The following is a 57,671-nucleotide window of genomic DNA, read 5'->3' as shown; positions in this document are numbered from 1 at the left end:
TGGCGCAAAGGTGATAACGCAGCCTCCGGTTCATCCAAAATATACAATCCTTGTCCTCCAAACCGATGCACAAAGGCAGCAAAAAAAGACTCGCCATGCGACTGCTCATGCAGCGATTTACCCCCATAGGAATCTCGAATCGGTCGCCCTCCTCCTTCTCGATCCAGCTCGTCGATGTGAGTCGCCACATTATAGTAGCTCTCCGCCCGGAAAAAGAAGCCATCCCTTGGCTTTTCCACCCCTCTCACCAGCCGGATATGCTCATACAGTGAGGAATGCGTGGCTTGTGTAGAAAAATTGAAATTTTTAGTACCGCCCTCTGGATTAAATCCCCACGCGACCGCGATTGCCTCCATAAGCGTCGATTTACCTACGCCATTTTCTCCAATAATATAGGTGACGGAAGGATGGAATTTCAGTTCGTTCCACTGGTGCAGGGCTTTTAAGTTAAACGGATATTGGCTCTCGTCAGCATCTGGAGGCCATATCAGCTCCAGGCGACGTATGAAAAGATTGCGGTCCCATATACTCATGTCCAGTTCAGCTCCATTGCCAAGCAATTCACTAGGTTTTCCATCATTATATTGGAATTATTTACAGCAATCAATCGGAAATCCCATTTCGTAACCCTTCTGTTGTTATTCAAGCGATTATTGTAGGTATAATGTATAGTAATGTTCATTGGGCATGAATTCTAAGTACTTTATTTCGTGTATATCTCATTCTTTTCAAGCAGGTGAATCTATGAAGTCAAATCACAAACCGACCCAATCCTTTAAAATCGTACAGTTCTTGATGACCATCTACAGGCAGCGATTGACACGTATTCTGCTACCGTTGGCTGTACTGGCTTTTATTATATGGGAGGCCGGACGAGAACTAAATGACTTTAATCTGGCGCGTATGTTTCATGAGCTGCGGCGAATGGATGCCACGTTTCTCATCGAAATTGGCTTGTTCTCACTGGCTGCCGTGGCGGCTATGAGCGCGTACGATTACGTAATCAGGCATCATTTCAAGCTTCAGGTCAAGCCTGGGACGACATTTCGCTACGCGTGGATCTCCAATACCTTCAATAATGTCTTTGGTTTTGCAGGCTTTACAGGAGCGGGACTTCGCACCGTACTGTATAAAAAAAGCGGTGTGCCGTTAGGTGTCATCACCTCTGCCGTCGTGTTTCTTTCGCCGGTCGTCATTACCGGACTATCTTTACTGGCTTGGGGGGCCATTGTCCATTTGTATCCGGTACAGCCTGTGCTGGATGCTCATCCTTGGCTTCATTGGGCGCTGTGGGGAATGGCATTGTACCTGCCGCTATTTCTGATCATGCAGCGCTCCAAACGGTACTCCACATGGTTCAACAAGGGAGAAGGACAGCTTTCCTGGTCCACTATCTCCGCTTCCATTAGTGCTTCCCTGCTGGAATGGCTGCTGGCTGGCCTTACCTTTGCATGGATCGGCTCGCACTTGCTCCATGAACTTCCGATCCATGCTGTGTTCGGCATTTATGTGATAGCCGCGATTGCCGGATTGATCAGTCTTGCACCCGGAGGGGTCGGGGCATTCGACATCATTGCCCTGCTCGGGCTGCAAATGGCGGGAGCCAACTCAGATCGGGCACTGGCTGTGCTGCTGGTCTTTCGCGTCTTTTATTACATCATCCCGTGGCTCATCGGCTTGGTATTAGCCGCGCTGGAAATGATTCCACGTAACGAGCGCCTGAATCAGCTAGCTGAGACGGGTTGGGATTATTCCCTTAATGCCTGGCAGAAGGTATGGGGCTGGCCTGGTCAATTCCGGTTTTTGGCCGATCTAGGGGTATGGGCGCTTGGTAAGCTGGTACTCATCTCCGGCGTGGTGCTTCTTTTGTCGGCAGCTACGCCCGGTCTGTTATATCGGCTACGTTTTGCTGAGCATTTGCTCAGCCTGCCCGTGATGCGCTTGTCGCATGAAATCTCGGTCATCATCGGGATTATGCTTGTCGTCCTGTCCCACGGAATCTCTCTGCGTATTCGCAGAGCATTGCGGCTGACATTGATACTGCTGCTGACAGGAGCTATTTTCACCTTCACTAAAGGTCTAGATTTTGAAGAAGCCTTATTCCTGCTGTTTGTGGCGTTAATGCTATGGATCTCGCGTTCGCGGTTTTATCGGGTCAGTGCTCCGCTGAATCGGCACAACATTTTAATATGGGGTGGATTATCTCTACTCGTAACCGGGGCTTATTTTATCATTGGGGCAGGCTCCAACACTCCTTTTATGCGCCATTTGCATGCCAAGGTCCATCTAGACTTTTTTATGAACCGCAGCGATTACGGAGTTACCGCCGTGTTTAGTCTGATTTTGGCATGGGTATTCCTAACGGTGTATTTCTTTCTTCGACCTCAGCGTAGCATCGCCAATCTACCCGACGAGCAAGAGCTGGATAAGCTAAAAGAATTTTTGGAACGGCAGGGTGGTAATCTCGTATCTCATATGCTTTTTTTGGGCGATAAATATCTGTATTGGACCAAAAATGAACAGGTCGTCATTCCCTATGCTCGCAGCCGGGACAAACTGATTGTATTAGGTGACCCCCTCGGTCCAAAAGAACGTGTAAGTGAAGCCATTCAGGAATTCCAGCGGTTCGCAGATCGGTATGCGTTAACGGCAGTATTTTATCAGGCCTCGCCAGAGTATTTGTCCATCTATCACGAGAACGGCTATCGCTTTTTCAAACTGGGCGAGGAAGCACTGGTGCCGCTGGAGTCCTTCACACTGACGGGCAAAAGCAATCAGGCGCTACGCAGCGCCAAAAACCGCTTTGACCGCGAGGGCTACTCGTTCGAAATCATCCAACCGCCTCTCGAGGCGTCACTGATTGAAGAGATGCGGCATGTTTCAAATATTTGGCTGGACGGGCGCAAGGAGAAGGGATATTCACTCGGCTGGTTCAAAGAATCTTATCTTCAGTTGGCTCCGATTGCGTTGCTAAAGGACTCTGAAGGGAAGGTCATCGCTTTCGCTACGATGGCCCCTGCCTATGATCATGGACGGACGGTCTCCATTGACCTGATGCGCCACTTGCCTGACACGCCAAATGGCACGATGGATTATTTATTCACACGGGTTATTGAGTGGGCCAAGGAGAGTGGATATACGACATTTAATCTGGGAATGGCACCGCTGTCCCAGGTAGGACAAAGCGAAAAGGCATTACGCGAGGAAAAGCTGGCTCGACTTGTTTTCCAATACGGGGGACATTTTTACGGTTTTCAGGGGCTTCGACGCTTTAAGGATAAGTTCAAGCCCCAATGGGAGCCGCGCTATCTGGCCTATCCGGCTTCTGTCTTTCTACCGATCCTGACGCTGGAGCTGGTTTATCTCGTGTCCAAACGATCGGATTAAGCAAAGGGCTGACAACAGGAACTTTAATAGCCTAACACAACGTAAAAAAGGGTGTTCCCAACCACGAACGGTTGCAGGAACACCCTTTTATATTCACAAATCTTCTTAGAAGCTGCCTTTTACAACAACTTCAGACAATGGAAAACGTCCTGATGGACGCGCTGGCACTTGTGCCTTACCTACGCTAATAAGCATAGTTGGCAGGTAACGTGCTGGAATATTGAATTGCTCGATCAATTGTGCTGGAATGAAACCGCCCATTGCGCAAGTGTCGTAGCCCAAAGATTTAGCAGCCAGCATAATATTTTGTGCTGCAAGAGCCGAGTTCAGGATGGCTGCATCGCGAGCTACTTGCGGGTTTTGATATGCGCCGTTGATTTGACCTACCAATGCGTCACGGATTTCCGCTGGCAGTGCGCCTGCTTCTACCGCTTGATCATAAATGACGGTGTTGCGGTTTGCTTCCAAATCACCCAATACGGCAATCGTAACGGAACTTTCCGCTACTTGACCCTGATTGTAGGCGATAGGTAGCAATTTTTGTTTGTCCGCTTCGCTTTCGATGACAAGGAATTTCCAATGTTGGAGGTTCCAAGCGGAAGGAGCTTCTACCGCCGCAGTCAAAATGGCCTCCAGATCTTCCTCTGGCAATTTAAAATCCTTAACATAGCTCTTTACCGCGTGTCTTTCACTAATAGTAGATAGAGTTTCATTTTTTGGACTGCTCGACATTCTAGGCACACTCCTAATTTCTTAATATATATCTAATTTGAATCCTCATTAACTTCCCAAACTACTGCAATTATAAAAATGATAGTGAATGATGTCAATATGTTTAAGTATGACCCTGCACTCAAAATACAGTACAATACGGATTAAGACATACATATCGGCAGATGCCTGCCGATGGGACAAGACACGGGTGAGTTCATTTTGTTCTCATTTGAATTAAAAAAGGAGCGTTACTATGATTGGATCTTTTAAAAAAACGGATATTGCTTTGTTTGCCGCCTGGGTTGTAGCTTGTGTGGCAACTTTGGGCAGTCTGTATCTCAGCGAGATTTTGGGGTATGAGCCTTGTAAGCTGTGCTGGTTTCAGCGCATTCTGATGTATCCCCTGACCCTTCTGCTCGGGATTGCCTATTTTCGAGGAGATTCCGGGATACGCCGTTATGTCATGCCGTTGGCTATCATTGGAGGCGCGATTTCAGCCTATCATTTTATCATTCAGCGCATCCATGCAGCCGCCAAAGCAGCTGCGCAAACTTCAACTTCCTGCGGCAGAGTATCCTGTGAACAGGATTACCTGAACTGGTTCGATTTTATTACCATTCCTTTTCTCGCACTGATTGCCTTTATCCTTATTATTGCAGCCATGGGTTATATCATGCGTCAGGAGAAAAAATCAGCTCAAGGAGAGGTACAAGTAAAGGAACTCGCATAAGTATGAAAGAGACCTAATTATAGGATCCGTTACCACCAAGAGGCGTATAATCCGCTTGCCAGAGGAAAGACTGTAACTAAATATATCCATTGCATATGTGGTATAATGTAAAAGGTTTGCAGTCTGTCCAATAACGCTTATATTCCTTATAGAGGGGGCCAGTCCATGTTTCATATTAGCACCCCATTGCTGCAATATGGCGCAACCTTCGGTATGATCGTAATCGCTATTTCGGCTATTTTCATCCGTATGAAGACAGGTCATCGCCCGATTAATGCCAAAAAAATCATCATTCCTCCGCTCGGCATGAGCACCGGTTTTATGATGTTTGTGGTGCCGGAAGTACGGGTTCCCTGGCTTTGGGCGCTGGGCGCTTTTCTGGTCGGCTGGTTTATTTTTTCTTACCCGTTGATCCGCAGCACCAAATTTGAATCGCAAGAAGGGCTGGTTTTCGTCCAACGCTCACGTACCTTCTTTTTTATCCTGATCAGCCTGCTGATCGTCCGATTGCTGCTGCATGAATTTATTCAGCATTACATTACCATTCCGCAGACAGCAGGGCTATTTTTCATCCTAGCCTTCGGAACCTTGTTACACTGGCGGCTTCGTATGTATTTCCAATATCGTCAGTTCGTTCCGAACGAGACGGAAGTTCGCATCTGACAAACGGGTTTTTAACATGCATGCTCGCATATTGCTGTATAGACCAAAAAGACACGTTCTCCCAACAGGAGCCGTGTCTTTTTGGTCTTTTAGTCTATCAGGTCTACATTATGCATTCCGGGAAAAAGGAGCTACTCGATTGCGTCCCTCTGTCTTCGCAGTGTACAGCATCCGATCTGCCTGCTCGATCAGCTCTTCACGCTCACTCTGGCGTTCGGGGGCCAGATGAATATGCCCAGACTGACTGTCATTCAACCCGTTAGTCTGTATGCTCCCGAGGGGTGCCTGCTTTTATTGCTGTGTCAAAATGATCGGACCATCTGCTGTAATGGCCAGCGTGTGCTCGTATTGCGCAGACAAGCCGCCGTCCAACGTGCGTGCGGTCCAGCCGTCCGCATCAATTTTACTGCGGTATGTGCCTGTGTTGAGCATCGGCTCAATTGTAATGACCATACCCTCTTTTAAGCGTGGTCCACGATGCGGAGGTCCATAATGAGGAACTTGCGGTTGCTCATGCATTTCTTCCCCGATGCCATGCCCAATGAATTCGCGTACGACCGAGAAGCCTTCCGCTTCCGCGTAGGTTTGTATCGCATGGGAAATATCTCCGATCCGGTTACCGATAACGGCTTGCTCAATCCCTTTATACAGCGATTCCTTGGTAACATCCAGCAGCTTTTGCGCCTGCTCAGACACATTACCCACCGCATACGACCAAGCGGAATCTGCCAGCCAGCCATTCAGGTTCACAACCATGTCGATCGTCACGATGTCCCCGTCCTTCAACGGTATCTTATTCGGAAAGCCGTGGCAAATCACATCGTTAGGTGAGCCACAAGTTGCAAACTGATAGCCGTTATAGCCCTTTTGCTCCGGTGTTGCGCCATGCTTCTTCATAAAGGATTCCGCAAAGGCGTCAATTTCCAGTGTCGTAATGCCTGGCTTGATCATTTTGGCAATTTCCCGGTGGCAAGCAGCCAAAATGTCTCCAGCTTTTTTCATATTTTCAATTTGTTCTTTGGTTTTAATGATAATCATTAAACGGTCTCCTTCTTTTCCGTGTTCGTTCCACTTTTCACTGTTTCTTTTTTCTGCTTCTATTGTAACGCTAAAAGCAGCGAAATGGAACCGATGTCAACTGACACCGTTTACAAGGATCTTAAACGGGGTATATAATATTCCATAACTTGTATACCAGTATGCAAAATTATTTCCAAGATAGGAGTATCCTATGAAATATCCAACAACCTGGTTACAGGGCGCATCGCTTGGGGAAAGGATTGCTTGTGAACTTCGGCTTCAGATTATACGGGGTATTCAGGCGCCAGGCACTGTTCTATCTGAGAATCAGATTGCTGCCGATTTTGGTACCAGTCGTTCTCCGGTGCGTGAAGCCTTGAAGGCGCTCTCGAGCGAAGGACTGATCCGTTTGGAGCGCATGGGGGCGGTTGTCGTTGGCATGACACCCAGTGATATGGAGGAGCTATTCGATGTGCGAATGCTGATTGAGCATTTTGTTGTACAAAGGTATGTACATAGTGATAATGCCACATTGGTGACTGTTTTGAATCAGATGATTGACAAAATGGAAGTCGCTCTCAAGTACAGGGATGTCGTTGAATTTTCTCTTCAGGATTTTAATTTTCATGAGGCTCTGGTTCTGGAAGCAGGCCATACCCGTATTCTTCATACCTGGAATGGTATGAGACAGCTAATCCTGACGGTCATGTTAGCTGCGACAGAACAACGATTTGCGTCTAACATCGAAGAATCACAAGTCACGATTCACAAACATCGAACCTTTGCAAACGCTTTAAGTCAAGGGAATGCTCAGGAGTTATCGGGATTTATTGAGGATCATTACCGAGATACCCGCAACGCGGTTAACGACAGCGTCCTGTCTCCCTACAGAAAGACGTCGTCCTAGCCGCAACATGCGTGACAAAGAGCCGATGTACCGCGCTTCATGCGTTTTTTGCTGGCGCGGTTCTCTTTTACATTAAAGTTGTCGACAAGTATACATTTAGCTACACATAAATGAATAAGGAGGCATTACTTCATGAACACATTACTCGGCTTAAGTCATAACGCGTCCCTGCTCATATGGGCGCTAGTTACCGTCATTCTTTTGATTTTGCTGATTGCCAAATTCAAATGGAATCCCTTCGTTTCACTGCTGCTTTCGTCGGTATTTCTCGGACTGGTTAACGGGATGCCGGGACATGAAGTTACTGCCTCCATCACCAAGGGGCTCGGCAGTACGCTCGGCTCCATCGCCATCGTGATCGGTTTAGGCACCATGCTCGGTAAAATGATGGCAGAATCCGGCGGTGCCGAACGCATCGCGACCACACTGATGGATCGTTTTGGTGAAAAACGCGTTCATTGGGCGATGATGATCGTAGGCTTTATCGTGGGTATTCCCGTTTTTTTTGAGGTTGGTATTATTTTATTAATTCCCATTCTGTTCACGGTTGCCCGTAAAATGAATATGTCTCTGCTGAAAATCGGTATTCCGATGCTGGCAGGACTATCGACGGTACACGGCCTTTTGCCACCCCACCCGGCTCCGATGATCGCGATTGAAGCCTTTAACGCCAATATTGGACGCACGATAGGATATGCACTCATCGTGGGCATTCCATCCGCCATTATTGCAGGCCCGGTCTTCGGCGCTTGGATTGGCAAAAGAATCATGGTTAGACCTTCCGAGAGGCTGGACGAGCAGTTCAGAAATACGACGGGACGGTCGCTGCCTCCTTTTTGGATTACTCTGTTCACCATTTTATTACCTGTTATTCTAATGCTTAGCGGATCAGTCGCTGAAATCGTAGACCCGGCTAATACACATCCGCTCACTGTATTTTTCAAATTCATTGGTGATGAGGTTATGGCATTGCTGATTGCGGCCGTGTTTTCTTTTTTCTCGCTAGGCTATGCACGTGGTCTAAAGAAAGAGGATTTGTCCCGTTTTACCAGTGAATGTCTGGCACCAACAGCCTCTATTATCTTAATTATCGGGAGCGGCGGTGCATTTAAAACGGTATTGATCGACAGCGGTGTAGGTCAGGCCATTGCAGCGGTCGCTACAGGAGCCCATATGAATGTGATTGTATTTGCTTTTCTGGTCGCTGCGCTCATTCGTGTAGCCACTGGATCAGCGACAGTCGCGATGACGACAGGCTCCGGTATTGTCGCACCTGTACTGGCACTTACACCCGGCGCGAATGTCGAACTGGTCGTCCTTGCTACAGGAGCAGGGTCGCTGATCTTGTCTCATGTGAATGACGCCGGTTTTTGGATGATTAAAGAATTTTTCAATATGACGGTTCCGCAGACTCTAAAATCATGGACCGTTATGGAAACCATCCTCTCCCTGGTCGCTTTCGGTTTGATTATGCTGCTGAGTGTGTTAATTTAACGATAATGAGCTAATAACGGTAAGTGAAGGGGAGATTGAATATGACAGACACCCGATATATGATCGGCGTCGATATCGGTACGACCAGTACCAAAGCGGTGCTTTTCGAAGAAAACGGCAATATTGCCGCCCAGCACCATGTGGGCTATCCGCTCCATACACCTGAGCCAGATGCGGCAGAACAGGACCCGGAAGATATTTTCAAAGCTGTCGTGACGACGGTGCAAGAGGTCATGAAACAAAGCGGAGTGTCAGCCGAGCATGTGCTGTTCGTCTCCTTCAGTTCGGCCATGCACAGTGTACTGGCGGTGGATAAGAACGGCAAACCGCTAACAGCCTCCATCACTTGGGCAGATAACCGTAGCGCCAAATGGGCCGAAGCGCTCAAACATGAATACAACGGACACGATATTTACTTACGCACCGGAACGCCTATTCATCCCATGTCACCGCTAACGAAACTAATGTGGATTACGCGGGATTTACCGGATGTTGCGACCCAGACGTATAAATTCATTTCCATTAAGGAGTACATCTTTGCCCGGTTATTCCACCAATATGTCGTGGATCACTCGATTGCCTCCGCAACCGGACTTATGAATTTGCAGCAGCTGGACTGGGACGAGGAAGCACTGCACATTGCAGGTGTAACGAAGGAGCAGCTATCCGAGCTGGTGCCGACAACGCATGTGCTCAAAGGACTGGATGAGACCTATGCGCATGACATGGGCCTACTGAAGACCACGCCTTTTGTGATCGGGGCCAGCGACGGTGTCTTGTCCAACCTCGGTGTGAATGCGATCAAACCTGGAGTTGTCGCTGTTACCATCGGCACTAGCGGAGCCATCCGTACCGTAGTTGATAAGCCGCTCACGGATGCCAAAGGGCGCTTTTTCTGTTACGCCTTGACCGAAAAGCTGTGGGTCATCGGTGGCCCGGTGAACAACGGAGGTATAGTCTTCCGCTGGATCCGGGATGAATTTGCAGCCTCCGAGGTGGAAACAGCCAAGCGACTGGGACTTGATCCATATCATGTGCTGACCCAAATTGCGGAACAGGTACGTCCTGGCTCCGACGGTCTGCTCTTTCTTCCGTACTTATCTGGTGAACGTGCGCCCCTGTGGGACCCGAATGCTCGTGGCTCCTTCTTCGGTCTGTCCCTGCGTCACAAAAAAGAGCATATGATTCGCGCCGCTCTGGAGGGTGTGCTATTCAATTTGTATACCGTCATGCTCGCCATGGAAGAAGTCATCGACAGACCGTCAGTCATTCACGCCACTGGTGGATTTGCACGCTCGGAGCTATGGAGACAGCTTATGGCGGATATTTTCGATCAGGAAGTCATTATCCCCGAAAGTCTGGAAAGCTCATGTCTGGGCGCAGCTATTCTGGGCTTGTACGCACTGGGACGGATTGATTCGCTGGATGCTGTGTCCGGTATGATCGGTACCACTCACCAGCACAAACCTGTAGCAGAACACGTGGATATTTATCGCGATTTACTGCCGATTTATATTCGCATTTCACGTAAATTCGAAGAAGAATTCAAGGATATTGCGGAATTTCAGGCCAAGTCCCTACGATCTTTAAATTAGTGGAACCTGTTCTAACGCTACTGCGTATTACTGTTTTATAAAAACCTGTCTATGTCAGTTGGGCAGGGTAAGAAGGAGGATTAGACGATGCTCAAACAATTACTGCACCGCCTGCTACATTCCACCTCTCATTCTCATAAGCGGCGATACAGCAGCTCAGACCGTTATTATGAACGTGAACATAAACGCCACTCTTCTTCAGACGGTTACAAGAATAGTCACAATGGACACCGCTATTACAAAGATAAACGCCGTCATTACTCCAGTTCCTAGCCAAACAACAAGAACTAGCGACGGAATAGAGCGTAACACAAGAAGCATGCCACAGGCTCCTTCAAACCCTATAAAGCGAAGACCCTTCTTATCTCAAGGGCCTTCGCTTTATTGTTGTGCGCCCTTCGTTATGCAGGGCAACATCTGTGCATTTTACAGGAAATCGGCCAAGACCGAAATTACAGAAACAGGGTTTTAGAGATGATCACCAGCAAAATAAACAGAACCAGAATCGCTCCTACAGAGGTCCATGCTCCTACGCCGCAACCCATACCGCCTACTCCACACATATGACTCATTTACAACACTCCCTTCGCTCATTTACAGGATCATTGTATGTAGACCTGGTCAAATGCGTAAGGGGGGCATTCCCCCATTTTTGCGGCGAATGCCTGTTTATTTTTAGGGACGTTATGGGTTAACCTCAAGCAGCAACAATGCTTCCTCCAGCTCTTGCATAAACTGTCGGCTATTCTCATAACGTGGCCGAATCTGAAAAAGACGCTCCAGCATATGACGCACAGGTGAACTCAGCTTCAATTCTTCCTGCCAGCTTGCCGGCGGTTGATCCGGCTGAGGCTCGTAACTGCTATACAGCATAAAAAGCATTAAATGTCCGACATCGTACAAATCGCTGTAGACGGCGACATCTTGTCGCTCGGGTGCGCGCTTTTCCAGCATGGATTCGGTAAATATATCCTCCTGTCGCTCTCCTACCGCCAGAGCAAGACCAAAGTCGATCAGGTAAGGCTTCCCCTCACGGTGAATCACATTGGGAATGCGGATATCCCGATGGATATAGCCCCGTTCATGCACATGCAGAACTCGCTCCATTAACTCCAAAATGTAGACAATGCATTCCTGTTCCGTAAAGGAACGCTCCTGTTCAAATATAAGCTCCTCCAACGTCATGCCGGAGATGTATTCCATAACCACAACTATTCCGTTCGAATGTTCGACAATTTCGAGCAGCTTCGGAATATAGGGGTGTTCCATCTGCCGCATAATATGAGCCTCGCGCTGCAATAGCTGAACTGCCTTCGCCCGTTTGCTCGGTCTGGGCATTTTCACTGCCACCTCTTGTCCGCTGTGCCGATCCAGACAGAGGTAGGTTAGACCATAGCTCCCCATGCCTAAAAGCGAACGAACATCATAACGTCCGCTCAGTAAATCGCCAGGCTGTTTCGGATAATCCATCCATGATTCATATGCGTTTCGCAACCAAGCAAACATATTTATATCCTTTCCTCTACATGCCGCAGCAACGTTTCTTATACGGCTTGTTCTCGTATTCTTGTATTCCGTTATTATACCATCCACGATAAAAGACCATCAGAACCGGGAAGGTCTGATGGTCTTTATTAGAAAAGATGCTGGTTATGCCTCTCTGCGTCTGCGCGGTGTCAGACCAAGCCAGGACAACAACGAACCGCGCGATTTGCGTTGCCTGCCCTGGTAGGTACGCAAATTAGTAATTAGCTGCCGATCTCGTTCCTCGTCAACCTTTTCTTTCATCCAGCGTTTTTGATCCTCCAGTTGGTTAGACAGGCTGATATTCTTTTCCACCAAACGGCTGTGCTCTGCTTCCAGCTCCTCCAAACGGCTCCGCATTTCCAACAATGCAGTTTGCACCATGTCCTGCATCTGCGCCAGTTCTTGCGGCTCTATAGACTCCTGTGTTTGCACGGATACAGGTGCTTGCTCCAATCTATACTCAATGGTTGGTTCCAAAGTCTGTAACTCTTCCTGCGCCTGTAGCTGCATGGGTTCCTCTGACAGTTCCTGAGCATTCATTTCATCCTGTAACTCTGTCAGTTCTACCGTAGCAGCTGCTTGCTCCTGTATGACCGTCTCATCCCTGCCCTCAGCCGCCGCCATTATTTCTTCCCAGGTTGCGGTTAGTGACTCAGCATCCGAGATGGGTGGCAAGCGGAATTCTTCATCCTCCATTTGAAAGGGAGCGGTCACTCTCTCAAGCACCACCTGAACCGCCTGCTCCATCGTCATATGCTGCTCACGCAACGCCCTCCGCATCACCTTCAAGCACTCAACATCCTCAGCACTGAACATCCTCGATTGATTCGCGGAACGCTGAAACACATACCCCTGCTCCTCCAGCGCCGCTGCATATTTACGAAGGGTACTCGCCCCGATTCCCAACTGTTTTGCTGCTTCCGTCGTCGATTTGCTTTCTTCCATTTAATCATTACCTCCCCGGATGGTATGGAAAGAAACAAGCTTGTATATGTAGAATTCGCGAAATCCATTGGAAACCCTTTGGCAAAAATGTTCTAATATTGCAGACTGCTAAGAACCTTTGTCATAACGGAATATTTGTAGATATACAAGAAACGACATTGCAGAGCATACTTCCGTTCTGTATGTCCTTGAAACTCTTTAAAGTACGTCACATAAATGTCATACTTTCATTATTTTCACGTCACTATTCCTTCCATCAACATAGTTCAGGTTATAATTTGCACAGAATTCACCTTAAAAATAAATTGAAACATGCTCTCCTATCTTCCAGTAAAAGTATTGATAATTCACGTTCACTCTATAATTAATCCCAAAGAACACCTCTATTCACAGTTTATTTTTAATTTCCCGGAATGGAGGCAAAAAAATGGATATTTTCAAAAGATCAGCAATATGTTATGTTATGTAACGTAAAATGTATTTCAGGCATAATTTGTAGCATATTAACGTTCGCTGGAACGAGGAGGCAACATAGATGAAGGGGAAGGCAAGGAAAGTAGCTATTGTCGGCGCGGGAATGGTCGGTTCGAGCTGTGCCTACTCAATGGTTAATCAGTCCATTTGTGATGAGATCATGATGATTGACCGCACGTATGATCGGGCTTTGGCCCATGCACTGGATCTGTCCCATTGTATGGATTTTACGTCCACACGTACCAAGGTGCGTGCCGGCACGTATGCAGACTGCACGGATATGGACGTTGTGATTATAACGGCTGGAGCCAACCCTAAACCGGGTCAAGACCGCCTATCTGTGCTGGACGACGCAGTGCTTATTACCAGAGAGATTGTAACAGCGATTATGGAGGGTGGCTTCGATGGTATATTCGTCATTGCCGCTAATCCTGTCGACATTGTAACGTATATGGTACAAAGTATATCCGGTCTGCCGCGCAACAAGGTGATCGGCACGGGCACCTCCATTGACTCATCCCGACTCAAGACGTTGCTTTCCGAAGTATTTTCCATAGATCCGCGTAGCGTACAAGGGTATGCTCTTGGGGAGCATGGCGAATCCCAATTCGTCGCTTGGTCACACGTCACGATTGGCGGCAAGCCGCTCTTACACATTTTGCGTCAGCATAAGGAACGATTCAGCCACGTCGATCTGGACGACATTGCCCGTAAAACTCGGGATGCAGGCTGGGAGATCTTCACCCGCAAAGGGGCCACTTATTTTGGTATTGCCAATGCGCTGGCGTACATTACCCGTTCCATTTTAAATGATGATGGTAAAATTATAGCGGTCTCTGCTGTATTGGACGGCGAGTACGGGCACACCGATGTCTGCACGGGCGTTCCGGCGATTATCGGCAGCAGAGGAATCCAAGAGGTCATCGAGCTGGAGCTAAGTCTGGAAGAACAAGCGAAGTTCGACGCCTCTTGTCACCTTATCAGCAATAATATCCGTGCCATTTCAGGCTTAGTGTAAACCAATAGCACAGTAAAAAAACTCCTTACCCTCATTGAGGATAAGGAGTTTTTGCAGTCCCCGTATTTCGCCCTATATCTCTTTATAACGAAATACGGTCAGTCCCGCCAACGTAAATACGACAAAGCTACCTATTATAACCGTCAACAGTGTGTCAGTTGGCACCATGAACGCCCCGAAGTTGTCTCTTCCACTCGGCATCATCGCCAATAAAGGCTGTGTCCATGGATAGTATGGACCGTAGGTTTGAGAATTGGCGACCAGAATATTCGGCACGGTGAAGACGAAATTCAACGCAAGCGGTGCGGCAAAGCTGGACCACAAGAAGGACACCATCAACTGCAACGCAGCCAGCGGCAGGCAGGCTACCCAGCCTGCGAGCAAACTTTGAGCGATCACGGCCCAAGGGATTGGTCCGTTCATGTCCTGCACAGCTCCGACACCCAGCAGCGCTCCTCCGAACAGTAGCTGGGTCAATCCGACCAAGGTCATAATGATGGTCAACTTAGCCGCATACAGACTGGTGCGGGACAATGGCAATGACATGAGTTGCTTCCAACCGCCGCCCCCATGCTCGAATCGGCAGACTAGAGATCCAAATACGGCGGTCAGCATCGGCATGAACAGCATGGCATGTAATGTAAGCATGGCAGTCAACAGCAACAGCCAGTTCCCTCCCGGATTCGCCAGCAAGCCAATCAAGACGGCAATCGCCGGGCTGACGAACGCAAGCAGCCAGACGGGCGATTTGGCCATTTTCATACGTTCAACAGAAAGCAGCCGTATATATCCTCCGAACATTACGCCACATCCTTTCGGCTAAAATGGGCCGCTGTTAGCAGACTGAGAAGTATGCCCGTTCCGCACCCGACGGACGCAAACATCCACGCTTGAGGTGCAACCCATGCGAATTGCGGCCAGGCCAACGGAAACCATTCGGACAGCTGTGAAGCAAACAAGCTGCCGATGCCTAACGTAATACCCAGTGTTACAGGCAGCGCCTGATTATGGAACGTGACCGTTAACCACAACAATAATACGAGCATAGGCAGCGTCCCGCCCAAAGGCCAAAACCCGAGTCGTAGCAGTTCCCCTACAGGTGCGGGCTCTCCCCCGAAGCCAAGAATCATTCCCAACACCCAAGTCCCTACCGTCAGGAGTAGACAGGACACGCACAGCATCCCGATCGCCAGCGCCAGCTTGGCCATATAAACACTAAATTTGGAGATAGGCAAAGCCAGCAGCTGCTTCCAGGAGTTAGACGAATGTTCTACATTCGCCAGCATGGAAGCGACCATCGTAGCTCCTAATACCAGCGCAAGGGGGACAAAAATAGCGATGTTATCCATCAAGCCTTCCCATAAGCGCCCCTTGTATCGCGGAATCAGATAATCATAGCGGAGTCCAAAGTTCAGTCCCTGCATCGCTACCAGCCCTAGGGGACCGAGGAACACCAAGAACCAGATTCCCTTTCTGCGTGCTTTGAGCAGATCCGCCGTGAGCGCTCGCAGCATCATAAGGAAGCCCCTCCTTTGCCCACTACCTGCATGAACATATCTTCCAGCGATTTGCGGCGTTCCTCCACACGGTATACGGCATGCGTATTTTCGACCAATCTTCTGACCAGCAGCGCAACAGCCGCATCATTCATGTTCTCGAAATCCAGCGCCGATCCGTCCTTCACTGAATGGTAGCCCTGCTCACGCGCAATCAATTGGGCTGCTTCCGGTTCCGATACTACGATCCGAATCCCGCCTGCGGATTCCTGACGGAGATTATGAATCGTGTTTTGAAAGACCAACTCTCCTTCACGGATAATACCCACGGTATTCGCCATATGCTCTACCTCGCTCAACAGATGGCTGGATACCAGTACGGTGATCCCCCGTTGCTCGGGCATCGCCTGAATCAATGTGCGCATTTCCTGAATACCCTCCGGGTCCAAACCATTCGTAGGCTCATCCAAAATGAGTACTTCGGGATTCCCAAGCAGGGCTGCTGCAATACCCAGTCTCTGCTTCATGCCCAGCGAGTAGCCTTTGACTGGACGTTTGGCATGCTTGGTCAGTCGGACGACCTCTAACACTTCCGCAATGTTTTGCTTGGGTACATTCAAAATACGGCGAATGGCCTCCAGATTTTCAATTGCGTTCAAATGACCATAATACGAAGGATACTCCACCAACGAGCCGACTTTACGCAAAATATCGAGCTTATGTCTGCGAATATCTTTGCCGAATATACGGATCGTTCCTCGAGTTGGGCGAATAAGTCCAAGCAGCATGCGGATTGTTGTCGTTTTCCCCGCTCCATTCGGACCCAGAAATCCGTAAATATCTCCTCGAGCTATTTTCAGGTCCAGCTGATTAACCGCCGCGCGGCCTTTGTAAATTTTGCTGAGACTGTTCGTTTCAATAATGTATTCGTTCAAGTTCCTCACCTCGACACCTATCGTAACGTGCCAAGTTTAAAGCCAAGGGAACTCTGAGTTTAAGTTTTGTTTAAAAAACGGATTCGGGTCCCGGCTGATGAACTGATAATCTCCCTCTCCAAATTCATTTCGCGAGCCAGCAGTTCTGTAATCGCCAAACCAATCCCTGCGCCTTTTTCACTGGACTGTTGCTCCATACCGGGCCCTTTATCTGTGATAACCAATGCCTCTGTCCCATTATCTTTCTGTACTTGAACACCGATATATCGGCCTGAGGCAGCATGGCGTACTACATTTTGAAAGAGATTGTCCAGCAGACGACGGAAGCCTTGCTCATCCACATTCCACACCATACTATGCTCAGGCAGGTCGATATCCACTTCAAAGCTCTCCTTTTCCCACACCGGATACCAGCTGGCTACACACTCCCGCACTAGCCGCAGGATATCACGCGGTGTGTTATTCATAGTGTATTTTCCACTAGCTAGCAGATTATAGGTGAGCAGATTGTCGATCAGACTCCCAAGGTCTTTTAGCTTGTTTTCCATCAGTGTAATCGACTGTTTCCCTCTGCTGCTCAGATTTTCACTATCTAGTGTATACAGATGGCTACGCACGACCGTAAGCGGCGTCCGAATATCGTGTGACAGATCCGCGACCAGTCTCTTCCGCAGCTCTTCCTCTTGACGCTCACGTCCCCGACTTTCTGCCAACTGCTCAACCATCTGATTAAATGCTTCTTCTAGCTTGCCGATTTCATCCGGGCGTCCAGTGGTAACAAGAATAGGCAAGCCATCCTCTCCTCGCTGCGACATGGCGGCCTGAAGCTGCAACAGTCTACGCCGAATGCCTCCAAAAAACAGAAGAGATACGAATATAAAAGCGCCCAAAACCAATACGATAAAAAAGAGATAGTACATGAACATGCTACTATCTGTAGGTGGCTGTTCAAAGAACGAACGGGGCACTTTTAACACCATATAGCCCTGATTTACATCATTCTTGCCCCCACCAATAAAGGCTACTACCGTAAACGGCCCCTCATAGCTTGCTTGCTTCATAAAAGCTATAGCCTGCGCAGCGTTCCATTGTTTTGGCATGTTAGGTTGTGTCGGTAACTCCAACCTTGTTTTACCTGCGGTATCCACCCAAAATATTTGTGAGTTAGGGAACATATCCTGTTGTATTTTGCGCAGATGGGCTGAGATTTGCTCTGGTGTGGCTCCCTTCAAAGCTACAGCTTCGCGATGCCAGCTATTTTCGGTATGGGTAGTAGAGGGATAGTAAGCGTTTTTAGGCTTGAGCTCCGCCCCCCAATTCAATAACACGCTATATATCAAGGCTGTAGCAGGCAACACAATGGGCAATAGCATCATAGCAACCACAATAATGACCAGATAACGGAACAACAGTGAACTGCGAAACCGACCTCCCTGACCCGGCCTAGAGCTGGGGTGCAGTCTCCTCCAATTTTTGCGCGTCCTGCTCATTATGCTTTCACCCGATATCCTACACCACGGATCGTCTCAATGATGCGGGGTGCCGCAGGATCGATCTCCAGCTTTTCTCGAAGGTGTCGGATATGGACCATTAAAGTTTTGTCTCCGTCGATATATGGATCTCCCCACACCGCTTCATACATTTGCTCTTTCGTCATAATTTGGCCCAAATGCCGCAGCAAATAAGCAAAAATGTGATATTGCTTGCCTGTCAGTGTAATTTCCTCCCCGGTATCACGGTTCACAATACGGTTATCAGGAGAGAACACAGAGAGATGCCCCAGTTGTAAAGATTCTTCGGGCACGGTTCCCGATCGGCGCAGCAAAATCTCTATACGTGCTATGAGCTCGTCCGGGTGAAAGGGTTTGGTTACATAATCGTCGGCGAAATCCAGTCCTTGTAGCTTATCGTCAATGGATGTACGGGCAGACAACATGAGAATGGGAAGCTCCGGGTACTCTTTCTTGAGCCGCTTCCCCATGGTGAATCCATCCAGACCGGGTAACATCACATCCAAAATCACGAGTTGGCACGTACGGGCTGCTTCCACAGCCCCATCCCCGCTGCGAAGCCAGGTTACAGCGTAATTCCGCTCTTCCAAATACTGATGCGTCCAAGCACCAATATCCTGGTCATCTTCGATGTATAGCACATTTGTTTTCATAATAGACACCTACTTATCGTTTTTCTTTTATGTAATGGGCATTATAGCATTTATGGTACATAACCCACTTAAAAAGGTTAATAACTACCTTATACGACATACGCTTCACATTTTCAAATTTGAATGCTCGTGAAAAAAGGAGGACTACTCGATGCTGCTAGAAGCGATATACCATCACCCGAAACGAAATTGGGCTTTTGGTTATAATGATGAAACGATATTTCTACGGCTACGTGCGAAGAAAAATGACCTGAATACCGTTCATGCTCTCACCGGAGATAAATACGATTGGGACCGTACCCGACAGCTTGTCCCGATGTCCAAATTCGCTACCGATGGCAGGTTTGATTATTATGAATGCAGCATAAAACCTACTCACCGTCGACTGAAATATGGATTTTTGCTAGAAGACGGTGAGGAACGTATTTGGATGAACGAGGACGACTTCACCACCCAGGAACCCCAAAATGCAGATAAACTGTTCCAGTATCCGTTTTTGAACCCGATTGATATTCTAAAGCCACCTGCATGGGTGAAGGATGCTGTATTTTATCAGATTTTCCCGGAACGTTTTGCGAACGGTGACCCCTCTATCAGCCCAGAAGGTGCAGAGACATGGGGGGGAACACCACAAAGAGACAATTTTTTTGGTGGTGATCTTCAGGGGATTCTGGATCACCTGGATCACCTGAACGCGCTAGGGATTAACGCCATATATATGACTCCTGTGTTCAAGGCGACGACCAATCATAAATATGATACAGAGGATTATATGGAGGTGGACCCGCATTTTGGGGACAAAAAGACATTAAAAAAACTGGTCGATGCCTGCCACGACCGAGGAATTCGGGTGCTGCTTGATGCGGTGTTCAACCATTCAGGGCGTACGTTTAAACCGTTCGTTGACGTGCAAGAAAAAGGCGAAGCCTCGCCTTACAAGGACTGGTTCCATGTACATAGCTTTCCCCTGGAAGTGGTGGATGGCATACCGACGTACGATACATTCGGGCTGGAACCGATGATGCCCAAGCTGAACACCGAACATCCTGAGGTAAAAAAGTACCTGCTGGATGTAGCAAAGCATTGGATCGAAGAAATCGGCATCGATGGTTGGCGGTTGGATGTGGCAGACGAGGTGGATCACGCCTTTTGGCGGGAATTCCGCACTACGGTCAAGCAGGCCAATCCAGATGCGTACATTTTGGGTGAAATGTGGAATGAATCATCTGAATGGCTTCAGGGGGATCAATTCGATGCAACGATGAATTATCCGTTCACCTACGCGGTAAATGATTTTTTCGTCAAAAAAGTGACCGATGCTCAAAGCTTTGCCTTCGCCATCGGACGACAGCTGGCCCGCTATCCACAGCAAGCATCCGAGGTTGCCTTCAATCTGCTGGATAGCCACGACACACCGCGCCTGCTGACACTGTGTGGGGATGACAAGCGGCTGATGCGACTGGCCGCCCTGTTCCAGTTTACGTACATGGGCGCACCCTGCATCTATTACGGCGATGAGATCGGCCTGGATGGAGATGCCGATCCAGGCTGCCGCAAGTGTATGGAGTGGGACACCGACAAACAGGACCGCGAGTTGTTCGACTTTTACCGCAAGCTGATTGCGCTTCGTAAGGGGCACCCGGTCCTCCGTGATCAGGGGAGCATCACCTTTTTGGAGGCACAGCCAGAGGGCACCTCGCTTGCCTACGAGCGCCGCAGCGAGGAAGAAGTACTGCTCGTGCTGCTCAACCGTTCCGATGAGGATCACGTTTTTGAACTGGACATTCCTGAGCAGGAATGGCAATTAGCCTTTGGTGAAAGCCAGTGGTCCGTTAGAGAGAAGGGGCTGCTTGCCAAGCTTCCACCCTACGGATACGCTGTACTGAAGGCAGCGCCTGCTCGGTCAGTAAAACCTGCTTAAGAGGACGATGTCAAGACGGGAAGCAAGGCATCCGTCTATATAGGCGGATGTTGATGAAAGTACCTGCCGAATAACGGCAAAAAAGCGAAACCACCAGGAACAAGATAGTTAACTTGTTCCCGGTGGTCTTTTTACGTTTGAAAATGAGCTTCTATTGTCGATTATTTGTTTTTAACATCTGTTCTTACTACCCCAACATCCGAAACATCGATCGAAATGGGGTTACCGCCTTGTCCTGTCTGAGCTGAAGAAGACAGCCAGTACAGCAGTTTACGCGGGTAGCGTCTGTGTTTTTAATTGTACGTACAACTGGTGCGTCACCTGCTGCGGCTCAATACCCAACTCATCTTCTAGTATTCCGACGAAGCTTTCATAATGCTTTTGAGCAGCGGTGTAATCTCCCAGTTGGGCATAGGCGGTCAGCAGCAGACTGCAGATATCGTCTGAGTACGGCTCCCGTTGCTGTAGGCTGAGTAAGCGCTGAACAGACTGCCGGGTACGACCTGAGCGAAGCTCTTCTCTCGCCAGCTCAGAAGAACATGCCAGATACATATTGCGCAGCTTCTCCCTTTTTGCATATGCCCACGGGTAATCGTGCTCCTCCAGATAGTTGCCACGGTATAGTGCCAACAGGCTCTCAATACGCGGCTTACCGCCGCTACCGGATGCAGCCCATTCGGATATTCCCCGCTCGAATAGCTCCACATCTGTAATCCAGCCATTGCGGTTCAAGCGGTAGCGATCCAGATTATATTCCAGCTTCGTATCTTGCATCCGTTCTTTCAACGCCTTGCGGATTTGGTAAATGGATGTGTGCAGGTGAACAACAGCCTTGTCCAAATGATATTCAGGCCACAGCGCATCCAGCAATTGTTCTTTGCTCACCCATTCCCCTTCATGGTGTAATAAGAAGGAAAATAGCTCCTGTGACTTTAATGTGCGCCATTTGAATGGTTTCGCACCTACGGCTTCCTGTCCATCCTCCAAAATTTCAAGTTTTTGAAAACAACGTACCTTGGGGGATTGCTCTGCTGAAGCTCCCAAACTAGAAGAACGGGGATCAGCCAGCGTGGCTGCAATCCGATCTAACGTTTTGGATAGCCGCCGGGCATGAACGGGCTTTAACAAGTAATCCAGTGCTTGCAGCTCGAACGCTTCAATAGCATATTCCGAGTACGCGGTCACAAAGACGATATGAATATGAGAATCTAGCTGTTGAATCCACTCGGCGGCCTCCAGACCATTCATCTCTGGCATTCCGATATCTATAAAAACAATATCCGCACGTTCTGCCGCCAGATGATCCAGCCCCGCTTGTGCAGACGTATATTTGCCCATTACCGTTAACCGTCCGTCCGCCTCCAGCAACCGTTCCAAGTAGGTTAATGCCGACCTCTCATCATCAATCAAAATCGCCTTCATTTGTGTCCGTACTCCCTTCCTGCTGCAACCATTTATCATGATGTTCTATTTACATGCTATCTGCTTTATCCATACGATTTTTAATTTCTTATATTTTATATATCGTATCATTGCGGGTGTGACTTTAGCTTTTCCGACAAATGTACTGTACTTTTTTTATTCATCGGTATTCCGGGGCGAGATCGTTTCCGGCACACGGAAGCTTACCGTCGTCCCTTGCATAGGATTACTTTCAATTCGCAATCCTTCTCCATACATATGGATAAGACGGCGATGGATATTACGCAGTCCCACGCTGGAAGATACATGATCCTCCGACAGCAGCTGTTCCAGTCGCTCGGACGGAATCCCTACGCCGTCATCGGTCACGCTGACCACAAAATCGGTTCCATCCTCCTGCACAACCACTCGCACGGTTCCACCTGTTGCCCGTTGCATCACACCATGCCGTATCGCATTTTCCACGATGGGCTGAATGCTTAATGGCGGGATGAGCGACCGGATGTTCCTTCCTACCTCTACGGTCACCTGCAAACGTTCTTCAAATCGTGCTTTTTCCAGTGCCACATACGATTCTACCAATTCCAACTCCTTGGATAATGGCACCGTATTCTCCCTGTTCTGAAAATCAAAACTGCCCCGCAAATACTGACTCAGCTCCATGAGTAGCTCCGCTGCTTTGTCCGGGTCTACGGCTACAGTCGAAACAATGACATTCAAGGCATTGTACAGAAAATGCGGCTTGATTTGTGCCTGTAAAAAGGCCATTTCCGAACGCACCGCTTCCTCCGCAGAATGACGCATGTTCAACAGCGTGCGCACACGCGCCTTTAATTCCCCAGCATCAACAGGCTTACGTAGAAAATCATTAGCTCCCGCCATAAAACCTGCGCGGATATCCCCGGGCAGGTCGCGTGCCGTCAGCAGCAACACCGGTAGCTCGGACAGGGAATACCGTTCACGTATCCGTCGGCACAGCTCAATACCGGACATTTCCGGCATCATCCAATCCGTAATGACTAGGTCAAATCGGGAACGGCCATTCAGCATGTGAAGTGCCTCCTCGGCATGATCCACCGCCACCACGCTACAACCTGTGGTATATAATAGCTCCTCCAGCACCCGAAGATTAACCGCATCATCATCTACAGCCAGCACTTTGTAAGGAACAGTCTGAACTTGCCCCAGTGCATCCTCTTCATGCGGAATCACATTCCGACCCGACGTCACACCAGGCTGCAATATCACCGCAGACGAAACATCTTTTTGAGCTTCATGTGCCAACGTTCCAGTCTGCGCTAAGGGCAGTGTAAAATAAAAGGTCGAACCCTTGCCCAATCTAGATTCTACCCGGATATGACCACCATGCAGCTCCACCAGACGACGGACTATGCCTAATCCAAGCCCTGTTCCACTGTATCCTTCATCCTCAGCATTCGCCCCACGGTTAAAAGGTTCAAATATATGCGAAAGATGCTCCTGGGCAATACCGGACCCGGTATCCTTCACACTGATTTCCATTTCACGGTTCCCCGCTTTGGCAGAGATAACGATTTCGCCTTCCTCCGTAAATTTCACCGCATTCCCCAACAAATTGTACAAAATCTGAATCAGCCGATCCTCATCCGCATCTACCTTGGGCAACGAATTGGGCAATTCTTTGACAAATTGAATTTTTTTCTTACCCACTGTATGACCCAATACCTCCAGCACGGACTTCACAGCTGCCTGTACATTGACAGGCCGACGATTTAAGGCTAATCTGCCATTTTTCAAATTAGAAAAATCCAGAATATCGTTAATTAAATACGAAAGTCTGCGTCCTATATTCGCAATCAAGGCCAAGTTGTGCTTTTGCGGCTCATTGAATTGTGTCCCATAGCGGTCTAGCATGGATTGAGCAATATTAATTACTCCATGCAGAGGAGTGCGCAGTTCATGTGACGTATTTGCCAGAAATTCATCTTTTAACCCATCCAGTGTTAGCAACCGTCGTGACAGGTTCTCAACCTCCCTAAACGAATGTACAAAACGTTTGGCCAGCAGGAGCGTTTGAGCCAATACGAATATGAGCATTTCATAGGCTGTCACTCCACGCACATCTCCCCAGCCCAGAATATACACAAAACTAGTCACTACAATCATAAGAATGCTCATAATACTAATGACTAGCAGTGCAGCGTCATCCGTCCGTTGAAGAAGCCCACGAATCAAGATCAGTAATACATATCCCACACTGACTACACCAAAAAGAAGAATAAATGCTTCAAAGGATGAGAGTACCAATGTAGGCAGAAATAGCCCCATACCCAGCATCAGTGCGGTTGTAATATTATAGAGGCGCAGCACGAGCCGATTCATAACAATCTGCGTCGAAAGATGAACATAGTGGATCAGAAAATAGTAGAACAGGGTTGACGAGAACGACTGTATTTTCAGTATCCATTCATAAGGTAAGTCCGGTATTCCCCAAGCCAGCAGCTTTTCTCCATGTGTCAGAATATAAAATAAAGCCGCGATACAAAAGCATCCTAAGTAAAGCAATGCCTTCTCCTTTTTACGTAAAAGGTATAGCATGATAAAAAATACGGTAGGAATAAAAAATCCTGCTATCAGTATGGTGTCCTCTGCCATTGCAACTTCCCGGCTATGCGTAATACTCTCGTAATCCCCAAATAACAGTGGATAAATGATTCCACCGGAGGAGTAGCTATAATTAGCCACATGCACGGTAATATCAGCCGAATGTCCATCTATCTCTGCAAATCCAACATAGGGAACATTGCCCTGCTTGCCCTTGTCGGCAGAAACAGAGGGAATACCACTTGCTCCCACGTTTTCTCCGTCAATCCATACTTGACTGGCGCTGCGAATGTTTTGCATATAGATGCCGTACAGATTTTCCGCTTTTTCAGGCAACAGCACACGGATATGATAGGTTCCATATCCGGTCGCCTGTCCCTTAGGCATCCACTGATTCCATTTACCAGGCACATCCACAATCTTGGCAGAAGAACTCGTTTCCAGCCTCAACTCTGAAGAACTCTGATGATTTTCCCAATCCTTATCTTGTTGCATTTCATGAAAGGATGAAGGTTGCACAAGCTGATTGGGGTAAAATTTCCACTCCCCTCCCAGCTGTATAGGGCCTTCCTTTTCAGGGTCCCAATTACGCAAATCAATAACACCGTTGTGTGCTTTCCAATGACTGTTTCCAGATAAAACACCTGACACTAACGGATACACCGGCAACGCAACCGCAAGCAGAAGTATAATAAAAAATAAAACCCCCTGTTTTTTCATAAATCCCCCGCTCTTTTCAATATCGTCTATCTTTTAGTATCGGTTATTCTAACCAGCTGTATTAGAAGCGCTGCCCATGCAAAAAGGGACGCCCGCCGCAGACAAAAATCTGTGCGGAATCGTCCCCTTTTATACACCCTTGTACTCCCTGCATTTCCCTTATTAAGGAATCATGCCTTCATCATTGCCACCGCCAGGAATCGAGCCTGAATCGTCTCCGCTGCTATCGCTTGGTGGTATTACTCCTCCACTGCTGTCGCCGCTTCCTGTTCCGCTGTTGTCGCTTGGCGGCGTTGCTCCACCGCTGCTATCGCTGCTTCCTGTTCCGCTGTTGTCGCTTGGTGGTGTTGCTCCACCGCTGCTGTCGCCGCTTCCTATTCCGCTGCTATCGCTCGGTGGTGTTGCTCCACCGCTGCTGTCGCCGCTTCCTGTTCCGCTGCTATCGCTTGGCGGCGTTGCTCCTCCGCTGCTGTCGCCGCTTCCTGTTCCGCTGCTATCGCTTGGTGGTGTTGCTCCACCGCTGCTGTCACTGCTTCCTGTTCCGCTGCTTTGTTGCTGGCTGGCTATAAAATCTTTATACTCCTGAATCGCATCTTCCAGATTCATATAATTTTTCTTGATTTCCGGCATAGGATAATACTGGTCCAGACGATTGTATGCATCCACTACTCTGTGAAAGTAGACCGTCGTAGGATCTGTACCATTTACTGTAAGCAGATTGTTCGCAATGTTCTTGAGCTCATTGATATCAAGATCAGTTACGATCCATTTGGATTGGTAGTTCGAAAGTGCTGTAATCAAATCTGTGTTAGCCTGATCTACCTGAAGCTGTGTAATATCCGGAGTATTAAGCACAAGGCTTGCCTGATTAATTTGCCCTTGAAGTTCTTCGTTATCTTGTTGGGTATAATGACGGCCGAACGTCTGAACTTCATTATTAGCTATACTTATGTTGAAATTTAAGAACATGGTATCCACTGCTATTGGTGCAGCATACTGGCTCTGTACCTGTTGCAACTCCTCGTATACAGGAACCACGTCTTGCAATTCAAAGCTAGGCAAACCTAAGAAGATGGAGGCATGCTCTGAAGCAGAAGACAAGGCTTGCTGGGCTTCAGCGCTTAATGAGCCTGAATTTTGCACCAAAATTCCATTGATCGATGCCTGCATTTCAATGATTTCGTGTCTTAATTGTAGTCTTTTCTCGTTATATTTTTCAATATAGTTCCCTTTAGCCTGACTTAATTGATTATAAGAGATCACCAATTGCTCCTCAGGAGTAAACGGCATCATGAGTGCAAAGTTGGCTTGTTCTGCTAGTTGCTCTAAAGGGAGCATTTCCGTATTCAAATAATTACGAGCGATAGGGTCAGACAGCAGTTTTAGATGAACGTCATGAACCAGCTGTTGCAGTTTTTCCCGAGTTGTAGCAGGCACTGGTGCAGTGAATTCCGCAAGCCTTTGACTCAGCTCCATGTTCAAGTTCAATACATCCAGTTGCGTCATAGCGGTGTGCATCTTCTCTGTATATTCCTGAATGAGGTTGCCCAGTTCGGCATTTTGAGAGCCACTCTGATCGTAGATAACCTGCGCTTCTTGTAAAGTATTTTTAAGCACTGAGAAGTCCGCTGCTTGCAGTGCCAAGAATGATTCTGTGGTACCTTCTATTTTTTGTGTCCATTCGTCCAACTGCTCCGTTGTAGATAATGGATTCAGATATACGTTTGATCCTTCCCTCACTACGGACTTGTAACGCGCTTTGTCTGTTTTCAAATTCTCCACATGATCCGTTACATCGAGAAAATGCAGATAGGCATCTCTGAGTCTTACCGATGCTTCGTATACTTTAATTACTCGACGCAGGCTTACTACTTCCCGATCCACAATATTTTGAGGCGCATTCCCTTCCAACACATTATTGCCAAATTGAATAGCTTGACTTAGTGATTCATCCCAAAGAGGCGGGAATTCGTCGCTAACCATTCGATTTTGCTCAAGCGTAGTCGAAGCTACCTGAATCAGTCTAACTAATTCCTGTGTTCCAATCGCCGGTTCTGTGGCTGAATCTGTGTACACAGAAACATCCTGTTTCAATGTGCTGAGCGCTTGATCTACCTCTGCCTGTGTAGCTGTAGTATTGTTGAGTACCAGCGTAGCCTGATGGATTGCTGCCGACAGGCTTTCCTTCGCCGTAGCCGGGTAGAGTGCCTGATCCGGTCCACCCTCACCTGCACGATCCAGCAGATCTTTGGCTGCATGGACTTCTGCCTCCAGCTGACTGCGGTCTACGTTGACAATATCACTGTTGTGTTTTTTCTTATCTTTGCTCTCTGTTTCCGTGACAACTGATCCAGCAGAGGACGAGTTCGTCGTGCCATTCACGAGACTAACAGCTTCTTTCATCGCATCATAGTTAATGATAACATCCTGCGGCTGTTTTTGTTCCGGCAGGTTAAGCTGGTTGATTGTAGCTCCCTTAGCCAGCGTAATAAAAGGAACGCCCACATATTGTGATGCATCCAGCAAACCAATACTGCCGCTAACCAACAGCTTGCCCAGTCCCTGTTGCAACGAAACGCGGCTAATCGCGGCATTTCCCTCGGTCACGATCGATGCATCATTTTTCAGCGTCAGGTTGTCGATCTTCGTCGTCCCGGTTGCTGTCAGCTTTGCATCCTTAGAGCCCAGCTCCACACCAGACCATGCCGTATTTTCCAAAATGGCCGATACAGGCTGGGTCCCTGAGCCTTTGATTTCCAATACCCCTGTAGAGGACATGTTCTTCAAGGTTACCGAGCCATTAACGATCAGGCGCCCCTCAAAAGACACGCCCTTGCCGTCAAAAACGCCACCGTCTGCGTTAATTTCCAGCTTATTCACACCTGTCAGTGTACGCAAATTACGGTTAAGGTCGAATTTTGCCCCTTTTAGTACAGCTTTGTTATTTTCACCAAACAAACCTTGCAAAGATCCTTCCAACTGATACGGGATATTTCCGATTCGAACAGTATTGCCCTCTGATTTCACTTCTCCTACCGGATGATCCAGCAGGCTGACGAATACTTCCGCACCACTCTCCCGGTTCAATGGATTTTTCAAATCCGTTGTAGAAGCATCCTCTGATAACAGACCATAAGAGCGGGCAACTTGAACTGCATTTTGCTGTGCATTCGCTGTGCCGGCATCCTGTAAGTCCATTGCACGTACTAGCGATACGATCAGTTCTTCCTTGGTAATGGCATCCCCCGGACGGAACAGTTCCCCGTTACCTGTCATATACCCGGCTGCACGTACAGCCTCAATATAGGGAGCGCCCCATGCATCGGACGATACATCCATAAAAGAAGTCTGCGACTGGTTGTTAATTTCCAACTGGAACAGACTGCACAAAATTTTAGCCGCTTCTGCACGGGTCAAATTTTTTTGTGCCATAAAATCGCCCTGATTACCGCCTGTCATCAAACCCAAGGTGCGAGCTTGTGTTACAAATCCAGTTTCGCTTTGCGTATCTGCTGTCGCTGCATAAGCAGTCTGGACGCCGCCTACCCAAGGCAGAGATACGATTGAACCTGAAGCAATACCCAATACCATCGCAGATGCAATCCATTTATTCCGATTTACAAGTTTCAACATTTCCACTCCTAGACACTATTTATTGGCATATATCCTGTTATATCAAAGGCTTTAGTCATGTTTAGTTCTACGATTTATGCAACCAAGGAACTATGCTAAGAGAAGTATACGAAACCCCACTGAACCGATTCTGAACAATTAGACCTATACGAATCATTCTGGAGCAAAATTGCTTGACTTGGAGTGAACTCCAAATGTAATAATATCCGGTGTAAGTAGCTGGAGTAGACTACATTTGAAGAAAACAATATCTAGGAAAGCGAGGTATAATCAAATGGACTATGTGAAACTTGGAAATACCGGCTTGGATGTATCCCGGCTTTGTCTTGGGTGTATGGGCTTTGGGGTTGCAGAACGGTGGATTCACCCATGGATACTAGATGAAGAGCGCAGTCGTCCCATTATAAAAAATGCCCTGGAGCTAGGTATTAATTTTTTTGATACCGCGAATGTATATTCAGATGGAACTAGCGAAGAAATTGTTGGACGGGCTTTAATGGATTATGCGAATCGAGATGAAATTGTCCTCGCGACAAAGGTTCATTTCCGTATGCATCAAGGCCCGAATGGTGCGGGGCTTTCCCGAAAGGCTATCATGAGTGAAATAGATAAGAGCCTTAAGCGCCTGGGGACAGATTATGTGGATCTGTACCAAATCCATCGCTGGGATTACAATACCCCTATTGAAGAGACGATGGAAGCATTACATGATGTTGTGAAGGCCGGGAAGGCAAGATATATTGGTGCTTCTGCTATGTACGCATGGCAGTTTCTAAAGGCGTTACATGTCGCTGAAAAGAATGGATGGACCCGATTTGTATCAATGCAGAATCATTTAAATCTCTTATATCGTGAAGAGGAGAGAGAGATGCTGCCGCTTTGTAAGGAAGAAAAAATCGGTGTGATTCCATACAGCCCGCTTGCAGGTGGAAGATTGACGCGTGATGCGCAGGAAACAACACATCGTTCCGAAACCGATCAAGTTGCGAAATCTAAATACGATGCGACTGCAGATACCGATCGATTGATCGTGGAGCAGGTTGCGGCCATCGCAGAAAAACGTGGAGTTCCTCGCGTTCAAATCGCACTTGCCTGGTTGCTACAGAAAGAACCGGTAACAGCTCCGATTATCGGTGCTACGAAAACGTCTCATCTTGAAGATGCAGTAGCTGCTCTTTCGATTACGTTAACACCTGAAGAAATCGCATTGCTGGAAGAGCCATATGTTCCTCATCCGGTTGTTGGCGCTCAGTAAATATGGATGAAATGATAGTTTCGAAATAAGAAACGACAAGAACGCCCTATCCATTTACATAGGGCGTTTCTTGATCAGAAATCAGGAGGTGAAGTCTGCATGTTGATCGCAGAAGTAAGCAAAAAATTTGAACTATCTCAGGATACACTCCGCTATTATGAACGCATCGGACTTATTCCGCGTGTGAACCGCAATAAAAGTGGCATCAGGGATTACACGGAAGAAGATTGCAGATGGGTTGAATATATTAAATGCATGCGAGGCGTAGGACTTCCCATTGAAATTTTGATTGAGTATGTTAGGTTGTTCCAACAGGGTGATGAAACGATGAATGCTAGAAAAGAACTCCTAATAGAGCAGCGCAAGCAGCTCATTGTAAAAATGAAAGATATGGAAAATGTGTTGGAACGCATGGATTATAAAATTACAAGCTATGAACAGACAATAGGTGAAAAAGAAAAACATCTAATTTAACCCCTGCGTGCTTTACGGGACAATAGGTTCCCCAAGGACTGAACACCTTGTACAAATAAGACTAGAATGATGACGGTAATCAGCATAACCAGCGTATCAAAACGTTGATAGCCATATGCGATCGCCAGATCGCCAATTCCGCCTCCGCCGACCGCACCAGCCATAGCAGTAGCACCAATCAGACCAATGGTTGCTGTCGTTAACGACAAAATCAGAGAACTGAATGCCTCAGGAAGCAAAAAGTATCGAATGACCTGGAACGGGGTCGCCCCCATCGCATCTGCTGCCTCCAATATCCCCGGATTCACCTCCAACAGCGAGTTTTCGACCAGCCTTCCGATATATGGCGCAATATATATAATCAAGGGGACAATTGCCGCGCTGGTCCCAATGGATGTATTCACAATCAGACGGGTTAACGGAATGATCGCAATCAGCAAGATAATAAACGGTAAGGAACGAACAATGTTAATGATTGGATTCAAAATATTGTGCAGCCATTTGTTCTCCAGAATTCCGCCTGGACGGGTGATGACGAGTAAAATACCGATAGGGATACCGATCAGGGCGCCAATGAATAATGATATGCTGACCATAAGCACGGATTCATACAAAGCTTCCCACAGTTGATCCCAGGTGATCGTAGTTCCTGTAATCATCATAGACTCTCTACCTCCTGAATATGGACTCCTTTGCTCTTGAGAAAATCAACAGCCTGCTGAACGGCATGCTGTCCACCGCGCAGTTGAATCGTCATATAGCCAATCGTCGTTTCTTGAATCTCCGTCATGTTGGCAAACAAAATGTTCACGTGGATATCATGCTGCCGAATCAATTCATGAACCACCGGATCAGAAGCAACCTGCCCTATAAATTCCAGCTTGTATATTCGCTGTGATTCTTGCTGTTCGAACGTTTGCAGCACACTCTCGGGTACCGTATCGTGAATGACCGTGCGTACAAAGCTCTGTGTCGTTGGGTGCTGCGGCTGCCCGAATACCTCCAGAACATTGCCCTGCTCGATGATTTCCCCCTTTTCCATTACGGCTACCTTGTTGCAAATCCGCTGAATCACCGACATCTCATGGGTGATGATCAAAATAGTGATCTTGTATTCCTTATTGATTTTGCGAAGCAAGTCGAGAATTGACTGTGTGGTCTGCGGATCAAGTGCCGAGGTTGCCTCATCACAGAGCAAAATGGACGGGTTGCTCGCAAGCGCCCGTGCAATCCCTACACGCTGCTTTTGTCCGCCGGAAAGCTCGCTGGGATAGCTATTCGCCTTGTCCGACAATCCTATGAACGCCAAAAGCTCTTTTACACGCCTCTCTATTTCTCGTTTGTTGCGCTTAAGCAGCACCAACGGAATTGCAATGTTGTCGAACACTGTTTTCGATTCCAGCAGATTAAAATGCTGAAAGATCATTCCGATCTTCTTCCTTACCTTCCGCAGCCCAGAGGTCGAGTAGGTATTTAACTGTTCCCCCTCAACAAGAACCTCTCCGCTGGTTACCTTCTCCAGACGATTGACCAAACGGATTAGCGTACTTTTCCCTGCGCCACTGAATCCGATAAATCCGAAAATATCTCCTTTATCCACTTTGATATTTATATTTTTTAACGCTTCAATACTTAGACCTTTTCTCACATAGGTTTTGGATACATTCCTAAGTTCAATCATGAGTCCTAACTCCTTCCGTTCTCACAAGTATGTAAGATGTTCTAAGCTGATTGCTTTTCTTTGGCATGAACGATCGAATTAAATCCGAGTATTCTAGTGAGTTTTATAAAGTATACTACTTCGATTTAATATTCATGTCAATATGTGTTTTGAGTCTTGGTTAGTTCAGTTCTTGCATAAATCAGCATGATATTGCAAATGGTATGAAATATGCCGAAGCATACACACCTTGCCCGAACGGGACGGAAGCGGAGGAAGATAGATGAAGCGAATATTTACCTTGTGGCTATGCGTTGCAGTTATAGGGATGTTGACAGTTACGGCAGAACCCGCATGGGCTACTCAGACTGTTGGCGGACAGCCTTATCATTTTGGGTTCAAAAAAAGTAAGGGAGGGGAGCTGCCTTCCATCGCACAAGAAGGCTTTATGCAACTAATCGAAAGGCAAGGTGGCATCTTTCTGGGGGATACCACTAAAAAAGAATTATTTCTCACTTTCGACAACGGCTATGAGAATGGGTATACTCCCAAAGTGCTGGATGTATTGAAGGCCAAAAAGGTTCCCGCCGCCTTTTTTGTGACGGGGCATTTTGTAAAAGACCAGCCTGATTTGATGCGACGCATGGCCAGTGAGGGTCATATTATCGGAAACCATTCATGGAGCCATCCTGATATGAGCACCATTTCTTCGACAGAGATCCGGTCTGAGCTAGATCGGGTACGAAATGCATCGGCAGAGCTAACCGGGCAAAAAGAAATGAAATACGTCCGGCCGCCTCGCGGCATTTTTAGTGAAAAAGCATTGGCTTCCTGTCGAGAAGCCGGATATACGAGCGTGTTCTGGTCTGTGGCTTACAAGGACTGGGACACAAATATTCAGCAAGGAACGGACTATGCCTATCGTCAAGTCGTTCGTCAGCTTCACCCTGGTGCGGTCATTCTGCTCCATTCCGTATCCAAGGACAATGCCGAGGCACTTGGTTCTATCATCGACGAGGCTCGCAAGCAAGGGTATGAGTTTAAAAGTCTAGACGACCTTAAGGTGAAACATTATCACTAAATAGTAATCGAATTTAATGAGTCGATACGTTATCAGCCCGATCCACACCTGCCCATGGTAGCCAGTGTGAATCGGGCTTTTTAGTTTACGACCAAGGAAGGTAATGGATATAACGATATGGATGAGCTGGCCGCCAAGCTTTCGCCACTCGGCGTGGTCATCCATCAACACCGTAATGAATAAGTGCTGGACATCAGCCCGCAAAATATCCATAAATGGAACGCGCTTCAGAAGATTGGTGTGCAGCCTCGTCAATTTATCGCTTTCGGCAATGATGCGAATGATATTCCGATGTTCAAGGAGGCACAACATGCCGTCATGATTCATCACCATCCTGAACTGGCTGCCTTCGCGACTGAATCGATCTCTAACGAAGGGGAACATCAAGAAGACCGGATTATCGCCAAAATACGTGAGTTGGCTGAAACAGTTACCACTTAGCCAAACGCCAAGAAAGGGAAGGTCTCTCTATGAACCTTCCCTTCCTTTTACCATTCTAAAGATAGCAACGCCTATTGCATGGTTAGCTTATACACCCTGGCTTCATAAGGGCGCAGCTTCAAGGCATGCAGTTGTTCCCCTTGAACCGGCTTGTAGTTGGACAGCAGCAGCTCCGCCTTAGCGACAGGAAAGTCCTCCTCGGGCCAGTGGTACACCGGATCACGGTCAAAGAAATTCAAAATGACGAGCAAACGCTCTTCTCCCAGCATACGAGTGAATACATACAGCTCCGTATCCAGCGGCAACAGCAGCTTGTATTCGCCATAGACTATGACCTCATGTTGTTTACGCAGAGCAATTAACTTGCGATAATAGTGGAAAATCGAGTCTGGATTATTTCTTTCTGCCTCTGCATTAATGTGTGTGTAGTTATCATTAATCTTCATCCACGGCTCTCCATCGGTAAATCCGGCTGAAGGTCCAGCATTCCATTGCATGGGAGTACGCGCATTATCCCGACTTTTCCGCCAGATCTCTGCCATAATCTGTTCCTCAGACTCACCGATCTTCCGTTGTTGCTCATAATAATTCAACGTTTCCACATCCCGATAATCATCAATGGACGGGAATGCAATATTCGTCATCCCAATTTCCTCACCCTGATAAATATAAGGCGTACCCTCTAGCATATGCGTGAAGGTTGCCAGCATTTTGGCCGACTCCACACGATATTGTCCATCATTCGCAAATCGCGAGAGGGCCCGCGGCTGATCATGATTGTTCAGATAATTGGCATTCCATCCTTCCTCATGAAGCACTGTCTGCCAGCTGCTCATTATTTTTTTCAGCTCCACCAGTGTCCACGGCTTGGATTTCCATTTTTCCGTCCCCAGCCCTTGGGCATCAATAAACATGTGTTCAAACTGGAAAACCATATTCAGCTCATGCCGCTGGTCCCCCACATAATCAAGCGCCTGTTCCGGTCCTAAACCAGACGTTTCGCCAACTGTCATTAAGGGATAACGCTCCAGTAAATTTTCATTCAGCATCCGTAGAAGTACATGTACCTGTTCTAGATTAGAAAAGAGCTGATAGGCACGTACCAAGGTTCGTTTGTCAGGATTATCGGCATCCGGCAGCCCCTCGGCTTTGACAATATGGGCAATGGCGTCAAAACGGAAGCCATCAACTCCCTTTTTCAGCCACCATTCCACCATGCGGTAGAGCTCGCCCACCATCTCTTCATTTTCCCAGTTCAGATCTGGCTGATGCTCGGAATACAGATGCATGTAATATTCGTCTGTAAGCTTGTCATATTTCCACACTGAACCGGAAAAATACGATTCCCAGTTGTTCGGATATCCGCCATTTTTGCCTGTTCGCCATATGTAGTAGTCCCGCTTCGGATTATCCTTGGACGAGCGTGACTCCGTAAACCACGGATGCTCATCCGATGTATGGTTTAATACCAAATCCATCATGATTTTGATGCCTCGTTCATGCGCCTGGTGAAGCAGTTCGTCAAAATCCTCCATTGTTCCAAACTCATCCATAATGGCATAATAATCACTAATATCATATCCGTTATCGTGATTGGGCGATTTATATACCGGACAAATCCAGATTACATCAATACCCAGCTCACACAAATAATCCAGCCTGGACAAAATACCTCGTAAGTCCCCTTTACCGTCTCCGTCAGAATCCTGAAAACTGATCGGGTAAATCTGATATACAACGGCTTCCTTCCACCATATTTTTCTAGGCATGTTTCCCTCCTGTAGCTTCTCTGTACATCCAATAGCTTATGCTCTTAACATACACGCAATACCTGTCTGCGAATCGTTAGTGAAGGGGAACAAGAGTCTTGTAAGCTTGCTTCCATGCATCAGCAGAGCCGCTATAACCTACGGAGGTTTATTTTAAAAAAATATTTTGCAAAACAGGTTGTAAAAGTGTATCTGGCGTTACCTATATTTATGAACTGCCCATATACATGTACCCAAAGCGGTGCCATTTTTGAATAAAAGGAGGAATTGACATGAACCATCGACCCAAGGAGCCAAAGGATCTGATTGTGGAAACTGCTGTGATCCCGCCCAATATCCATGTGGATGTGGAGTCAGCCAATGAGGGGGGAACCCGCCGCCTGATGCTTAGCGATAATCCAGAGACGCTTACCCATGTGACGGTACCTACCGAGCAAGCCACCCTGTGGCATGACGTGGTACGCACGACAACCCGAACGGTCAAACATCGCATTTTCGGCTGGCATTATAACAAAATCGGCAGCGCTGTTAAACTGGGCATCACCGTAGAGAACAGAAGCGCTGCTAAACTAGAAGTACGTCATATTGAACGTGCCCTTAAGATTGTGCCTGAGGATGGCAACTGGATTATAGATGTCGGGCAGTCTATTGCCAAAAGCTGTTTGGCGGGTACGATGGAACGTCTGAAGCCAGCAGACCGTCATAAATTCAGCAAAGGCACCGCCCTGCTGGAGGAATTTGAGCTGCCCGAAGGATCGCTGGCCGGATTCATCTATGACCTCACAGTAGAATTTGCTGAAGGCCATGGTACGCTGGATTATGTGATTCGCACCGTGATCAGCAAGGATACGCAGACCGATCTACGCCAGATTCATATGGACGCGCTTCCTCCCGTACCTCCACCCCAGGCGCATCCACGAGGGGTGTGGTCCTTTTCCGAAACGAATGCGCGGATGCCAGAGTACGTGGTGGGGCAGAGCGCCAACTATCGGGCGTGTGCCACCAAAAAGCTGAACGGCGAGACTCCTGCCGATCTGCTATTTACCGGGGCACGCAGCGAGCTGGGGCCTGCGCTAGATAATCGCGGACAATTCGGAACCATATACAACGCGACCATTCCCATCGTTAATGACAGTGACGAGGTACGTATCGTACGAATCTACGCCAATCCACGTGGGGGCGCGTTCGCCGGATCTGTACGTGTGGACGATCGTGTATATGGTATTCCTCTGCTACGAGATAATACCAAGGTATGCCGATTGGCTGATATCAGCGTCCCTCCCGGCAGATCCAGCTATGATCTGAGCTTCATGGTCGCCGGCAGTGCAACTACGCCGCTAGGTCTGTACGTCATTACACTATAGCTATGCTCACGATGACTGGATAAGCGAACGTGGAGCCAAAATTTTCACAGGATATGGTCTGCTCTATAGTAAATGGAGCTGTCCCAAAGCTGGTTTTAAATTTTATTGGACAGTCACGCTTCGTCATTAGTACAAAAAAGCGCGAGTGCAAGGGTTATTCCCCCTATAGCTCGCGCTTTTTGGTTCATGCTCACCCATTTGAGCAGGTTTGGTCAAACGAAGGCACGTAGTCCTCATCGCCGCCATACCCGGCATGGCGATGACCATACCCGGTTACCCGGTTTGTGTCAGAATAAATATCGCTCTATTTGAACCGCTGGACCTGCCTCGAAGGCATAATGGTCAACTCTGGAATATTGACATGCTCCGGCTGCTCTAGTGCAAAAAGGGCAGCTTCTGCGACATCATCGGGATGCAGCGGCAAAACGCTCGAAGCAAACGCCCGAATTTCCTGCTCGGGATATCCGGCCACCTGCGAAAATTCCGTCGCCACCGCCCCGGGGTGAATCGCAGTTACACGAATTCCTTGCGTACTGGTCTCCAAACGCAATGCAGAGGCTATAGCGCTAACGCCGTACTTGGTAGCGCTGTATAGTCCTCCTCCGGCAACCACTTCCTTCGCTGCAATAGAGGAGACAATGACAACATCCCCCTTGGCCTGTTCTCTCATTGGCTGAAGTCCGTACTTCAGTGTCAGGACAAGACCGTGCACATTCGTCTTGTAAAGCTCCTCCCACCTTTCCAGTTCCACTTCTGCCAGTGGGCTTCGATACCCGAAGCCCGCATTGGCAACGATAATGTCAAGCCGTCCCCAGCGTTCAAGAATGGCGTGGACCGCCTGCTGTACGTCTTCAGCTTTTTGGATATCGGCAGGTATTGCCATGACCTCGTACAATTCCTCTTGGTGCAAGTCGCGAACCAATTCATCTAATCGTTCCTGACGGCGTGCCAATACAGCTACATACGCGCCTCGCTTTGCCAGTTTTTTTGCAATCGATGCCCCAATGCCGCTGCTTGCGCCTGTTACCAAAGCTACTTTCCCGGCCAGGCTTTCCTTCGCTTTCCAGGATAATCTCAACTCATCCAATATCATGTTATACCCTCCCCAAGCTTATTTGGTTAAAAGCACGCGATGAACACCCTGGCTGCCTCCAGGAGCTGTACCTATATATAAATATCCGTCATGGTTTACAGCCGTGGTTACCCCATAAAGCGAGCCTTCAGGATCATGCCAGCTTCCGATGAGTTTACCCTGCGGGTTAAGCTCCACAGCAAGCCCATGCTTCACAGGTGCGCTTGCACCGCTGAGCAGCGATTGTGGCAATTTGGCCATCATTCCAGCCAGCCACGGGCTTCCATGCATCTGATCTACAAAGGGAATACGTGTTGTGAAGAGACCGACCCAGAAATGGCCTTGATCATCACGCGTAATGTTATCCGGAAAACCGGCAAGATTATCCACAAAAATATCCGAAGTCCCCTTCTTCGGCCCTTTGAGCCAGTATCGGGTCAATTGGTAGTGATACGACTCTGCCACAAGCACAAAATCTTCGTCCGCAGACAAGGCAACCCCGTTCGCAAAATAAAGGCCTTCCAACAGAACTGTCGTCTGCTTGGTCACCGGATCATATTTCAGCAAACGTCCATGTGGCTTGTTCTCGGCGATTTCTTTGAAGACTACACTGCCATAATTGGAGGTGTCAGAAAAATAAATGGTACCATCTTTGGCAATATCCAGCTCGTTGGCCAAATAGATCGGTGTGCCGTCGACTTGATTGGCCAACACCGTCACTTTTCCGGAAGGATCTACCGACAGCAACCCCTTCTTAACATCCGTAACGATCAAATTTCCACTTGCATCAAACATAAGTCCATTGGGCGTTCCTTGGGTATCTGCATATAGCTGGGCCTTTTGCGGATTGCCCTTAGTATCAAAGGCAACCTTATAAATTTTCCCGTCGGAGTCTCCCGTATATAAATTTCCTACCTTGTCAAAGGTGATAAATTCCGGAAACTTAGGGGCATCTGTAACAAGCTCTGCGGAGCTGAGTTTGTTGTTTTGTTGCCATGGACCCGCTTGTTCAAATGAGGGGGCCGAAGGTGCAAACCATTTTGCAGGCTGGACAGGGGAAGGGATGAGCATAAAAATAACCACTCCCAGAAGGACTACCGCCAGCAGCGATACTCCGGTTCTGCGTACCCATTTACGCGGTTTCTTATTCTTTCTTCCTTGAGAATCTTTGACAGATAAATCAGCTTTACTGGGCATTAGATTGCCTCCTATGTGATGTGAATAATATTTATATTTGAACGACGATTTTACCGAAATACTGTTTTCCTTCAGCCAAAAGTGCGAAGGCTTCGCCGATTCGGCTGAGCGGGAATACCCGGTCAATGACAGGATGTAAACGATGGCGGGAAATGGCACGATTCATATTTTCGAAATGTTCCCGGTTACCGACTTGGCTGCCGCGAATCGTCGCAGCCTTCTGCAAAATGCTGGTGACATCGAACTCAGGAATAGTCAAGCCCGATAAGAAGCCGACCATGTTCACAGTCCCTCCGGTACGAAGTGCATTGATGGATTGCGCCATTGTTGCCGCTCCCCCTACATCCAGGACATGGTCGACTCCGCCGTCTGTCAGCTCCAGAGCCACCTTATCCCACTCGGGAACTTCCGAATAGTTGATTGTCTTCCATGCGCCGAGATCCTTTGCCCGTTCCAGCTTGTCATTGCTGCTCGATGTGATAATTACCCTTGCTCCCGCCATCAGAGAGAATTGAAGCCCAAAGATGGAAACACCGCCTGTTCCTTGCAAGAGCACCGTATCCCCCGCTCGCAGCCCGCCGGATTCCATCAGCATGCTCCATGCGGTTAATGCTGCAATCGGCAAGGTGGAAGCCTCCTCCCAAGAAAGGTGATCCGGAATGGCGACGACCCCTTCTTCATGCAGAACGATATATTCAGACGCCACTCCACTGAGCGGGCCTCCCAGACTGTCCTTTAAGACCTCCGCTCTCGTGCTCCCGCCAATGAATTTCTGTTGTAAATTTGCCGCTACCCTTTGTCCAATCTGAAATTTTGTCACCCCTTCGCCCACAGCTACAATTTCACCCGCTCCATCAGATAACGGAATGAAGGGAAATTGAATGCCGATCGGCATTACTCCGTTAATAATCACCAAATCCCGGTAATTCAGAGACGCTGCCCTTATGCGGATCAGAACTTCCAGCCGTCCTGGCACCGGTATGTCAAGTTCCGTCAAGGTTAACTCTTCAAAGCCAAAACCATTTTTCAGTTGCACTGCTTTCATTTTGGTTGTCCTCCCTGTAATGTTAAACTTTTTACCTAGTATGGATACAATGTATTACGTAAGAAACACTGTTTCCTATGTAATACACTGTATCCAATTGTCTTCAAAACGTCAATCTTTACTTTAAAAATAAAAACGGTCGTAAACTGCTCCAGGCTTTTAACGTTCCTTACCAAGTAAAATTGGAGACTGGGTGGCTTCGCTTGTCCAGAACTTGCTCAGGTGGGCAAGCATGACCAAAAAACGCGAGTTGCAAAGGTGAGATAACCTCTGCAACTCGCGTTTTTTTACATTAATGGTGATATAAGCACTGACCAATAGAATTGGAATTTGCTTATGCCACAGCCTTATTTAAGCTCCAACTTTTATAAACTACGTCTACTTAAATTTGTTCCTGACTATATTACGCTACTAAGTATAAAATTAGAGGGCGGACCGGGTTCCGGCTTGCCAAACAAATAACCCTGAGCCAGTGATACACCTGCTTCACGGCAAAATTCAAAATCCTTCATCTGCTCTACGCCTTCAGCCAACACTTGGCCTCCAAAACGAAAAGCCGATTCTACAATCCCTGTAATTTGCCGCTTCTGATCACTGTTACTATGACAGCCGTCAATTATACTGCGGTCAATTTTAACATAATCCGGCTGAAGGCAATTCATAAGCTCTGTCGTAGAATAACCTGCCCCCACATCGTCCAGGGCTACCGAAACTCCTCGATTGCGATATTGATCAAAGATATGATGCAAAAAATTAAGGTCGTCTATTTCTTCCGTTTCTACGACCTCAAATACAAAATCCTTCGTATTCATGGATAAGTGATCAATCGTCTCAAAGGTGTGATTCAAGCAATAAGCCGGATTATAAATGGTCGAAGGGAGAAAGTTAATAAAACGTTTAATTCCCGCCGGAAGGCATGTTGCACTTTTTTCAATAGCGGAAATACGAGCCGAGCGATCCAGATGAGCATGCAAACCAGCTTCACGGGCGATTTCAAACAGTCGTAACGGCTGAAATGGTCTCTCCGCATGTGACGGACGCAGTAAAAACTCAAACCCGATAATATCCAACTTATGGTCAACAATAGGCTGCATATGGCTGGAAAAACTTTGATCCTTAATGATATTCACGATATCCGGATGTTGCAGTCTGGCTTGCAATTGACTAAATAAAAGCCAGTCCTCATATCCTTCGACATGATGCAAGCCGGTCACCACAATTTGCATATGGTTCAAGTATTCCTGCGGCAGACGAGCCAGTCCGTTAACCAGCTGTTCCAGCTCTGAACGGCTGTCATAGCGAAACTCTATGCCACCCTCACGCTCATGTTCCTGCTTCATTTGTTCCGATAGCATACCCAAACCATCTAATGCTGGAGTAAGCGACACCCTGGAATGCCTAATTCTGAGAAATCCTTGATCCTTAATAGGTAATATGATGCTGCAATTGCTGCATGTCATAATGGTCCTCCTCGGAACAATTTTCCGGTTTTTTCACCATTATATCACAAATAACTAGAACAAAAGTACTATATAACTACGTGTTTTTACAAAAAACTAGCTTATTCTTACCGACAACTTAGGACTTAAGTATATATTCGACAAAAACAGAAAACTTTTTGCATTCATGATAAATTCGGGGGCTGTTGTTTTTGGCATTAAAAAAAACAGCAAATCTCTTGGTTAAAGAGACTTGCTGCTTCACTCTGATATTGATTGAAAACTAAAGTTCGAAGTTATTTGGACGCCTTTGGCTTCGTTGTTTTAGCTGGTTTAACAGTCGCGGGTTTGGTCGTTTTAACAGCTGGCTTTGCTGTTGCTTTCGCGGGAGCCACAGCTTCCTTTACAGGAGTCGTTGCTGCACTAGGCTTAGCGCCAGCTTTTAAGCTGTATTTGGCAAAGCCATCTGCCGCGCTGCTCAAGTATGAAATTTGTTGATTTCCTGCCAGCACGTCTTTGGCATCAGGAGAGGACTCGAAAGTAACCTTTGCCTGACCAAAAGGAGCAATAGACCAGTTGCCATCCGCCGATGGATTAATCGTTCCGTTCGTACGGATATAGTCAACAATGACCTGGCGACTTTCATCCGGTGCTGCCATCACAATTCGTTTGCCATCTGGGTTGGCCAGTTTGGATGAGGAAGCACGATAGTTATTGGTGGCTACGATAAATTTCTGCGCAGGATCAATAGCTTTTCCATTGTATTGCAGATCCTTGATACGATGAGCTGAAGAATCAATAATAGTTCCCTTGGCATCATATCGTGCAGGCTGAGTTACATCAATCTGGTAATTCACACCGTCAATGACATCAAAATTGTAGGTTGGGAAATCTTTGTTGATCAGCGATTGCTCCTCAGTTTGCTTTGGATCAATGCGGTTGAACTGACCTGCAGACCACTCCAGCCATTCCTGAATTTCAGCACCGGTCACTTCTACAGCATGAACCGTGTTCGGATACACATACAGGTCGGATACGTTTTTAATCGCTACCGTACCTTCAGGAATATTGGTGTAATACTCGGCTCCGTTTCGACCGCCGGCCTTGAATGGAGCGCCTGCCGACAATACGGGAAGTTTTTCGTATTCAGTTCCTTTAAGATGGTTTTGAACATACCATTTCTGTGCATTTGTTACAATTTGAATGGAAGGGTCGTCCTGCACTAATGCAAAATAGCTGGTAATTGGCGCAGTCGTTGTTCCGACAGGTTGACGAATATAATCCAGCGTTCCTTTATGCTCTTCCTTGATCGAATCTGTCAGTTTGTAGTCAGGAGTAAACTGCACAGCCTGGTTTGTGGTACTCACAACCGGACGCACTTCAGACTGAGAATTCGTTACGTGCCACTCATCTTTTTTCTTTTCCAGGCTCAGGTCAATAATTCCCAGATCCTTGCCCCATGAAGAAGCTTCCACGGCCGGCACGCCATTAATGGTTCCCTTATCCAGATCTACGCCGCTCATTTCTTTAAAATCAGGGCCAGGGAAAGATTTATGAGCATGCCCAAACAGAATCGCGTTAATTCCGTCCACCTGGCTCAAATATTTAACGGCATTCTCCATCATTGGCGTTTGTGGCACATCCTCATAACCTGTATGCGCAAGCACGACAATAATGTCAGCACCTTCCGTTTTCATTTGAGGAATAAACTTTTTCGCCGTTTCCACAATATCCTTCGTAACGACCTTATCCTTTAAATTGGCTGCATCCCACTGCATAATTTGAGGTGTGACCAAGCCGAGGACACCCACTCTGAGCGCATGCTCTTCACCTTTCTCATCCGTTACCGTTTTATCAAGAATTTGATAAGGGGTAAAATAATTTTTAGTAGCTTGCCCCCCCTTATCAACATAAACATTCGCATTTACGTAAGGGAAATCGGCTCCCTTGAGCGATTTTTCCAGAAAATCGAGACCATAGTTGAATTCGTGGTTGCCCACTGTCGCCGCATCATAGCCCATCAAGTTCATCATCTTGTAGACTGGATGGACACCGCCTTCTTTTTCATAGGTTTTGTTTCTGGCCATATAATCGCCTAATGGATTGCCCTGTAACAAATCACCGTTATCGAACAGCATGCTGTTTCTTGTTTCACTGCGCGCCTGTTGGATCAAACCAGCTGTGCTAATCAAGCCATATTCGTTGGTTTCTTTGTCTGAATAGTAATCATAGTTCATCAGCGACGCATGAATATCCGTTGTTTCCATGATCCGCAAATTCACCGTAGCGCTATCGCGAGAATCGCTAGCTGCCCAGGATGGAGCGGCCGAAAACACCAGCATGCTACAAGCTACAACTATTGCTGTAAACCCTTTAAACCAATTTTTACGAAATAACAAAATATACCCCTCCTCATTAAGGTGTATGCCTCATATACATACTTTTGCACATATATGTAAGCCTTGAACCCACCATTTCTATTTTAATCCAACGCCAGACAAAAGAGTAGTCATTCACTTAAATTATTTATGAAAAAATAATTAATTCTCTCAAAAATAAAAAAACCAGCAAACCTCCTAAAAAACTCGGAGATTCACTGGTTTATCCATTTATATTCTCATTATTTATTCCACACTTGGCGCTCCGTTTGCTGACCCACATACTCAATGCGAGTCGGATTCACGTCCAGAATGACATAATCGGGATCATCCGGTCCGGAAAACCATTCCTTCAAGGAATCGTTCCACACTTGTTTGCGCAGCCCTTCATCAGCTGTAATCTGGACAGTAGCCTCCACTTCTACGACTTCCTTTGTACCGCCAACTTCATAACCCAGCAGCAGATAAGCATTCGGATTATCCTTTAGCTCATCCACTTTATGCGTTTTGCGATCTGTCGCCAGATGAATGTTCATTCCATCGTTAAAAAGGGCCATATAGCGTACTTTCGGTTTGCCACCCTCTACCGTACCTAACGAGCAAAATTTGTTGTTATCCAAAGCCTTCACAATGGCTTGTTCTAGTTGGCTACGATCCAATGTTTCCGTTTTACCCACAGTACAACAACTCCTTTTCACGAATTAGAATCCTCTACGGCCATGCCATTGGGCACCAGTCCATCTGAATATACCTACGCAGCTGTTCTGAAAATAACATGACCCGATCGAATCGGATTGATGCATGCTCATTTTCAGATCAAAGCTCACAGTAAAAGTGTACCCTGTCGTTCGGCAAATGAACCGTCATCTCTTCCTCCATGCTGGACAGACCCGCATTCAAGGCATATAATCTTCGTAGTAAACCCGAATAAATGAACCCATTAAACCATACAATGCCAGGGGTGCTGGAATCGGCCGGCTGAGAGTGTGTCCCAAGACACTGACCCTTACAACCTGATCTGGGTAATGCCAGCGTAGGAATGCTTAAGCAAGATGTGCCTTTTTTACATAGGACCATCCCTTACTTTGGTATATACAAGCGCAAGCGTCCCGGAACCTCGGGGCGCTTTTTTTGTTGAAGATTAAGTTGTTGGAAAGATCGCGTCCGGCAGATGTTATTTTTATGAAAATGGGGAACATAAGCTGTCTGATTGGACGGATAACGGGTAATTAAAGGAGAGAACACAACGATGAAGCGCATGAAAATGTTAAGCCTGGGACTGATCAGTCTGTGGCTCATGGCCTTGACCCTGACCGCTTGCGGTGGAAGTCCCTCCACATCCCAAGAAGCGGCTCCCGCTACCAACACTCAAACGTCTACTCCGGCAAAGGAGCTCAAAGATGTTAAAGTCGTGCTCGACTGGACACCCAATACGAATCATACGGGACTCTATGTTGCCAAGGACAAAGGATTTTACGAAAAAGCGGGTTTGAATGTCCAAATTATTCAACCTGGTTCAGGCGGAGCCGATCAAATGGTTGCCTCTAATGCTGCACCTTTTGGTATCAGCTACCAAGAAGGCGTCACACAGGCTCGTACGCAAGGCGTGCCGCTTGTATCCATCGCTGCGGTGATTCAGCATAATACCTCAGGCTTCGCAGCCCCAGTAGATCGCGGAATTAAGAGCCCCAAAGATTTTGAAGGTAAAAAATACGGCGGTTGGGGCTCTCCCGTAGAAGAAGCGGTCATGAAATCCATCATGGATTCAGACAAAGGCGATGTGAGCAAAGTGAAGATCGTCAACATGGGTAATGCAGACTATTTTACAGCCGTGAAGCGGGATATCGACTTTGCCTGGATTTTCTACGCATGGACTGGAATCGAAGCCCAGCTTCGAGGTGAGCCATTGGATATGCTGTATGTAAAAGATTATTCCAAAAGCCTCGATTACTATACACCTGTAATTGTGAGCAACGAACAGACAATAAAAAATGATCCAGAACTGGTAAAAGCGTTCATGAACGCTACCGCACAAGGCTATGAATACACTATCGCCCATCCAGAAGAAGCCGCGGACATCTTAAGCAAAGCTGTACCGGAGCTGGATAAAAAACTGGTACTTGCCAGCCAAAAATGGCTGAGCCCGCGTTATCAGGACGATGCCGCGCAATGGGGTGTGCAAAAAGCGGAGGTATGGCAAAACTATTCGGACTGGATGTACGAACGCAAGCTGCTCAGCAAGCCTTTGGAAGTGGATAAAGCCTTCACAAACGACTTCTTGCCCAAGCGTTGATCATTTGTTAAAACGCTAAATAAGACTGAACTAGAGAAGTGAACGAAGTTCCACTACGCAGTCGGATGGTGCTTCCCATCGCTGTTGTACCCAGATTTCTTTTATGAATATCCAGAGGTTGAAATCTGGGTACAAAGGCGAACGCTAACGCTTGTACAGCACCATTCCGCCCACTTCGTTCTCGTTCCACTTGGTTTATTCTTTAGTCTCATAGTGTCTAAGCGCAAAAGCAGGTGCGCTTATGTGAGAAAAATACAAAATACCGTACAACCTAGCTTAAAAACTAAGGTGCTTTTTAAGGCGGTTGGCAGCGTAGCGGTTCATTTGAATCTGGAGAAGCGCAGCGTTCGCCTTTGCCGTTGGATTCTTACCTTTTAAAATTTATTCAAAGAATCCCACGGCAACAGCGATCGTAAGATCAAATGAAACGCGAAGCGGTCTCCCCGCCTTAAACCACCCTATTTTCTCAAAACAACTCCACAATAAAGGACAGGTGAATTTTCATGGCTAACACACTGCTCAGTATTCAAGTAATCCCTAAAACTCCTAATAACGAGGACTCTTACCCGTATGTAGATAAGGCGATTGAGGTCATTCAGCGCTCCGGCGTCAAACATCAGGTGAATCCATTGGATACGACCATGGAGGGCGAGCTCGACGAGTTGCTGAAAGTGGTTAAAGAAATGCACGAGGCTTTGACGGAAGCGGGCAGTCCCAGCGTCATTTCACAGATCAAAATCGCACATAACCCACAAGGCATCAGCATGAACAAGCTGACCGAGAAATATCGCCCATGAATCCGAAAGGCAAGAACGCATCCTGGTGGAAAAGCGTATGGCCGCCCCTTGTGGCGGTCCTCTTCTTTTTAACGGCCTGGCAGGGGGCGGTTTCCTATTTACATATTGAATCCTGGCTACTGCCAGCTCCATCTCTAATCGTACAAGAGGGCATGGGGCAATCGGCGTTGCTTGGCACCCATACATGGGCTACGATTCGTCTGACACTTGCGGGATTCGCAATAGGGACAGCAACGGGACTGTTGATCGCCATCGTTCTTCATACGATTCCTTTTCTCAAATCCGCCCTGTATCCGCTGCTTATCCTGAGCCAAAACATTCCGATCATCGCCCTCGGTCCGTTGCTCATGGTGTGGTTTGGTTTTGGCGTGCTGCCCAAGCTCATGGTCATTACCTTAGTATGCTTTTTTCCCGTCGCTGTAGCGGCCATGGACGGGCTGACTCGAACAGACCGTACGATGATGAACTATATGCGGATGTCGGGTGCAAGCCGCATGTCTATTTTTATGAAGCTGGAGCTGCCACATTCCCTGCCGCAAGTCTTTTCTGGCGTTAAAATTGCTGCTACCTACAGTGTGATGGGCGCGATCATTGCCGAGTGGATCGGAGCTAGTGAAGGAATTGGATATTATATGCTGCTGCAAAAATCGGCCTATCGCACGGACCTCATTTTTGCTGCCATCGGCATTATTGTCGCACTCAGCTTACTCATGTTTGTGGTTATTTTACTACTTGAGAAATGGTTGGTTCGCTGGAAACCCGATCGAGAGTAGCTTCCTCCTTGAAGTAAATACAGCAAAGAAAGGACGTGGCGCGTATGAGTCTGCATCCGATTGACTTATCATCACACAACGTGGCTAATGAACAACGAGCCGGGGAACAACAGAGTCCTTCAACTGCTCCTCCTGCTTTGGAATTGGACGGGATCAGCCTTGCCTTCCGCGAAAAGCGAAGCTTACTGCCCGTACTGCAGGATGTATCCCTCACAGTCAAGCCAGGAGAATTCGTTTCCCTCATCGGTCCGTCAGGCAGCGGCAAAAGCACGCTGTTTCACATCATCGGCGGGCTACTCAAACCCCAGCAGGGATGTATCCGTATGCACGGACGGGACATGACTGGTGAACGTGGTCATATCAGCTATATGCCGCAGCAGCCCGCCCTTTTTCCGTGGCGTACCACGCTGGACAACGTACTGCTTGGGCAGGAAAATGCTCCACGTAAAACTACAGCAGTCCCCCCTCAGTACGCAAGTGAACGCGAGCGTCGCAAAGAAGCCTTGCAATGGCTCGAACAGGTTGGACTTGGTAAATTCGCCAAGGCGTATCCACATACGCTGTCTGGTGGAATGCAACAGCGCGCAGCCTTTCTACGAGCACTACTCAGCCCGCAGGAATTAATGCTGCTGGATGAGCCGTTCAGCGCACTCGATGCGCTGACACGTGCAGATATGCAGCAATGGTTATTACGCATGTGGGAGAAGAACCGCCGTTCTGTGCTGTTTATTACCCACAGCATTGAAGAAGCACTGCTGCTCTCCGACCGCATCTATGTGCTGTCGGCGCGACCTGCTTCGGTGGTGCATGTCGTAGATGTCCCTTTTCCCCGCCCGCGTAGGGAAGAAATCACCCTCGATCCGCTCTTTATTGAATGGAAGCGGACCATGACCAGCTGGATGCGCGAGGAAAAGTACAAACTGGACGGCGACATGGACAATGCTCAGAGCGTCCACAAGAATATCCCGGAAGATGGATTGAATCGACATGAGTGACGTAAAAGTTCGATGTGCATTGAAATGGAACAGCCAAACAAAGCCAGGCTTGGATTTGACCGCAATTGAGCCCGCTCCATTGATCGACGCGCATATTCATGTAGACAGCTACCCGCCTGAACAACAGGAGTTATTGCTCGCTTCACTTGCCGATAGCAGCGTCCAAGCCGTGATAGCCGTGTCGATGCATCTGGGCTCCAGCCGAGCCAATCTACGGTTAGCCAAGCGTTACCCCGAGCTGGTACGACCAGCCTTTGGCTTTCATCCCGAACAGGCTCTTCCACCGCAAGCTGAGCTTGACCTCTTGTTCGACTGGATGGACGAACATGTACAGCAGATGATCGCCGTGGGTGAAGTCGGCTTGCCCTATTACAATCGGCTGGAAGCCTCACAGAGCGGTTCACCTTTTGACCTCGCTCCCTACATAGCGCTGCTGGAGCGTTTTATCCAGTTTGCAAGCAAGCATAACAAGCCCATTGTCCTGCACGCCGTTTATGAGGACGCAGATATCGCCTGTGACCTTCTGGAACGTCACAGCGTCACGCAGGCGCATTTTCACTGGTTTAAAGGCTCTGCCGCCACAACCAAACGTATGGCGCGGAACGGCTATTATGTCTCCTTCACACCGGATCTCCTGTACGAAGAAGAGATCCGCAGTTTGGCAAGACAGTATCCGTCTGATCAGATCATGGCAGAGACAGACGGTCCCTGGCGGTTCGAGGGGCCTTTTACCGGACAACAGACACATCCACGGATGACTGCCGACGTCACTCGCGCGTATAGTAAGCTGACCCATCAAGATGAATCTGCCGTCCGTCAATTATTTTATGAAAATACGAGACGCTTTTACTCACTATCTGATTGATAAAGGATACCAGCTATTTACTCACTGGAAGGTTTACAACCACAACATGCAACCAAAGCAAAGAACCTCCTTATTTACGCGGGACTTCATCATGCGTAAATAAGGAGGTTCTTGTATTTTGCAGAGTTTTTTGTCGCTACTCAGCTTTTATTGCTTTAAGAAACCCTTCTGTTCCAAAAATGGCTTTAACTGCAAACGTGCTGGCTCGGTCAGTCTCGCGGCCATTTGCTCAGACCATGGCGTAGAGCGTTGACCGCCCGTACGTTCCTTCAAATATTCGGCTGATGTGTGGTCGTATACCTCTACAGCTTTCATCGTCTGATTTTTGTCGTAGCCGTTCATATGCAAAACACCGGACAGTGGAAGACGTGGGCGCAAGCCCGTTTCCTGATCCGGTACACCAATACACATACCGAATACTGGATACACCAGCTCTGGCAACCCTAACAACTCAGATACCTCTGCTATTTTAGTACGAATACCGCCGATGTAGACGATGCCCAGGCCCAGTGATTCAGCGGCTACCGCTGCATTTTGTGCAGCTAACGCGGCATCAATGGTCGCAACCGTATAGTTTTCGACGGACCCTTCGTAGGAAGGCTGGCCTGGCTGGTGGTGAATCGTCACCTGCTTCAAACGGTACAAATCTGCGCACCATACCAGAAACGCGGGGCATTGCTCAACGTAAGCCTGCCCTCCTGCCAACTCGGCCAGTTTTGTTTTTAAAGAAGGATCGGTAACGGCAATAACGGTATATGCCTGCACATTACTGGACGAGGATGCCATTTGGCCAGCTGCCACAATAGCTGCGAGCTGCTCGTCGGTAACGGCGGCGTCTGACTTGAACTTTCGCACAGACCGGTGATTCATCAACAAGGAAATCGTATCATTCATGACTGCTTCACTCCTAATCCATAATTTAAGCTCTTTATCTACTTCTAGCTGTGAGTATACGAAGAAGTTCTTGCATGCTTGCATGGCACTCCTACAAATATTATGAAACTTTCGCGAATGATAAGCAACCTGACGTGATGAGGGTTAACAGTATGGTTTAAAAAAACAAACGCAACAAAAAGCAAGCACGCAGAAAACCAATTGTGCGTACTTGCTCTATACTCTGATAATAACTTTATCTCGCTACAGATGTCCGGCAGCACGCTATCCTGCTGGTGCATCCATACATTTACAGCTTCACCCGTTGGAGACGCAGTGCATTTAGCACAACCGAAACAGAGCTAAATGCCATGGCTGCTCCCGCCAACCATGGAGCAAGGAAGCCCAAAGCGGCAATCGGAATACCGATCACGTTATAACCGAGCGCCCAAAACAGATTTTGCCGTATGTTTGTCATCGTCCGGCGGCTCATTTCGATCGCGTCAGGAATGCTGTTCAGGTTGCCGCGCATGAGGGTAATATCCGCCGCCTCCATGGCCACATCCGTTCCCGTGCCCATCGCCATCCCAATATTAGCAGTAGCCAGCGCAGGCGCATCGTTAATACCATCCCCAACCATAGCTACGATCATGCCTTGTTCCTGAAGCCGTTTCACTTCCTCAGCCTTTCCTTCAGGCAGCACCTCCGCCAGCACTCGTTCAATTCCGGCCTCGGCGGCAACAGCCCGCGCAGTCCGTTCATTGTCACCCGTAATCATGATGACTTCAATGTTCATCGCCCGCAGACGGGCAACGGCCTCCCGTGACGTTTCTTTAATCGTGTCCGCTACGGCCACCAGTCCGGCATAGGAACCGTCCACAGCGACCAGCATCGCGGTTTTCCCTGCGTTTTCCAGCTCATTCATATACTGCTCGGCTGAGTCATCTATTGCGATGCCTTCCCTGCTCATCAATCGGCGTGTACCCGCCAATACCTGCTTACCTTCCACATGCGCCTTCACACCATAACCCGGAATATTTTCAAAATCTGTCGGTCCTACCAGCTCAATTCCTCGATCTGCAATCCCCTTTACAATGGCTTCCGCCAGCGGATGCTCCGAGCTTTTTTCTGCTGCACCGAGCAACCGCAGCAAATCGTTTTCAGCCAAGCCGCTTGCACCAACCATAACATCTGTCAGCTCTGGCTTGCCGTTCGTAACTGTTCCTGTCTTATCCAATACCACTGCGTTGACTGAACGGGTCATTTCCAAATGCTCGCCACCCTTGAACAAAATACCGTATTCAGCGGCACGTCCCGATCCTGCCATAATGGACGTTGGAGTAGCCAAGCCGAGCGCACAAGGACAAGCTATGACGAGAACTGCAATCATTTTCTCCAGTGAGCCTGCAAAATCAGTCGGCGTCACAAGGAAAAACCAGACGATAAAGGCTAACACAGCAATAGCAACAACAATGGGGACAAAAATACCGGAAATCTGATCCGCAATCCGCTGAATCGGGGCCTTAGAGTTTTGTGCATCTTCCACGACCTTAATAATACGGGACAACGCCGTATCACCACCCACACGCTCCGCCTGAATACGTAGTACCCCATTTTTATTAAGCGTCGCCCCTGTAACTGCGGAACCTGCTTCTTTTTCAACCGGAAGACTCTCACCACTTAACATGGATTCGTCCACTGCGGAACGTCCGTCCACGACCACACCATCGACAGGAATTTTCTCGCCGGGTCGTACAATAAAGATATCCTTCACACGTACCTGTTCGATCGGTATATCAAGCTCTTGTCCATCACGTACTACACGTGCCGTCGTCGCCTGTAGGCTCATCAGGCTCTTGATCGCCTCGGACGAACGCCCTTTGGCTACCGCCTCGAACCATTTACCCACTAAAATAAGCGTAATTAGCACTGCACTTGTCTCGTAATACAGCTCTGGCATGGTCATGACAGGCATTCCCGCCATCCCCTCCATGACATCAGACGGACGCAGCGTAAGGTACAAGCTGTAAAAATAAGCCGCAGACGTGCCCAGTGCAACTAACACATCCATATTCGAACTCCCGTTGCGAAGCGCTTTGTACGCGCCCACATAAAACTGCCAACCAATGACGAACTGAATCGGCGTTGTCAGCACTAGTTGGAACCATGGATTCAAGAACAGTTCCGGCACATAAATCCATGACGTAAAGGAAAAATGAGCCACCATCGCCCACAACAACGGAAACGACAGCACTGCGGACACAATCCACTTCCATTTTTTACGATGGATATCCTTACTGCGCACATCCGCGATATTGTCCTCAGCGCTCTGCGGGATCGCTCCGTAGCCTAGCTGTTCAATCTTGCTCACCAGATCACCAACCGCAATACTCCCCGCGGCATATTCCACATGAGCTGTTTCCATCGCCAAGTTTACCGTGGCACCTGTTACACCAGGCATCCGATTCAATCCCTTTTCAATCCGGGTTGCACAGGCCGCACAAGTCATGCCCGTCACATTCAGATTGGCTTCTTCACTTACAGTTCCAAACCCAAGAGAAGCAATTTTATCGCGAAACTCAGGGATCTCCACCTGCTTGGGATCATAGGATATCGACGCCTGCTCCAAAGCCAAATTCACATTAGCCTGTGCCACACCATCTATTCGATTTAAACCTTTCTCAATACGGCTTGCGCAAGCGGCACAGGACATCCCCGTAATGTGAAGCGTTGTCTGCTTGTCACCGTCGGTCGCACGGTTTTCCATGATAACCCTCCTCCTATACCCCAGTGGGGTATATCATATCCAAAAAGAAAAAGCTTCTAATATGGAAGCTTCTCCTTCGAAACAAGTCTGTTCACACATAAAACATCTTCAGCTTAAACAACATCATAGCCTTGGTCTTCAATGGCTGTTTTCAGAGCTTCAACGTTCAGCTTGGACTCGTCATATTCTACATTCACTTGTTTCGTTTCGAGGCTGACCTTGCCGGTAGCGCCAACTTTCTCCAAAGCCCCTTCTACTGCCTTCACGCAATGATTGCAGCTCATGCCTTCTACGTTCAATGTAACTTGTGCCATTTTCTTTTCCTCCTCAGGGATACTTCCGTACCCATAATGTGTATGAATACTACTCTTAACGGATTAGCTTTTTGACCGTAACCAGCAGCTCGTCAATCACTTCCTGCTCTCCTGCCTGCATACGCTCAATGACACAGCTTTTCATATGCCCTTCCAACAGCAGCTTACCGACACCATTCAGCGCGGACTGGACAGCCGCAATCTGGTTCAGTACATCGTCACAGTAGGTATCCTTCTCAATCAAGCCCTTAATTCCGCGAACCTGACCTTCAATACGGTTCAACCGGGATACGAGGCTGTTCTTGAACTCTGCCGAATGATGACTTTTTCTAACTGTCTTTTCCCCGTCTGTTCCACAGTGATTCTCATGGACTTCAGTGTGGGAAACAGGTTGCTCCTCAGCCATACATCAGCCTCCTGTGTGGTGTATATATGCATTTATGCATTTGTTATATCCTTATCATAATATACCCCCATGGGGTATGTCAACCTTCCAGAAAAATGTCACTTTTCTGCCCTATTTTATACTTTTGAGCGTGCTTCCTTAGCAAGTACGACAAAGCTTAATAGCGCGCCAATCTCGGCTATAGCTATAACGACCGCCATCGGTACGGGGGTTGTTCCACTCCCCAAGCCTACTAGCGGTGAAGCAATGGAACCCAGCAATAGAGGCAACAAACCAAGCATGGCGGACGCACTGCCTGCGGAGCGCTGCTGACTCTGCATTGCCAATGAAGTCGTCGTTGTACTTACAATCCCTACGCAGGAAACGACAAAAAACAGAGGAACTAAAACAGCAAACAATTGGCCTCCGGTAAAGGCTACAGTAAGCAAGCTGATTCCGGCTACAGCCGCAATTATCAGACCCGACAAGAGTAACTGTCGTTCGCTGAAGCGACCCACGAGTCTACCCGTCAACTGCGAAAACAGTACAATCCCCAAACCATTCACTGCAAAAATGATGCTATACGTCTGAGGGGAAACCCCGAAAATGTCCTGAAGCACGAATGGTGAGCCAGCGATATACGCGAACATCGCTCCTGTAATCAGCGCCTGTGAGAGGGCATAGCCCATAAAGCGTCGATCGGCAAACAGATGACCGAGTGTTCCCAGCGTCTGCTTCAAGCCACCGGACGAGCGGCGGTTAGTTGGCAACGTTTCTGGCAAACCCAATACGACGGCAATCAGCATAGCCATGCCGACTACACAAAGCACCATGAATACACCACGCCAGGAAACAAAGTTCAATATGACACCGCCCAGTACTGGTGCAGCAATGGGGGCCACGCCGTTCACCAGCATGAGCAGTGAGAAAAAGCGTGTCAACTCTTTGCCCGAGTAAAGATCACGGGCTACAGCTCTGGAAATCACGATCCCCGCCGACCCCGTAAGCCCTTGAATAAAGCGAAGCCCAATGAGCATACCGATATTCGGCGCAAACACGCATAACAGCGAAGCAGCAGCGTACAGAATGAGCGAGATCACCAGCGGTCCTCTGCGACCCCTTACGTCGCTAAGCGGACCAGCAACGATCTGGCCAACGGCCAGTCCCAACAGACAGGCGGTCAAACTAAGCTGCGCCAGCGAAGTGGTCGTATGCAAATTGTCGGCTAATGTAGGCAGCGACGGCAAATACATATCTATGGACAACGGCCCGAAAGCACTCAATGCACCCAGGACAAAGGCGATCCATAATATTCGCGATTTGGTCATATCTGCGGCAACCATAACAGTATTGGATAACCGGTTCATAATAATAATCATCCTTTTCACAAAAATATAAATAATTACTTCAATACATCATGATATCACTCATTTCGTCTGGCTTCGAATAATTACACGCTAATCCGCAATTTTTTTTCAAAACTGCTATATATCAGGCAGGAATTTACCAATTTCAGGTCGAATTATACGATAACCAAAACAAAAAATTTGTGGAATCTGGAGAATGATAATGGTCTATGATGGAGTGCTACTGGGTCTCATTGTAGGTCTGTTCAGAGGAGGCTGGCGGCAAGGTCTGATCCGTTTCAGTCAAATTCGCCTTATAGCCGGCTGGATGTTCCCTGTGCTGCTGCTGGTACAATTCATTATTTTTTATGCCCAGGAAAAGTGGGCTTGGCTGGCAGCCATTAACGGGTATCTATTTATGGGAGTCTACGTGGTTGGATTGATATTTCTCTGGTTGAACAGACATCACAAGGGATTCAAGCTTATTATAATCGGCGTATTGATGAATTTTATCGTTATGGCGGTGAATGGCGGCAGGATGCCGGTCTCGTTGAGCGCTTCGGAGGTGCTGGGTCCCTATTATACAGATATGCTTAAATCCGGAAGTGTCATCTCGAAACATTACATGATGGATGCGAGCACGCGTCTATCATTGCTTGGTGACATTATTCCTCTCTCCAAGCCCTATCCCCGCACGCAGGTAATTAGTATTGGAGATGTGGTCATGAACTTCGGGATGTTCCTGTTTATCCAAAGCATTATGGTCGTGAAGAGAACTAAGGATAAGCAGCAAGAAACCAATCCCCACCACGCCTAGTGCGCACCTTATTCCAAGGAAGGGAGGGAACCCTATGAAAAGCTTGAAATACTCCCGTGTGATTATCAATGCTATTATCGTGGCTTCTGTCATCATTGCTTTGACTTCCGGTTACAAAATCGGGGGCTAGTCACCGATAAGAAAAAAAGGAAGCACAGGCTCAACAAAACAGGCTGGATTCCGGCCTGTTTTTTCATGTGAAATTTCCGATTACAAAATTGTAAATTATCCCATTCACCCCTGGTAGCTTTGACATCAAGATACGACAAGGCAGGAGAAGAAATGATGAGTATAATAAAAAAGCTGCAAGAACGGGTTACCACGACGGGAATATACGTGTTTTGCATATGTATGGTAGGCATGATCGTCCTCTTGTATACGAACGAATGGTCCTTTTTGCACTATACGACAACAGAGTGGGTCACGATCTATTCCCTGTTGGGAGCCGTTCTGATTCTGGAGCATTTTACATTCCAGCTACCACCGGCCAGTAACAAACAGTCCATGGATTCCTCCGTGTATCTGGCTTGTATTTTTGTGCATGGCACCGAAATTGCTATTCTAATTTTGCTGTTAAATGTAATCATCGCTATGTTCCGGCACACAGAGTTGTCCTGGTGGAAACATACCGTCAATTTTTCCATTTACGCCCTTTCCATTTCCCTGTCTTCAACAGTATTTGAACTAAGCGGCGGAACGCAGGGGGCTTTAAACCAAGATCATTTCGCTTCCTACCTGCTGGCGTTGATTTGCTACTTTGCGGTGAACACCATCACACTGGGCATCTACTTTTATATCGCATACAAAGGGTCCTTCAATGAGCTTAAACAGGCTTTTTTGGCTGAATCTCTGCTCGTATACTTATGTACACTCATTCTGTCTTTGGTATTGACTACACTGATTTATGACAATGGCATTTTAGG

At 47.8% G+C, this 57,671-nt stretch carries 50 protein-coding genes and 1 riboswitch (2 of these 51 cut by a window edge); of the genes, 21 read left to right on the top strand and 29 right to left on the bottom strand.

Annotated elements, in window-relative coordinates; all coding sequences use genetic code 11:
* A protein-coding gene (locus ACYCSE_RS11545; RefSeq protein ID WP_061831164.1) for an AAA family ATPase crosses the window boundary here: on the bottom strand, window positions 1-533 show its 5' portion. The gene continues 238 nt to the left of window position 1, outside the view; the window shows 533 of its 771 coding nt (coding positions 1-533); it begins with the start codon at window positions 531-533; its stop codon lies off the left edge, out of view.
* 211 nt (window positions 534-744) lie between these two features.
* Between ACYCSE_RS11545 and mprF the strand changes: the two genes are divergently transcribed.
* Window positions 745-3,387: a bifunctional lysylphosphatidylglycerol flippase/synthetase MprF gene (gene mprF / locus ACYCSE_RS11540; protein ID WP_250259636.1), complete on the top strand. Its 2,643-nt coding sequence runs from the start codon at window positions 745-747 to the stop codon at window positions 3,385-3,387.
* A gap of 105 nt (window positions 3,388-3,492) precedes the next feature.
* Here mprF and ACYCSE_RS11535 read toward each other — a convergent pair whose 3' ends face one another.
* Window positions 3,493-4,119, bottom strand: coding sequence for a nitroreductase family protein (locus ACYCSE_RS11535; RefSeq protein WP_069290936.1), 627 nt, complete (start codon window positions 4,117-4,119; stop codon window positions 3,493-3,495).
* Between the two features lie 235 nt (window positions 4,120-4,354).
* Between ACYCSE_RS11535 and ACYCSE_RS11530 the strand changes: the two genes are divergently transcribed.
* Together ACYCSE_RS11530 and ACYCSE_RS11525 are read left to right on the top strand one after the other, a co-directional pair.
* A complete protein-coding gene (locus tag ACYCSE_RS11530; protein WP_459702292.1) occupies window positions 4,355-4,831 on the top strand; it encodes a disulfide oxidoreductase in 477 nt (158 codons plus the stop codon).
* A 165-nt stretch (window positions 4,832-4,996) separates the two neighbouring features.
* Window positions 4,997-5,494 (top strand): CcdC family protein, encoded by a 498-nt coding sequence (locus ACYCSE_RS11525; RefSeq protein ID WP_069290935.1) that lies wholly within the window; start codon window positions 4,997-4,999, stop codon window positions 5,492-5,494.
* Between the two features lie 108 nt (window positions 5,495-5,602).
* On the opposite strand, the gene ACYCSE_RS11520 is transcribed toward ACYCSE_RS11525, so the two are convergent.
* Both ACYCSE_RS11520 and map read right to left on the bottom strand, forming a co-directional pair.
* On the bottom strand, window positions 5,603-5,749 hold the full coding sequence (locus ACYCSE_RS11520; protein ID WP_172828289.1) for a diguanylate cyclase: 147 nt from the start codon (window positions 5,747-5,749) through the stop codon (window positions 5,603-5,605).
* Between the two features lie 36 nt (window positions 5,750-5,785).
* A complete protein-coding gene (map, locus tag ACYCSE_RS11515; RefSeq protein ID WP_459702291.1) occupies window positions 5,786-6,532 on the bottom strand; it encodes a type I methionyl aminopeptidase in 747 nt (248 codons plus the stop codon).
* A gap of 193 nt (window positions 6,533-6,725) precedes the next feature.
* Here map and ACYCSE_RS11510 point away from each other — a divergent pair, with 193 nt between their 5' ends.
* The 4 genes from ACYCSE_RS11510 to ACYCSE_RS11495 all read left to right on the top strand — a co-directional run bounded on the left by ACYCSE_RS11510 (window position 6,726) and on the right by ACYCSE_RS11495 (window position 10,783).
* Window positions 6,726-7,421, top strand: coding sequence for a GntR family transcriptional regulator (locus ACYCSE_RS11510; protein WP_459702290.1), 696 nt, complete (start codon window positions 6,726-6,728; stop codon window positions 7,419-7,421).
* 132 nt (window positions 7,422-7,553) lie between these two features.
* Window positions 7,554-8,915: a GntP family permease gene (locus ACYCSE_RS11505; protein ID WP_025722432.1), complete on the top strand. Its 1,362-nt coding sequence runs from the start codon at window positions 7,554-7,556 to the stop codon at window positions 8,913-8,915.
* Window positions 8,916-8,956: 41 nt separating this feature from the next.
* Window positions 8,957-10,510 carry a gluconokinase gene (gene gntK / locus ACYCSE_RS11500; RefSeq protein ID WP_459702289.1) on the top strand — a complete coding sequence of 518 codons (1,554 nt, stop codon included), beginning with the start codon at window positions 8,957-8,959 and terminating at the stop codon, window positions 10,508-10,510.
* A gap of 87 nt (window positions 10,511-10,597) precedes the next feature.
* Window positions 10,598-10,783 carry a hypothetical protein gene (locus ACYCSE_RS11495; RefSeq protein WP_081330714.1) on the top strand — a complete coding sequence of 62 codons (186 nt, stop codon included), beginning with the start codon at window positions 10,598-10,600 and terminating at the stop codon, window positions 10,781-10,783.
* Between the two features lie 179 nt (window positions 10,784-10,962).
* Here the strand turns inward: ACYCSE_RS11495 and ACYCSE_RS11490 are convergent, their stop codons facing one another.
* From ACYCSE_RS11490 to ACYCSE_RS11480, 3 genes are all read right to left on the bottom strand, one after another.
* The gene (locus tag ACYCSE_RS11490; protein ID WP_013369112.1) at window positions 10,963-11,082 is read right to left on the bottom strand and encodes a hypothetical protein; all 120 of its coding nucleotides are present in this window, start codon (window positions 11,080-11,082) and stop codon (window positions 10,963-10,965) included.
* Window positions 11,083-11,194: 112 nt separating this feature from the next.
* Window positions 11,195-12,016 carry a serine/threonine protein kinase gene (locus tag ACYCSE_RS11485; protein WP_254326889.1) on the bottom strand — a complete coding sequence of 274 codons (822 nt, stop codon included), beginning with the start codon at window positions 12,014-12,016 and terminating at the stop codon, window positions 11,195-11,197.
* A 144-nt stretch (window positions 12,017-12,160) separates the two neighbouring features.
* On the bottom strand, window positions 12,161-12,982 hold the full coding sequence (locus ACYCSE_RS11480) for a MerR family transcriptional regulator (RefSeq protein WP_250259649.1): 822 nt from the start codon (window positions 12,980-12,982) through the stop codon (window positions 12,161-12,163).
* Between the two features lie 535 nt (window positions 12,983-13,517).
* On the opposite strand from ACYCSE_RS11480, the gene ACYCSE_RS11475 reads away from it, so the two are divergent.
* Window positions 13,518-14,474 carry an L-lactate dehydrogenase gene (locus ACYCSE_RS11475; protein WP_322175347.1) on the top strand — a complete coding sequence of 319 codons (957 nt, stop codon included), beginning with the start codon at window positions 13,518-13,520 and terminating at the stop codon, window positions 14,472-14,474.
* A gap of 72 nt (window positions 14,475-14,546) precedes the next feature.
* Here the strand turns inward: ACYCSE_RS11475 and ACYCSE_RS11470 are convergent, their stop codons facing one another.
* From ACYCSE_RS11470 to ACYCSE_RS11450, 5 genes are read right to left on the bottom strand one after another with little or no spacing between them, the layout of a single operon-like run.
* Window positions 14,547-15,275 carry an ABC transporter permease gene (locus ACYCSE_RS11470; RefSeq protein ID WP_459702288.1) on the bottom strand — a complete coding sequence of 243 codons (729 nt, stop codon included), beginning with the start codon at window positions 15,273-15,275 and terminating at the stop codon, window positions 14,547-14,549.
* A complete protein-coding gene (locus tag ACYCSE_RS11465) occupies window positions 15,275-15,991 on the bottom strand; it encodes an ABC transporter permease (protein WP_459702287.1) in 717 nt (238 codons plus the stop codon). The genes ACYCSE_RS11470 and ACYCSE_RS11465 overlap by 1 nt, the downstream gene beginning before the upstream one ends.
* Entirely contained in the window at window positions 15,988-16,905 is a 918-nt protein-coding gene (locus tag ACYCSE_RS11460; protein WP_250267284.1) for an ABC transporter ATP-binding protein, read from the bottom strand. The genes ACYCSE_RS11465 and ACYCSE_RS11460 overlap by 4 nt, the downstream gene beginning before the upstream one ends.
* Before the next feature lie 59 nt (window positions 16,906-16,964).
* Window positions 16,965-18,395, bottom strand: a complete 1,431-nt coding sequence (locus tag ACYCSE_RS11455) for a sensor histidine kinase (RefSeq protein ID WP_459702286.1) — start codon at window positions 18,393-18,395, stop codon at window positions 16,965-16,967.
* Window positions 18,395-19,069, bottom strand: coding sequence for a response regulator transcription factor (locus ACYCSE_RS11450; protein ID WP_061831149.1), 675 nt, complete (start codon window positions 19,067-19,069; stop codon window positions 18,395-18,397). Before ACYCSE_RS11450 ends, ACYCSE_RS11455 begins: the two co-directional genes overlap by 1 nt.
* Window positions 19,070-19,220: 151 nt before the next feature.
* Between ACYCSE_RS11450 and ACYCSE_RS11445 the strand changes: the two genes are divergently transcribed.
* Window positions 19,221-20,990, top strand: coding sequence for an alpha-glycosidase (locus ACYCSE_RS11445; protein WP_459702284.1), 1,770 nt, complete (start codon window positions 19,221-19,223; stop codon window positions 20,988-20,990).
* A gap of 270 nt (window positions 20,991-21,260) precedes the next feature.
* Here ACYCSE_RS11445 and ACYCSE_RS11440 read toward each other — a convergent pair whose 3' ends face one another.
* The 3 genes from ACYCSE_RS11440 to ACYCSE_RS11430 all read right to left on the bottom strand — a co-directional run bounded on the left by ACYCSE_RS11440 (window position 21,261) and on the right by ACYCSE_RS11430 (window position 29,348).
* Window positions 21,261-22,412, bottom strand: coding sequence for a response regulator (locus ACYCSE_RS11440; protein WP_459702283.1), 1,152 nt, complete (start codon window positions 22,410-22,412; stop codon window positions 21,261-21,263).
* A 156-nt stretch (window positions 22,413-22,568) separates the two neighbouring features.
* A complete protein-coding gene (locus tag ACYCSE_RS11435; RefSeq protein WP_459702282.1) occupies window positions 22,569-25,715 on the bottom strand; it encodes an ATP-binding protein in 3,147 nt (1,048 codons plus the stop codon).
* A gap of 162 nt (window positions 25,716-25,877) precedes the next feature.
* Entirely contained in the window at window positions 25,878-29,348 is a 3,471-nt protein-coding gene (locus ACYCSE_RS11430; protein ID WP_459702281.1) for an S-layer homology domain-containing protein, read from the bottom strand.
* Window positions 29,349-29,622: 274 nt separating this feature from the next.
* Here ACYCSE_RS11430 and ACYCSE_RS11425 point away from each other — a divergent pair, with 274 nt between their 5' ends.
* Window positions 29,623-30,603, top strand: a complete 981-nt coding sequence (locus tag ACYCSE_RS11425) for an aldo/keto reductase (RefSeq protein ID WP_459702280.1) — start codon at window positions 29,623-29,625, stop codon at window positions 30,601-30,603.
* A 99-nt stretch (window positions 30,604-30,702) separates the two neighbouring features.
* Entirely contained in the window at window positions 30,703-31,077 is a 375-nt protein-coding gene (locus ACYCSE_RS11420; protein WP_459702279.1) for a MerR family transcriptional regulator, read from the top strand.
* Here ACYCSE_RS11420 and ACYCSE_RS11415 read toward each other — a convergent pair.
* On the bottom strand, window positions 31,074-31,739 hold the full coding sequence (locus tag ACYCSE_RS11415) for a methionine ABC transporter permease (protein ID WP_459702278.1): 666 nt from the start codon (window positions 31,737-31,739) through the stop codon (window positions 31,074-31,076). The genes ACYCSE_RS11420 and ACYCSE_RS11415 overlap by 4 nt on opposite strands.
* Window positions 31,736-32,758 carry a methionine ABC transporter ATP-binding protein gene (locus ACYCSE_RS11410; RefSeq protein WP_061831142.1) on the bottom strand — a complete coding sequence of 341 codons (1,023 nt, stop codon included), beginning with the start codon at window positions 32,756-32,758 and terminating at the stop codon, window positions 31,736-31,738. Before ACYCSE_RS11410 ends, ACYCSE_RS11415 begins: the two co-directional genes overlap by 4 nt.
* A 262-nt stretch (window positions 32,759-33,020) precedes the next feature.
* Here ACYCSE_RS11410 and pdaA point away from each other — a divergent pair, with 262 nt between their 5' ends.
* Together pdaA and ACYCSE_RS11400 are read left to right on the top strand one after the other, a co-directional pair.
* Complete coding sequence (gene pdaA, locus ACYCSE_RS11405) at window positions 33,021-33,818, top strand: delta-lactam-biosynthetic de-N-acetylase (protein ID WP_459702277.1); 798 nt, start codon at window positions 33,021-33,023, stop codon at window positions 33,816-33,818.
* A 183-nt stretch (window positions 33,819-34,001) separates the two neighbouring features.
* Window positions 34,002-34,259, top strand: coding sequence for an HAD family hydrolase (locus tag ACYCSE_RS11400; RefSeq protein ID WP_452566053.1), 258 nt, complete (start codon window positions 34,002-34,004; stop codon window positions 34,257-34,259).
* Between the two features lie 71 nt (window positions 34,260-34,330).
* Here ACYCSE_RS11400 and ACYCSE_RS11395 read toward each other — a convergent pair whose 3' ends face one another.
* Complete coding sequence (locus tag ACYCSE_RS11395) at window positions 34,331-36,028, bottom strand: glycoside hydrolase family 13 protein (protein WP_459702276.1); 1,698 nt, start codon at window positions 36,026-36,028, stop codon at window positions 34,331-34,333.
* A gap of 272 nt (window positions 36,029-36,300) precedes the next feature.
* Between ACYCSE_RS11395 and ACYCSE_RS11390 the strand changes: the two genes are divergently transcribed.
* The gene (locus tag ACYCSE_RS11390) at window positions 36,301-37,392 is read left to right on the top strand and encodes a hypothetical protein (protein ID WP_250259673.1); all 1,092 of its coding nucleotides are present in this window, start codon (window positions 36,301-36,303) and stop codon (window positions 37,390-37,392) included.
* Window positions 37,393-37,696: 304 nt separating this feature from the next.
* Here ACYCSE_RS11390 and ACYCSE_RS11385 read toward each other — a convergent pair whose 3' ends face one another.
* From ACYCSE_RS11385 to ACYCSE_RS11360, 6 genes are all read right to left on the bottom strand, one after another.
* A complete protein-coding gene (locus ACYCSE_RS11385; RefSeq protein WP_069290926.1) occupies window positions 37,697-38,485 on the bottom strand; it encodes an SDR family oxidoreductase in 789 nt (262 codons plus the stop codon).
* Between the two features lie 18 nt (window positions 38,486-38,503).
* Complete coding sequence (locus ACYCSE_RS11380; protein WP_459702274.1) at window positions 38,504-39,661, bottom strand: SMP-30/gluconolactonase/LRE family protein; 1,158 nt, start codon at window positions 39,659-39,661, stop codon at window positions 38,504-38,506.
* 31 nt (window positions 39,662-39,692) lie between these two features.
* Window positions 39,693-40,706, bottom strand: coding sequence for a zinc-dependent alcohol dehydrogenase family protein (locus ACYCSE_RS11375; RefSeq protein WP_452566048.1), 1,014 nt, complete (start codon window positions 40,704-40,706; stop codon window positions 39,693-39,695).
* Between the two features lie 398 nt (window positions 40,707-41,104).
* Window positions 41,105-42,166, bottom strand: a complete 1,062-nt coding sequence (locus tag ACYCSE_RS11370) for an EAL domain-containing protein (RefSeq protein WP_459702273.1) — start codon at window positions 42,164-42,166, stop codon at window positions 41,105-41,107.
* Between the two features lie 275 nt (window positions 42,167-42,441).
* Complete coding sequence (locus ACYCSE_RS11365) at window positions 42,442-44,544, bottom strand: bifunctional 2',3'-cyclic-nucleotide 2'-phosphodiesterase/3'-nucleotidase (RefSeq protein WP_459702272.1); 2,103 nt, start codon at window positions 44,542-44,544, stop codon at window positions 42,442-42,444.
* A gap of 221 nt (window positions 44,545-44,765) precedes the next feature.
* Window positions 44,766-45,200 carry a pyridoxamine 5'-phosphate oxidase family protein gene (locus tag ACYCSE_RS11360; protein WP_061831133.1) on the bottom strand — a complete coding sequence of 145 codons (435 nt, stop codon included), beginning with the start codon at window positions 45,198-45,200 and terminating at the stop codon, window positions 44,766-44,768.
* A 270-nt stretch (window positions 45,201-45,470) separates the two neighbouring features.
* Window positions 45,471-45,580, top strand: a riboswitch (TPP riboswitch).
* Window positions 45,581-45,772: 192 nt separating this feature from the next.
* On the opposite strand from ACYCSE_RS11360, the gene ACYCSE_RS11355 reads away from it, so the two are divergent.
* From ACYCSE_RS11355 to ACYCSE_RS11335, 5 genes are all read left to right on the top strand, one after another.
* Complete coding sequence (locus ACYCSE_RS11355) at window positions 45,773-46,816, top strand: ABC transporter substrate-binding protein (RefSeq protein WP_069290921.1); 1,044 nt, start codon at window positions 45,773-45,775, stop codon at window positions 46,814-46,816.
* A gap of 503 nt (window positions 46,817-47,319) precedes the next feature.
* Window positions 47,320-47,613, top strand: a complete 294-nt coding sequence (locus ACYCSE_RS11350; protein ID WP_016818835.1) for an MTH1187 family thiamine-binding protein — start codon at window positions 47,320-47,322, stop codon at window positions 47,611-47,613.
* Complete coding sequence (locus ACYCSE_RS11345; protein ID WP_459702271.1) at window positions 47,610-48,386, top strand: ABC transporter permease; 777 nt, start codon at window positions 47,610-47,612, stop codon at window positions 48,384-48,386. The genes ACYCSE_RS11350 and ACYCSE_RS11345 overlap by 4 nt, the downstream gene beginning before the upstream one ends.
* A 44-nt stretch (window positions 48,387-48,430) precedes the next feature.
* Window positions 48,431-49,381: an ABC transporter ATP-binding protein gene (locus tag ACYCSE_RS11340; protein WP_452566044.1), complete on the top strand. Its 951-nt coding sequence runs from the start codon at window positions 48,431-48,433 to the stop codon at window positions 49,379-49,381.
* On the top strand, window positions 49,374-50,246 hold the full coding sequence (locus tag ACYCSE_RS11335) for a TatD family hydrolase (RefSeq protein WP_459702270.1): 873 nt from the start codon (window positions 49,374-49,376) through the stop codon (window positions 50,244-50,246). The genes ACYCSE_RS11340 and ACYCSE_RS11335 overlap by 8 nt, the downstream gene beginning before the upstream one ends.
* Before the next feature lie 147 nt (window positions 50,247-50,393).
* Here the strand turns inward: ACYCSE_RS11335 and nfsA are convergent, their stop codons facing one another.
* The 5 genes from nfsA to ACYCSE_RS11310 all read right to left on the bottom strand — a co-directional run bounded on the left by nfsA (window position 50,394) and on the right by ACYCSE_RS11310 (window position 55,952).
* Window positions 50,394-51,140 (bottom strand): oxygen-insensitive NADPH nitroreductase, encoded by a 747-nt coding sequence (nfsA, locus tag ACYCSE_RS11330; RefSeq protein WP_250259692.1) that lies wholly within the window; start codon window positions 51,138-51,140, stop codon window positions 50,394-50,396.
* Between the two features lie 289 nt (window positions 51,141-51,429).
* Complete coding sequence (locus ACYCSE_RS11325) at window positions 51,430-53,886, bottom strand: heavy metal translocating P-type ATPase (protein WP_254326866.1); 2,457 nt, start codon at window positions 53,884-53,886, stop codon at window positions 51,430-51,432.
* A 113-nt stretch (window positions 53,887-53,999) separates the two neighbouring features.
* Window positions 54,000-54,200, bottom strand: coding sequence for a copper ion binding protein (locus ACYCSE_RS11320; RefSeq protein WP_013308457.1), 201 nt, complete (start codon window positions 54,198-54,200; stop codon window positions 54,000-54,002).
* A gap of 55 nt (window positions 54,201-54,255) precedes the next feature.
* Window positions 54,256-54,606: a metal-sensitive transcriptional regulator gene (locus ACYCSE_RS11315; protein WP_013308456.1), complete on the bottom strand. Its 351-nt coding sequence runs from the start codon at window positions 54,604-54,606 to the stop codon at window positions 54,256-54,258.
* A gap of 116 nt (window positions 54,607-54,722) precedes the next feature.
* Window positions 54,723-55,952 carry a multidrug effflux MFS transporter gene (locus ACYCSE_RS11310; protein ID WP_459702269.1) on the bottom strand — a complete coding sequence of 410 codons (1,230 nt, stop codon included), beginning with the start codon at window positions 55,950-55,952 and terminating at the stop codon, window positions 54,723-54,725.
* Between the two features lie 202 nt (window positions 55,953-56,154).
* Between ACYCSE_RS11310 and ACYCSE_RS11305 the strand changes: the two genes are divergently transcribed.
* Together ACYCSE_RS11305 and ACYCSE_RS11300 are read left to right on the top strand one after the other, a co-directional pair.
* The gene (locus ACYCSE_RS11305) at window positions 56,155-56,748 is read left to right on the top strand and encodes a DUF5317 domain-containing protein (RefSeq protein ID WP_039270279.1); all 594 of its coding nucleotides are present in this window, start codon (window positions 56,155-56,157) and stop codon (window positions 56,746-56,748) included.
* 282 nt (window positions 56,749-57,030) lie between these two features.
* A protein-coding gene (locus ACYCSE_RS11300; protein WP_459702268.1) for a bifunctional diguanylate cyclase/phosphohydrolase crosses the window boundary here: on the top strand, window positions 57,031-57,671 show its beginning. Its footprint extends 1,210 nt past the window's final position; 641 of the gene's 1,851 nt are visible here — the first part of the coding sequence; its start codon is at window positions 57,031-57,033; its stop codon lies off the right edge, out of view.

The sequence above is a fragment of the Paenibacillus sp. SEL1 genome, from assembly GCF_054602535.1.
Note: the sequence above shows the minus strand (reverse complement) of the source record. Positions and strands in the feature narration are given on the sequence as shown.

Coding starts and splice junctions, on each gene's coding strand:
- ACYCSE_RS11305 (WP_039270279.1), top strand. CDS start 56,155: ATGGTCTATGATGGAGTGCTACTGGGTCTCATTGTAGGTCTGTTCAGA.
- ACYCSE_RS11440 (WP_459702283.1), bottom strand. CDS start 22,412: ATGAAGGCGATTTTGATTGATGATGAGAGGTCGGCATTAACCTACTTG.
- ACYCSE_RS11390 (WP_250259673.1), top strand. CDS start 36,301: ATGAACCATCGACCCAAGGAGCCAAAGGATCTGATTGTGGAAACTGCT.
- ACYCSE_RS11535 (WP_069290936.1), bottom strand. CDS start 4,119: ATGTCGAGCAGTCCAAAAAATGAAACTCTATCTACTATTAGTGAAAGA.
- ACYCSE_RS11320 (WP_013308457.1), bottom strand. CDS start 54,200: ATGGCACAAGTTACATTGAACGTAGAAGGCATGAGCTGCAATCATTGC.
- map (WP_459702291.1), bottom strand. CDS start 6,532: ATGATTATCATTAAAACCAAAGAACAAATTGAAAATATGAAAAAAGCT.
- ACYCSE_RS11375 (WP_452566048.1), bottom strand. CDS start 40,706: ATGAAAGCAGTGCAACTGAAAAATGGTTTTGGCTTTGAAGAGTTAACC.
- ACYCSE_RS11470 (WP_459702288.1), bottom strand. CDS start 15,275: ATGTTCGGAGGATATATACGGCTGCTTTCTGTTGAACGTATGAAAATG.
- ACYCSE_RS11430 (WP_459702281.1), bottom strand. CDS start 29,348: ATGTTGAAACTTGTAAATCGGAATAAATGGATTGCATCTGCGATGGTA.
- gntK (WP_459702289.1), top strand. CDS start 8,957: ATGACAGACACCCGATATATGATCGGCGTCGATATCGGTACGACCAGT.
- ACYCSE_RS11385 (WP_069290926.1), bottom strand. CDS start 38,485: ATGATATTGGATGAGTTGAGATTATCCTGGAAAGCGAAGGAAAGCCTG.
- ACYCSE_RS11505 (WP_025722432.1), top strand. CDS start 7,554: ATGAACACATTACTCGGCTTAAGTCATAACGCGTCCCTGCTCATATGG.
- ACYCSE_RS11510 (WP_459702290.1), top strand. CDS start 6,726: ATGAAATATCCAACAACCTGGTTACAGGGCGCATCGCTTGGGGAAAGG.
- ACYCSE_RS11325 (WP_254326866.1), bottom strand. CDS start 53,886: ATGGAAAACCGTGCGACCGACGGTGACAAGCAGACAACGCTTCACATT.
- ACYCSE_RS11335 (WP_459702270.1), top strand. CDS start 49,374: ATGAGTGACGTAAAAGTTCGATGTGCATTGAAATGGAACAGCCAAACA.
- ACYCSE_RS11525 (WP_069290935.1), top strand. CDS start 4,997: ATGTTTCATATTAGCACCCCATTGCTGCAATATGGCGCAACCTTCGGT.
- nfsA (WP_250259692.1), bottom strand. CDS start 51,140: ATGAATGATACGATTTCCTTGTTGATGAATCACCGGTCTGTGCGAAAG.
- ACYCSE_RS11345 (WP_459702271.1), top strand. CDS start 47,610: ATGAATCCGAAAGGCAAGAACGCATCCTGGTGGAAAAGCGTATGGCCG.
- ACYCSE_RS11315 (WP_013308456.1), bottom strand. CDS start 54,606: ATGGCTGAGGAGCAACCTGTTTCCCACACTGAAGTCCATGAGAATCAC.
- ACYCSE_RS11455 (WP_459702286.1), bottom strand. CDS start 18,395: ATGAGCAGGACGCGCAAAAATTGGAGGAGACTGCACCCCAGCTCTAGG.
- ACYCSE_RS11355 (WP_069290921.1), top strand. CDS start 45,773: ATGAAGCGCATGAAAATGTTAAGCCTGGGACTGATCAGTCTGTGGCTC.
- ACYCSE_RS11465 (WP_459702287.1), bottom strand. CDS start 15,991: ATGATGCTGCGAGCGCTCACGGCGGATCTGCTCAAAGCACGCAGAAAG.
- ACYCSE_RS11410 (WP_061831142.1), bottom strand. CDS start 32,758: ATGATTGAACTTAGGAATGTATCCAAAACCTATGTGAGAAAAGGTCTA.
- ACYCSE_RS11480 (WP_250259649.1), bottom strand. CDS start 12,982: ATGGAAGAAAGCAAATCGACGACGGAAGCAGCAAAACAGTTGGGAATC.
- ACYCSE_RS11445 (WP_459702284.1), top strand. CDS start 19,221: ATGCTGCTAGAAGCGATATACCATCACCCGAAACGAAATTGGGCTTTT.
- ACYCSE_RS11380 (WP_459702274.1), bottom strand. CDS start 39,661: ATGCCCAGTAAAGCTGATTTATCTGTCAAAGATTCTCAAGGAAGAAAG.
- ACYCSE_RS11495 (WP_081330714.1), top strand. CDS start 10,598: ATGCTCAAACAATTACTGCACCGCCTGCTACATTCCACCTCTCATTCT.
- ACYCSE_RS11490 (WP_013369112.1), bottom strand. CDS start 11,082: ATGAGTCATATGTGTGGAGTAGGCGGTATGGGTTGCGGCGTAGGAGCA.
- ACYCSE_RS11415 (WP_459702278.1), bottom strand. CDS start 31,739: ATGATGATTACAGGAACTACGATCACCTGGGATCAACTGTGGGAAGCT.
- ACYCSE_RS11475 (WP_322175347.1), top strand. CDS start 13,518: ATGAAGGGGAAGGCAAGGAAAGTAGCTATTGTCGGCGCGGGAATGGTC.
- ACYCSE_RS11310 (WP_459702269.1), bottom strand. CDS start 55,952: ATGAACCGGTTATCCAATACTGTTATGGTTGCCGCAGATATGACCAAA.
- ACYCSE_RS11485 (WP_254326889.1), bottom strand. CDS start 12,016: ATGTTTGCTTGGTTGCGAAACGCATATGAATCATGGATGGATTATCCG.
- ACYCSE_RS11395 (WP_459702276.1), bottom strand. CDS start 36,028: ATGCCTAGAAAAATATGGTGGAAGGAAGCCGTTGTATATCAGATTTAC.
- ACYCSE_RS11425 (WP_459702280.1), top strand. CDS start 29,623: ATGGACTATGTGAAACTTGGAAATACCGGCTTGGATGTATCCCGGCTT.
- ACYCSE_RS11370 (WP_459702273.1), bottom strand. CDS start 42,166: ATGACATGCAGCAATTGCAGCATCATATTACCTATTAAGGATCAAGGA.
- pdaA (WP_459702277.1), top strand. CDS start 33,021: ATGAAGCGAATATTTACCTTGTGGCTATGCGTTGCAGTTATAGGGATG.
- mprF (WP_250259636.1), top strand. CDS start 745: ATGAAGTCAAATCACAAACCGACCCAATCCTTTAAAATCGTACAGTTC.
- ACYCSE_RS11420 (WP_459702279.1), top strand. CDS start 30,703: ATGTTGATCGCAGAAGTAAGCAAAAAATTTGAACTATCTCAGGATACA.
- ACYCSE_RS11340 (WP_452566044.1), top strand. CDS start 48,431: ATGAGTCTGCATCCGATTGACTTATCATCACACAACGTGGCTAATGAA.
- ACYCSE_RS11530 (WP_459702292.1), top strand. CDS start 4,355: ATGATTGGATCTTTTAAAAAAACGGATATTGCTTTGTTTGCCGCCTGG.
- ACYCSE_RS11450 (WP_061831149.1), bottom strand. CDS start 19,069: ATGAAAACAAATGTGCTATACATCGAAGATGACCAGGATATTGGTGCT.
- ACYCSE_RS11350 (WP_016818835.1), top strand. CDS start 47,320: ATGGCTAACACACTGCTCAGTATTCAAGTAATCCCTAAAACTCCTAAT.
- ACYCSE_RS11435 (WP_459702282.1), bottom strand. CDS start 25,715: ATGAAAAAACAGGGGGTTTTATTTTTTATTATACTTCTGCTTGCGGTT.